The 54827-nt window shown below is 71.8% G+C and carries 54 protein-coding genes (2 of these 54 running past the window's edge); 26 read left to right on the top strand and 28 right to left on the bottom strand.

Annotation, left to right across the window (positions count from 1 at the left end; genetic code table 11):
- Positions 1-458: the 5' portion of a glucosamine-6-phosphate deaminase gene (gene nagB, locus ACFRAC_RS10245; RefSeq protein ID WP_382923101.1), read on the bottom strand. 328 nt of this gene lie to the left of the window's left edge; the window shows 458 of its 786 coding nt (coding positions 1-458); the start codon lies at positions 456-458; the stop codon falls past the left edge of the window.
- A 672-nt stretch (positions 459-1130) separates the two neighbouring features.
- On the opposite strand from nagB, the gene ACFRAC_RS10250 reads away from it, so the two are divergent.
- A complete protein-coding gene (locus ACFRAC_RS10250) occupies positions 1131-2597 on the top strand; it encodes a sensor histidine kinase (protein WP_382923242.1) in 1467 nt (488 codons plus the stop codon).
- Positions 2598-2835: 238 nt separating this feature from the next.
- Here ACFRAC_RS10250 and ACFRAC_RS10255 read toward each other — a convergent pair whose 3' ends face one another.
- Complete coding sequence (locus tag ACFRAC_RS10255) at positions 2836-3093, bottom strand: WhiB family transcriptional regulator (RefSeq protein WP_003992873.1); 258 nt, start codon at positions 3091-3093, stop codon at positions 2836-2838.
- 317 nt (positions 3094-3410) lie between these two features.
- Positions 3411-4379, bottom strand: coding sequence for a diacylglycerol/lipid kinase family protein (locus ACFRAC_RS10260; protein ID WP_382923103.1), 969 nt, complete (start codon positions 4377-4379; stop codon positions 3411-3413).
- Positions 4380-4520: 141 nt separating this feature from the next.
- Between ACFRAC_RS10260 and ACFRAC_RS10265 the strand changes: the two genes are divergently transcribed.
- Positions 4521-4967: a hypothetical protein gene (locus tag ACFRAC_RS10265; protein ID WP_382923105.1), complete on the top strand. Its 447-nt coding sequence runs from the start codon at positions 4521-4523 to the stop codon at positions 4965-4967.
- A gap of 42 nt (positions 4968-5009) precedes the next feature.
- Here the strand turns inward: ACFRAC_RS10265 and ACFRAC_RS10270 are convergent, their stop codons facing one another.
- The 3 genes from ACFRAC_RS10270 to ACFRAC_RS10280 form a co-directional block, all read right to left on the bottom strand.
- Complete coding sequence (locus ACFRAC_RS10270; protein WP_382923107.1) at positions 5010-6140, bottom strand: SigB/SigF/SigG family RNA polymerase sigma factor; 1131 nt, start codon at positions 6138-6140, stop codon at positions 5010-5012.
- A 17-nt stretch (positions 6141-6157) separates the two neighbouring features.
- Positions 6158-6571 carry a hypothetical protein gene (locus ACFRAC_RS10275; RefSeq protein ID WP_055624136.1) on the bottom strand — a complete coding sequence of 138 codons (414 nt, stop codon included), beginning with the start codon at positions 6569-6571 and terminating at the stop codon, positions 6158-6160.
- A gap of 270 nt (positions 6572-6841) precedes the next feature.
- Positions 6842-7102: a UBP-type zinc finger domain-containing protein gene (locus ACFRAC_RS10280; protein WP_361344778.1), complete on the bottom strand. Its 261-nt coding sequence runs from the start codon at positions 7100-7102 to the stop codon at positions 6842-6844.
- Positions 7103-7236: 134 nt separating this feature from the next.
- Here ACFRAC_RS10280 and ACFRAC_RS10285 point away from each other — a divergent pair, with 134 nt between their 5' ends.
- Positions 7237-8832 carry a Na+/H+ antiporter gene (locus ACFRAC_RS10285; protein ID WP_382923110.1) on the top strand — a complete coding sequence of 532 codons (1596 nt, stop codon included), beginning with the start codon at positions 7237-7239 and terminating at the stop codon, positions 8830-8832.
- A gap of 15 nt (positions 8833-8847) precedes the next feature.
- On the opposite strand, the gene ACFRAC_RS10290 is transcribed toward ACFRAC_RS10285, so the two are convergent.
- Together ACFRAC_RS10290 and ACFRAC_RS10295 are read right to left on the bottom strand one after the other, a co-directional pair.
- Positions 8848-9762, bottom strand: a complete 915-nt coding sequence (locus tag ACFRAC_RS10290) for a 1-aminocyclopropane-1-carboxylate deaminase/D-cysteine desulfhydrase (RefSeq protein WP_382923112.1) — start codon at positions 9760-9762, stop codon at positions 8848-8850.
- A 27-nt stretch (positions 9763-9789) separates the two neighbouring features.
- Positions 9790-10380 carry an N-acetylmuramoyl-L-alanine amidase gene (locus tag ACFRAC_RS10295; protein WP_382923113.1) on the bottom strand — a complete coding sequence of 197 codons (591 nt, stop codon included), beginning with the start codon at positions 10378-10380 and terminating at the stop codon, positions 9790-9792.
- A 302-nt stretch (positions 10381-10682) separates the two neighbouring features.
- Between ACFRAC_RS10295 and ACFRAC_RS10300 the strand changes: the two genes are divergently transcribed.
- From ACFRAC_RS10300 to ACFRAC_RS10330, 7 genes are all read left to right on the top strand, one after another.
- Complete coding sequence (locus ACFRAC_RS10300) at positions 10683-12089, top strand: family 2B encapsulin nanocompartment shell protein (RefSeq protein ID WP_382923115.1); 1407 nt, start codon at positions 10683-10685, stop codon at positions 12087-12089.
- A gap of 123 nt (positions 12090-12212) precedes the next feature.
- Positions 12213-13340 carry a family 2 encapsulin nanocompartment cargo protein polyprenyl transferase gene (locus ACFRAC_RS10305; protein WP_382923117.1) on the top strand — a complete coding sequence of 376 codons (1128 nt, stop codon included), beginning with the start codon at positions 12213-12215 and terminating at the stop codon, positions 13338-13340.
- A gap of 276 nt (positions 13341-13616) precedes the next feature.
- The gene (locus ACFRAC_RS10310) at positions 13617-14210 is read left to right on the top strand and encodes a GNAT family N-acetyltransferase (RefSeq protein WP_382923119.1); all 594 of its coding nucleotides are present in this window, start codon (positions 13617-13619) and stop codon (positions 14208-14210) included.
- A gap of 331 nt (positions 14211-14541) precedes the next feature.
- Complete coding sequence (locus ACFRAC_RS10315; RefSeq protein ID WP_382923121.1) at positions 14542-15126, top strand: dihydrofolate reductase family protein; 585 nt, start codon at positions 14542-14544, stop codon at positions 15124-15126.
- A 26-nt stretch (positions 15127-15152) separates the two neighbouring features.
- Complete coding sequence (locus ACFRAC_RS10320; protein WP_382923123.1) at positions 15153-15404, top strand: hypothetical protein; 252 nt, start codon at positions 15153-15155, stop codon at positions 15402-15404.
- Positions 15405-15448: 44 nt separating this feature from the next.
- Positions 15449-15781, top strand: coding sequence for a DUF952 domain-containing protein (locus ACFRAC_RS10325; RefSeq protein WP_382923125.1), 333 nt, complete (start codon positions 15449-15451; stop codon positions 15779-15781).
- A complete protein-coding gene (locus tag ACFRAC_RS10330; protein WP_382923127.1) occupies positions 15778-15999 on the top strand; it encodes a hypothetical protein in 222 nt (73 codons plus the stop codon). Before ACFRAC_RS10325 ends, ACFRAC_RS10330 begins: the two co-directional genes overlap by 4 nt.
- Here ACFRAC_RS10330 and ACFRAC_RS10335 read toward each other — a convergent pair.
- The 3 genes from ACFRAC_RS10335 to sodN all read right to left on the bottom strand — a co-directional run bounded on the left by ACFRAC_RS10335 (position 15986) and on the right by sodN (position 19025).
- Positions 15986-16726 carry a VOC family protein gene (locus ACFRAC_RS10335; protein ID WP_382923129.1) on the bottom strand — a complete coding sequence of 247 codons (741 nt, stop codon included), beginning with the start codon at positions 16724-16726 and terminating at the stop codon, positions 15986-15988. The two genes, ACFRAC_RS10330 and ACFRAC_RS10335, sit on opposite strands and share 14 nt — an antisense overlap.
- Positions 16727-16755: 29 nt before the next feature.
- Positions 16756-18195 carry a glycosyltransferase family 39 protein gene (locus ACFRAC_RS10340; protein WP_382923244.1) on the bottom strand — a complete coding sequence of 480 codons (1440 nt, stop codon included), beginning with the start codon at positions 18193-18195 and terminating at the stop codon, positions 16756-16758.
- A 434-nt stretch (positions 18196-18629) separates the two neighbouring features.
- On the bottom strand, positions 18630-19025 hold the full coding sequence (gene sodN, locus ACFRAC_RS10345; protein WP_020123534.1) for a superoxide dismutase, Ni: 396 nt from the start codon (positions 19023-19025) through the stop codon (positions 18630-18632).
- Positions 19026-19170: 145 nt separating this feature from the next.
- Between sodN and sodX the strand changes: the two genes are divergently transcribed.
- Entirely contained in the window at positions 19171-19605 is a 435-nt protein-coding gene (sodX, locus tag ACFRAC_RS10350; protein WP_382923246.1) for a nickel-type superoxide dismutase maturation protease, read from the top strand.
- Here the strand turns inward: sodX and ACFRAC_RS10355 are convergent.
- Positions 19509-20138, bottom strand: coding sequence for a CGNR zinc finger domain-containing protein (locus tag ACFRAC_RS10355; protein WP_382923131.1), 630 nt, complete (start codon positions 20136-20138; stop codon positions 19509-19511). The genes sodX and ACFRAC_RS10355 overlap by 97 nt on opposite strands.
- Before the next feature lie 98 nt (positions 20139-20236).
- Here ACFRAC_RS10355 and ACFRAC_RS10360 point away from each other — a divergent pair, with 98 nt between their 5' ends.
- Positions 20237-21013: a class I SAM-dependent methyltransferase gene (locus ACFRAC_RS10360; protein WP_382923133.1), complete on the top strand. Its 777-nt coding sequence runs from the start codon at positions 20237-20239 to the stop codon at positions 21011-21013.
- Between the two features lie 57 nt (positions 21014-21070).
- Here the strand turns inward: ACFRAC_RS10360 and ACFRAC_RS10365 are convergent, their stop codons facing one another.
- The 3 genes from ACFRAC_RS10365 to ACFRAC_RS10375 are packed head-to-tail and all read right to left on the bottom strand — an operon-like array spanning position 21071 to position 23762.
- Entirely contained in the window at positions 21071-21832 is a 762-nt protein-coding gene (locus tag ACFRAC_RS10365; protein ID WP_382923135.1) for an amino acid ABC transporter ATP-binding protein, read from the bottom strand.
- On the bottom strand, positions 21829-22773 hold the full coding sequence (locus ACFRAC_RS10370; protein WP_382923137.1) for an amino acid ABC transporter permease: 945 nt from the start codon (positions 22771-22773) through the stop codon (positions 21829-21831). Before ACFRAC_RS10370 ends, ACFRAC_RS10365 begins: the two co-directional genes overlap by 4 nt.
- Before the next feature lie 35 nt (positions 22774-22808).
- Positions 22809-23762, bottom strand: a complete 954-nt coding sequence (locus tag ACFRAC_RS10375; protein ID WP_382923139.1) for an ABC transporter substrate-binding protein — start codon at positions 23760-23762, stop codon at positions 22809-22811.
- A gap of 660 nt (positions 23763-24422) precedes the next feature.
- Here ACFRAC_RS10375 and ACFRAC_RS10380 point away from each other — a divergent pair.
- From ACFRAC_RS10380 to ACFRAC_RS10395, 4 genes are all read left to right on the top strand, one after another.
- Positions 24423-25646: an NADP-dependent malic enzyme gene (locus tag ACFRAC_RS10380; RefSeq protein ID WP_382923141.1), complete on the top strand. Its 1224-nt coding sequence runs from the start codon at positions 24423-24425 to the stop codon at positions 25644-25646.
- A 253-nt stretch (positions 25647-25899) separates the two neighbouring features.
- Positions 25900-26862, top strand: coding sequence for a zinc-binding dehydrogenase (locus ACFRAC_RS10385; protein WP_382923143.1), 963 nt, complete (start codon positions 25900-25902; stop codon positions 26860-26862).
- A 116-nt stretch (positions 26863-26978) separates the two neighbouring features.
- Complete coding sequence (locus ACFRAC_RS10390) at positions 26979-27188, top strand: helix-turn-helix domain-containing protein (protein ID WP_003997975.1); 210 nt, start codon at positions 26979-26981, stop codon at positions 27186-27188.
- Positions 27188-27751: a Clp protease N-terminal domain-containing protein gene (locus ACFRAC_RS10395; RefSeq protein ID WP_382923146.1), complete on the top strand. Its 564-nt coding sequence runs from the start codon at positions 27188-27190 to the stop codon at positions 27749-27751. Before ACFRAC_RS10390 ends, ACFRAC_RS10395 begins: the two co-directional genes overlap by 1 nt.
- Before the next feature lie 63 nt (positions 27752-27814).
- Here ACFRAC_RS10395 and ACFRAC_RS10400 read toward each other — a convergent pair whose 3' ends face one another.
- Together ACFRAC_RS10400 and ACFRAC_RS10405 are read right to left on the bottom strand one after the other, a co-directional pair.
- Positions 27815-28915, bottom strand: a complete 1101-nt coding sequence (locus ACFRAC_RS10400) for a helix-turn-helix transcriptional regulator (protein WP_382923148.1) — start codon at positions 28913-28915, stop codon at positions 27815-27817.
- A 1-nt stretch (position 28916) separates the two neighbouring features.
- Positions 28917-29906 (bottom strand): DUF4097 domain-containing protein, encoded by a 990-nt coding sequence (locus ACFRAC_RS10405; RefSeq protein ID WP_382923150.1) that lies wholly within the window; start codon positions 29904-29906, stop codon positions 28917-28919.
- Between the two features lie 169 nt (positions 29907-30075).
- Here ACFRAC_RS10405 and ACFRAC_RS10410 point away from each other — a divergent pair, with 169 nt between their 5' ends.
- Positions 30076-30921: a hypothetical protein gene (locus ACFRAC_RS10410; RefSeq protein ID WP_382923152.1), complete on the top strand. Its 846-nt coding sequence runs from the start codon at positions 30076-30078 to the stop codon at positions 30919-30921.
- A gap of 47 nt (positions 30922-30968) precedes the next feature.
- Here ACFRAC_RS10410 and ACFRAC_RS10415 read toward each other — a convergent pair whose 3' ends face one another.
- Positions 30969-31151: a DUF6104 family protein gene (locus tag ACFRAC_RS10415; protein ID WP_382923154.1), complete on the bottom strand. Its 183-nt coding sequence runs from the start codon at positions 31149-31151 to the stop codon at positions 30969-30971.
- 135 nt (positions 31152-31286) lie between these two features.
- Between ACFRAC_RS10415 and ACFRAC_RS10420 the strand changes: the two genes are divergently transcribed.
- A complete protein-coding gene (locus tag ACFRAC_RS10420; RefSeq protein ID WP_382923156.1) occupies positions 31287-32276 on the top strand; it encodes a hypothetical protein in 990 nt (329 codons plus the stop codon).
- A gap of 269 nt (positions 32277-32545) precedes the next feature.
- Here the strand turns inward: ACFRAC_RS10420 and ACFRAC_RS10425 are convergent, their stop codons facing one another.
- The 4 genes from ACFRAC_RS10425 to ACFRAC_RS10440 all read right to left on the bottom strand — a co-directional run bounded on the left by ACFRAC_RS10425 (position 32546) and on the right by ACFRAC_RS10440 (position 39245).
- Positions 32546-36304: a multifunctional oxoglutarate decarboxylase/oxoglutarate dehydrogenase thiamine pyrophosphate-binding subunit/dihydrolipoyllysine-residue succinyltransferase subunit gene (locus ACFRAC_RS10425; protein ID WP_382923158.1), complete on the bottom strand. Its 3759-nt coding sequence runs from the start codon at positions 36302-36304 to the stop codon at positions 32546-32548.
- 290 nt (positions 36305-36594) lie between these two features.
- Positions 36595-37701: a sensor histidine kinase gene (locus ACFRAC_RS10430; protein WP_382923160.1), complete on the bottom strand. Its 1107-nt coding sequence runs from the start codon at positions 37699-37701 to the stop codon at positions 36595-36597.
- Positions 37698-38435, bottom strand: coding sequence for a response regulator transcription factor (locus ACFRAC_RS10435; RefSeq protein ID WP_361344726.1), 738 nt, complete (start codon positions 38433-38435; stop codon positions 37698-37700). Before ACFRAC_RS10435 ends, ACFRAC_RS10430 begins: the two co-directional genes overlap by 4 nt.
- A gap of 132 nt (positions 38436-38567) precedes the next feature.
- Positions 38568-39245, bottom strand: a complete 678-nt coding sequence (locus ACFRAC_RS10440) for a spermidine synthase (RefSeq protein ID WP_382923162.1) — start codon at positions 39243-39245, stop codon at positions 38568-38570.
- A 138-nt stretch (positions 39246-39383) separates the two neighbouring features.
- Between ACFRAC_RS10440 and lon the strand changes: the two genes are divergently transcribed.
- Complete coding sequence (gene lon, locus ACFRAC_RS10445; RefSeq protein WP_382923164.1) at positions 39384-41807, top strand: endopeptidase La; 2424 nt, start codon at positions 39384-39386, stop codon at positions 41805-41807.
- A gap of 70 nt (positions 41808-41877) precedes the next feature.
- On the opposite strand, the gene ACFRAC_RS10450 is transcribed toward lon, so the two are convergent.
- Complete coding sequence (locus ACFRAC_RS10450; protein ID WP_382923166.1) at positions 41878-42723, bottom strand: lysozyme; 846 nt, start codon at positions 42721-42723, stop codon at positions 41878-41880.
- Positions 42724-42947: 224 nt separating this feature from the next.
- Here ACFRAC_RS10450 and ACFRAC_RS10455 point away from each other — a divergent pair, with 224 nt between their 5' ends.
- On the top strand, positions 42948-43442 hold the full coding sequence (locus ACFRAC_RS10455) for a MarR family winged helix-turn-helix transcriptional regulator (RefSeq protein WP_382923168.1): 495 nt from the start codon (positions 42948-42950) through the stop codon (positions 43440-43442).
- 27 nt (positions 43443-43469) lie between these two features.
- Here ACFRAC_RS10455 and ACFRAC_RS10460 read toward each other — a convergent pair whose 3' ends face one another.
- The gene (locus tag ACFRAC_RS10460) at positions 43470-44240 is read right to left on the bottom strand and encodes a protein phosphatase 2C domain-containing protein (RefSeq protein ID WP_382923170.1); all 771 of its coding nucleotides are present in this window, start codon (positions 44238-44240) and stop codon (positions 43470-43472) included.
- A gap of 404 nt (positions 44241-44644) precedes the next feature.
- On the opposite strand from ACFRAC_RS10460, the gene ACFRAC_RS10465 reads away from it, so the two are divergent.
- The 6 genes from ACFRAC_RS10465 to ACFRAC_RS10490 all read left to right on the top strand — a co-directional run bounded on the left by ACFRAC_RS10465 (position 44645) and on the right by ACFRAC_RS10490 (position 51453).
- Positions 44645-47419, top strand: a complete 2775-nt coding sequence (locus tag ACFRAC_RS10465; RefSeq protein ID WP_382923172.1) for a nitrate- and nitrite sensing domain-containing protein — start codon at positions 44645-44647, stop codon at positions 47417-47419.
- Complete coding sequence (locus ACFRAC_RS10470) at positions 47416-47919, top strand: roadblock/LC7 domain-containing protein (RefSeq protein ID WP_382923174.1); 504 nt, start codon at positions 47416-47418, stop codon at positions 47917-47919. The genes ACFRAC_RS10465 and ACFRAC_RS10470 overlap by 4 nt, the downstream gene beginning before the upstream one ends.
- Positions 47916-48335: a DUF742 domain-containing protein gene (locus tag ACFRAC_RS10475; RefSeq protein WP_382923176.1), complete on the top strand. Its 420-nt coding sequence runs from the start codon at positions 47916-47918 to the stop codon at positions 48333-48335. Before ACFRAC_RS10470 ends, ACFRAC_RS10475 begins: the two co-directional genes overlap by 4 nt.
- Positions 48316-48927, top strand: a complete 612-nt coding sequence (locus ACFRAC_RS10480) for an ATP/GTP-binding protein (protein ID WP_062668249.1) — start codon at positions 48316-48318, stop codon at positions 48925-48927. Before ACFRAC_RS10475 ends, ACFRAC_RS10480 begins: the two co-directional genes overlap by 20 nt.
- A gap of 25 nt (positions 48928-48952) precedes the next feature.
- Positions 48953-50206 carry a styrene monooxygenase/indole monooxygenase family protein gene (locus ACFRAC_RS10485; RefSeq protein WP_382923178.1) on the top strand — a complete coding sequence of 418 codons (1254 nt, stop codon included), beginning with the start codon at positions 48953-48955 and terminating at the stop codon, positions 50204-50206.
- A gap of 704 nt (positions 50207-50910) precedes the next feature.
- Positions 50911-51453, top strand: coding sequence for a hypothetical protein (locus tag ACFRAC_RS10490; protein WP_382923180.1), 543 nt, complete (start codon positions 50911-50913; stop codon positions 51451-51453).
- Between the two features lie 248 nt (positions 51454-51701).
- Here ACFRAC_RS10490 and ACFRAC_RS10495 read toward each other — a convergent pair whose 3' ends face one another.
- The 4 genes from ACFRAC_RS10495 to ACFRAC_RS10510 form a co-directional block, all read right to left on the bottom strand.
- Complete coding sequence (locus ACFRAC_RS10495; RefSeq protein ID WP_382923182.1) at positions 51702-53030, bottom strand: calcium-binding protein; 1329 nt, start codon at positions 53028-53030, stop codon at positions 51702-51704.
- 130 nt (positions 53031-53160) lie between these two features.
- Entirely contained in the window at positions 53161-54267 is a 1107-nt protein-coding gene (locus ACFRAC_RS10500; RefSeq protein WP_382923184.1) for an NlpC/P60 family protein, read from the bottom strand.
- A gap of 102 nt (positions 54268-54369) precedes the next feature.
- Complete coding sequence (locus tag ACFRAC_RS10505; protein WP_382923187.1) at positions 54370-54672, bottom strand: hypothetical protein; 303 nt, start codon at positions 54670-54672, stop codon at positions 54370-54372.
- 10 nt (positions 54673-54682) lie between these two features.
- Positions 54683-54827: the 3' end of a TetR/AcrR family transcriptional regulator gene (locus ACFRAC_RS10510; protein ID WP_382923189.1), read on the bottom strand. It continues 500 nt past the right edge of the window; only the last 145 of its 645 coding nucleotides appear in the window; its start codon lies off the right edge, out of view — the gene reads right to left on this strand; the stop codon is at positions 54683-54685.

Raw genomic sequence — 54827 nt, forward strand, 5'->3', positions numbered from 1 at the left:
CGGGTCCGCGAGGCCAGCGACGAACAGGGCTCGTTGAAGCCGATGTGCCCGTCCGTGCCGATCCCGAGCAGCTGGAGGTCGACGCCGCCGGCCGCCGCCAGGGCCGCGTCGTACGCCTCGCACGCGGCCTGCACGTCCTCGGCCGTGCCGTCCGGACCCATGAACGCGTCCATGCCGATGCCCAGCGGTTCCAGCACCTCGCGCCGCAGCACCGAGCGGTAGGACTCCGGGTGCTCGGCGGGAAGCCCCACGTACTCGTCGAGCTGCGCGATGCGCGCCCGCGAGGCGTCGACGGCACCGGAGCGCACCTTGGCCGCGAGCGCGGTGTAGACGGGCAGCGGTGTCGACCCGGTGGCTACACCGAGCAGGGCGTCGGGCTTGCGTCGGAGCAGCTGGGCCATGGCCTCGGCTATCAGCTCGCCGCCCGCCTGGGCGTCCGGAACGATGACAACTTCCACGCTGGGCCTGCCGATCTGAAGAGGGACTCGAAGGGCACCCTGAAGGGAGCATGTGGTTTAGACCAATCTAACAGAGCGGGGCCCTCGGGCCCAGGTGAGCGCGCCCCGTGAGCCGCCGCCCGCGGCCCGGCGCGAGGGGCCTTCCACGGCTCCGGCGCGATTCCCACGCCCCGGCACGAGAGGTGCCGAATGGGGGGATCCAGGACGAACCGGGTCCGCCCGCTGGAATTGCCCCGGCCGACCCGCCCCGACATGAACCCGTACGGGTTAGGCTGCGTGATGCATGACAGGGCGACCGACGGGCTCGGGCCGGTCCGAGAGCCCGCTCGGAAGCGCCAACAGCGAACAAGCTCCCACGCATGGACACACCCGAGTGGTCTAGTCCACAATGCCAGGGAGTGCGTAGCGAAGTACGCACCGACTTCCGCCTTCCCCGCACAGGAAGGCGGACCGAGGAACCGGAGCTCTCTGCCCTGACTGCCCCGGGTCCTCACCTCGGCCGACCGGGACCGCACACCCCACGGCCGATATTGCTCCGGGCTGCGGTGCCGGGAGGGTTGAGGGTCCCTCTCAGGCGCCGCGGCCCGCGGGTGTCTTCGGGGCCGTACGGCCTCCGAGGGCGGCGTTCGGGCCCCGTCCGTAACCCCAGGTACGCTCGGCCTCGTGCCCTCCATGAACGAACTCGTACGCCAGCACACGGCCCTCGACGACACCGACCTCGAGTGGCTTCATCTGCTGGTCTCGGAGTGGCAGCTGCTCTCCGACCTCTCCTTCGCCGACCTCGTGCTGTGGGTGCCCACCAGCGACGGCACCCGCTATGTCTCCGTGGCGCAGATGCGGCCCAACACCGGCCCGACCTCCTACCAGGACGACATGGTCGGCCACCTCGTCCCGCGCGGCCGCCGCCCCATGCTGGACGCCGCGCTCGACGAGGGCCGCATCGTGCGCGAGGGCGACCCGGAGTGGCGCGAGGAGGTCCCGGTCCGCGTCGAGTCGATCCCGGTCCGGCGGGAGGGCCGCGTCCTCGGCGTCATCGCCCGCAACACCAACCTGCTCACCGTCCGCACCCCGAGCCGTCTCGAGCTCACCTATCTGCAGAGCGCCTCGGACCTCGCGCAGATGATCGCGGCCGGCTCGTTCCCGTTCGCCAACCAGCAGGTCGACATGGACGCCTCGCCGCGTGTCGGCGACGGCCTGATCCGCGTGGACGCCGACGGCGTCGTCCAGTACGCCTCCCCGAACGCCCTCTCCGCCTACCACCGCCTCGGTCTCGCGGCCGACCTGGTCGGCCACCACCTGGGCCGGACGACCGCCGAACTCGCCCCGACCCACGGCCCGGTGGACGAGGCGCTCGCCAAGGTCGCCAGCGGCTGGGCGCCCCGTGAGTTCGAGATCGAGTCCGGCGACGGCGTCATCCAGTTCCGGGCGATCCCGCTCAAGCCCAAGGGCATCCGCATCGGTTCGCTGGTGCTGCTGCGGGACGTCACCGAACTGCGCCGCCGCGAGCGCGAGTTGATCACCAAGGACGCGACGATCCGGGAGATCCACCACCGGGTCAAGAACAACCTCCAGACGGTGGCCGCCCTGCTGCGCCTGCAGGCCCGGCGCATCGAGTCCGACCGCGGCCGCGAGGCCCTGGAGGAGGCGGTCCGACGCGTCGGCTCGATCGCCATCGTGCACGAGACGCTCAGCCAGAACCTGGACGAGCGCGTCGAGTTCGACGAGATCGCCGACCGGGTGCTCGCGATGGTCGCCGAGATCTCGCCCGGCAAGGTCACCGGCCGGCGCACGGGCCGCTTCGGCATCCTGGACGCCGAGGTCGCCACCCCGCTGTCCATGGTGCTGACCGAAGTCCTGCAGAACGCGCTGGAGCACGGGTTCCGCGACGGCGACACCGGCACCGTCGAGGTGTCGGCGGTCCGCGGCGGGACGGCCAAGCAGGCACGGCTCCTGGTCACCGTCCAGGACGACGGCGTCGGCCTGCCCGAGGGCTTCGACCCGCACACCGCGGGCAACCTCGGCCTGCAGATCGTGCGGACGCTCGTCGAGGGCGAGTTGGGCGGCTCCTTCGACATGGTGCCCGCGCCGGAGCGGGGCACCCGGGTGATCCTCGACATCCCGGTGCGGGCGGCCAAGTAGCACCGGCCGGGGGAGTGGCCCGCGGCGGGGGGAGTGCGGACAGCAAAGAGCCCCGGACCAGAAGGTCCGGGGCCAGTGCTCGTTGCTGCTCGCCAGCAAGGCGATGGTCATCCCTTGCTCGACCGGGGCCGAGTGTCGGGGGAGCATCGGGGGTACTGCGCGCTGCGGCTCGGGGGCGGGAGATGCGTACGCGCTGTACGCGCCGCCAAGCTCAGGCTGTTCTTACGGGGTGAGAGTGTCAGGCGGAGGCCTGACGGGCCCGGTTGCGGGCGGCGCGGCGCTTCATGGCACGGCGCTCGTCCTCGCTGAGACCACCCCAGACGCCGGAGTCCTGACCGGACTCGAGCGCCCACTGCAGGCACTGCTCGATAACCGGGCAGCGACGGCAGACGGCCTTGGCTTCCTCGATCTGCAGCAGCGCAGGACCGGTGTTGCCGATGGGGAAGAACAGCTCGGGGTCTTCCTCGCGGCAAACGGCGTTGTGACGCCAGTCCATGGCTGCTACCTCTCCTTGATTACATGCGGGTTGCTTGTGAATGTGAACGCTTTCACGAATCCCTCAACAAGTGAAGGGCCTATCGCCAGGTTTCCCGGCGTGGGTCCTGTGAGTTGAAGGGGATTCTGGTGATCAGTGGAGGCCGGTCTTGCGGGCCGTCCCGATCGCCATGAAGAGACTCGCAAACCTCGGCGGCGGATACAACCCCTTCCGAAAAGTTTTTTTTGATTCCTCGGTGTCGACTAGGTCACAGCCGTACTTCCATGGGGTGGATCCTGGCCTAAACGTTCGAGTGAAAGGACTTTCGCCCGTTCCGCTCACACAATCACACGCAGTGCACGGCGTACGCCTGTGAACGTCACGCTCGTACGCAGCCCCAGGTGGTCGCCGTCCATCTGAAGGGGCAGGGGCACCTTCGAATGCAAGGTGAACCGGTCCAGGTCATGCAGCGAGACCGCGTGCTTGCCCTGGGGTCCCCGCTCCGGGGACGAAGTGAGCAACTGGGTCGCATACCGGGCAACCGCGACCGTGGACATTCGGCTGAGACCGAGTACGTCGAGACCGGTATCGAACGAGGCCTTAGGTGCCGCGTACACGGGGCGATTGAGCAGATACGTCCACGGAGCGGTGTTGCAGACGATGGACAGCACCAAATCGGTCACCGGGTCCTCACCCGGCCGCTCCAGGGTGATCGTGCCGTGCCGGCGGTTGGGTTCCTGGAGGAACTGGCGTACCACCTGGCGCAGATACAGCGCGTGCGTGGACTTCCGGCCCTGCTCGCGCTGCTGCTCGACCCGGCCCACGACCCCCGCGTCGAAGCCGAGCCCCGCGCAGAAGGTGAACCACCGGCCCGGCACCGTCTCGTCGGCACTCCCCGGGGTGCCGGCGGCTATCCCCATGCCGACCGTGCGCTCGCTGCCCTCGCGCAGGGCGTCGAGCAGGGCGCCGGTCGCCTCGACGGCGTCGTTGGGCAGCCCGAGGGCGCGGGCGAAGACGTTCGTGGAACCGCCGGGGACCACCGCGAGACGCGGCAGGCCCTCCGGATCGGGGCCGTTGTGCAGCAGGCCGTTGACGACCTCGTTCACCGTGCCGTCGCCGCCGAGGGCGACCACCAGATCGATGTCGTTGCTGTCCGCCGCCTGCCGGCCCAGGTCGCGCGCGTGGCCGCGGTACTCGGTGGTGACCGCCTCCAGCTTCATCTCGCTGGCGAGCGCATGGATCAGGACATCGCGCGTACGTGCGCTTGTGGTGGTTGCCGCCGGATTGACCACGAGAAGTGCACGCATGACTGGCAGCGTACCTACTGGGGGGTACCGGGCACAGGCCGAGGCGGGGATCGACCGGGACATTCCGCGTGAGCCTCGCCACGGGGGAGCCGGGGGACCTCGGCCGGAAAGGGGCCCCGCACGGAGGGCTACCCTTCAGGAGTGACCAAGCAGCAGACCCCCACTCCCGAGGAAACCGCCGGTCCGCGCCCGCGGCGGCTGACCTACGCCGCCGTGCTCACCGCCCTGGAAGGGTTGGCACTGGCCGCCGGCGGCATCTGGGTCCTGGTGCTCGGACTCACCGGGGACCCCGACGACCGGCAGCAGGCCGTCACTCTCGGTGTCACGCTCGTCGTCCTCGCCCTGCTGCCGCTGCTCGCCGCGCGCGGACTGTTCGCCCTGCGCAGCTGGAGCCGGGGACCGTCCGTGATCACCCAGATCCTGGCGCTGCCGGTGGCCTACAGCCTGCTGCAGGCCGACAGCATCGCCATCCCGGTGGGGATCGCCGTCGCCGCCGCGGCGATCGCCACGCTGGTCTTCCTGGTCAGCCCGTCGACCACGCAGGCCCTCGGCATCCGGCGGCCCGGCGCCGAACCCGACGAGCGGTAACCACCGGCCTGTCCGGACCCGGCCGCCACGCCCGCGCGGCGCTCACTCCTCCACGAGCAGCTTCTCCCGCAGCTGCGCCAGCGTGCGCGCCAGCAGACGCGAGACGTGCATCTGGGAGATGCCGACCTCCTGCGCGATCTGCGACTGGGTCATGTTGCCGAAGAAGCGCAGCAGCAGGATGCGCTTCTCGCGCGGCGGGAGGTCCTCCAGCAGCGGCTTCAGAGACTCGCGGTACTCGACGCCCTCCAGCGCCTCGTCCTCCGCGCCCAGGGTGTCCGCGACCGCCGGCGACTCGTCGTCGGTGTCGGGGACGTCCAGGGACAGAGTGGAGTAGGCGTTGGCCGACTCCAGGCCCTCCAGGACCTCCTCCTCCGAGATCGCCAGCTTCTCGGCGAGCTCGTGGACGGTGGGGGAGCGGCCGTGCAGCTGGGACAGCTCCGCGGTGGCCGTCGTGAGGGCGAGGCGCAACTCCTGGAGCCGGCGCGGGACGCGGACCGCCCAGCCCTTGTCACGGAAGTGCCGCTTGATCTCCCCGACGACCGTCGGTGTCGCGTATGTCGAGAACTCCACGCCGCGGTCCGGGTCGAACCGGTCGACCGACTTGATCAGTCCGATGGTGGCGACCTGGGTGAGGTCGTCGAGCGGCTCGCCTCGGTTGCGGAAGCGGCGCGCGAGGTGCTCCACGAGCGGCAGATGCATCCGGACCAGCCGGTTGCGCAGCTCCGCGTACTCCGGGGTGCCGTCCTGCAGCCCGCGCAGCTCGATGAACAGGGCGCGTGCCCCGCTGCGGTCCCGCGGGTCGTGGCGTGTGGCCTGCGCGCCGCGCGCGCTCGTCGCCCGGTCCTCGGCGTATCGCTCGTGCTCGCTCATCGTCCCGCCCGTCGCCCTCTCCCGAGCCCCCGCCGCCGGCCGGGCCGGGGAGACCCCGATGCGCCCGGCCGTGGGCGCGCCCTGCACGGCACCCTCGTCATCCCGTCCGTCGTCCAGGAGGCCGGTCGCCACGGAGTCGTCCTCCGGGTGCGGCCGGGCCTGCTCGGGGATGCCGTCGATGCCGTCCGCCATGCGGCGGGAACCGCTCGGGCCGCTCGGGCCCGCCCCCGGGCTCCCGGCTCCGTCGGAGCAGGGGGAGGTGCCGTCCGGCAGCTCCCGTGCGCCGCGCTCTTCGTCCCGCACCGGCCCGTCCCCGTCCCTCACGCCGGCCCGGGTCCCGCGCCGCGCTGTTTGTAGAGGCTGATCGACACGGTCTTGTCCTCGTCCACCGCCGAGGAGACCTTGCCGGCCAGGGCCGACAGGACGGTCCAGGCGAAGGTGTCCCGGGACGGGGCGTGGCCGTCCGTAGTCGGGGCCGAGACGGTGACCTCCAGCGAGTCGTCGACGAGCCGGAACACGCAGCTGAGCACCGAGCCGGGCACGGCCTGCTGGAGCAGGATCGCGCAGGCCTCGTCCACCGCGATGCGAAGGTCCTCGATCTCGTCGAGGGTGAAGTCCAAACGGGCGGCGAGGCCGGCAGTCGCCGTACGCAGCACCGACAGGTAGGCACCCGCAGCCGGCAGCCGGACTTCCACGAAGTCCTGGGTCACGGGCTCGCCTGCGATCTGGGACACCCTCACCTCCAAGGTGGTACAAGCTTCTCGGGGCCGAGGGTCGCCCCCCGGGGTAACGCGATCTGTGGTTCAGCGGTGACGCTACCGCGCTTCGAAGTTTCCTGTCCCCAGGACCCCAACCCCTTGCTGTCACTCATAGTAAACACACGGATACGCTCCGTGGCTAGGGGGTCTGCGGGCCCAATTGGGAAGAGCGCGCGCCGGTTTGACGTACCCAGACGTCAGACGGTCGAACCGTCCGGTTCCGGCGCCGTCCAGCCTACGTCCCCGTCACACGAGGACGTGGTCCACGAAGCACCATCGCCAGCGCTCGCCGGGCTCGAAGGTCCGCATGACCGGGTGCCCGGACTCCTTGTGGTGCCTGGTGGCGTGCCGTCCGGGCGAGGAGTCGCAGCAGCCGACGTGACCGCAGGTGAGGCAGATCCGCAGCTGCACCGGATGCGTGCCCTCCGCCAGACACTCCGGACACGTCTCGCTCAGCGGTTCGGGTTCCGGGTGCGGCAGCCCATCGGCGTGCGTGCACTGTTTCATGATTGCCAGGTTACGACGGCCGCGCGCGGCCCCGCGCGCGAAAATCATGGCCGGGGAGTGCGGGTGGCCGCGTCCCCGGACGCGACGAGCGGCCACGCGCGAGCGCGGGCGACGGACGAGGGTGGGCGAGAAGCATGGACGTGATGCCGCTGCTGTTCCTGGTGGCGGGAAGCGCGGCGGTGGCCGCGCTCGCCCGGCGGGTCCCCGTGCCGGCACCCCTGCTGCTGGTCGCGGCCGGACTCATGGTGTCGTACGTGCCGGGCGTGCCCGACTACACGCTCGACCCGCACGTCGTGCTGCCCCTGATCCTGCCGCCGCTGCTCTACACGGCGGCCACCGACAGCTCCTACCTCGACCTGCGCGCGCAACTGCGCCCCGTGGCGCTGCTGTCCGTGGGGTACGTCCTGTTCGCGACCGTCGTCGTGGGCTACGCCGCCTACCGCCTCATCCCCGGTCTCCCGCTGACCGCGGCCCTGGTGCTGGGCGCGGTCGTGGCGCCGCCGGACGCGGTCGCGGCGACGGCCGTCGCCCGCCGGGTGGGGCTGCCGTCACGGATCACCACGATCCTCCAGGGCGAGTCCCTGGTGAACGACGCCACCGCGATCACCGTCTACCGGGTCGCCGTCGCCGCGGCCGTCGGAGAGGGCGCCACCTGGGCCGGCGGCATCCGGGAGTTCCTGCTGGCCGCGGTCGGCGGCGTCGCCGTCGGACTGGTGCTGATGGTGCCGATCCACTGGCTGCGCACCCACCTGAAGGAGGCGCTGCTGCAGAACACGCTGTCGCTGCTGACTCCCTTCGTGGCGTACGCGGCCGCCGAGCAGGTGCACGCCTCCGGTGTGCTCGCCGTCGTGGTCGTCGCCCTCTACCTCGGACACCGCGCGTGGGAGGTCGACTTCGCGACCCGGCTCCAGGAGGAGGCGGTGTGGAAGATGGTCGCGTTCGTGCTGGAGTCGGCCGTGTTCGCCCTGATCGGCCTGCAACTTCCGGTCGTGCTCAAGGGCCTCGGGGAGTTCGAGGGCTCCACCGCCGCCTGGTACGCGACCGTCCTGTTCGCCGTCGTCGTCGTCACGCGGTTCCTGTGGGTCTATCCGGCGACCTTCCTGCCGCGGATGCTCTCGGCCCGGATCAGGGAGCGCGAGGAGGACCCGACCTGGAAGGGGCCGTTCGTCATCTCCTGGGCCGGGATGCGGGGCGTGGTCTCCCTCGCCATCGCGTTCTCCATCCCGCTCACGACGCACGAGGGCCAGCCTTTCCCCCAGCGCAACCTCATCCTGTTCCTGACCTTCACCACGGTGATCGGCACCCTCGTCGTGCAGGGCGTGACGCTGCCGCCGCTGATCCGCCTGCTGAAGCTGCCCGGCCGCGATCCCCAGGCCGAGACCCTCGCCGAGGCCAACGCCCAGGCGCAGGCGTCCCGGGTCGCCGAGGAGCGCCTGCGGGAACTCCTCGCCGACGAGCGCAACACTCTCCCCGAGCCCCTGGCCGAGCGCCTGATGTCGGTCCTGGAACGCCGGCGCAACTCCGTCTGGGAACGCCTCGGCCAGGCCAACCCGATCACCGGCGAGTCCGTCGACGACACCTACCGGCGTCTGTCCCGGGAGGCGATCGGCGCCGAGCGCTCCGTCTTCGTCAAGCTGCGCGACGGCCGCTACATCGACGACGAGATGCTGCGCACCCTGCTGCGCAGGCTGGATCTGGAGGAGGCGGCGGCCTACCGCGAGGGGGGCTGACCCGGCCCGCCCGGGTCAGCCGGTGAACGGCGCCCCGGTGACGACGGCCGCGACCGTCGTCCCGCGCGCGAAGGCGCCCTCCTCGGCGAGGACCACGAGCGCGTACAGCATTTTGGCCACATAAAGACGCTCGACGGGTATCCCGTGGCGCTCCTCGAAGTCGGCCGCGAAGGACTCCAGAGCGGGCGTCGTACGCGCGTACCCGCCGAAGTGGAAGCGCTCGTCGAGGGACCAGTCGCCGCGCGGTCCCCCGAACGCCTCGGTCTGCAGGGCGCGGACCTCGGCGCCGAGGAAGCCGCCCTTGAGCACCGGCACGCCCAGCGCCCGCCCGCCCGGACCCAGCCCGGCGGCCAGGCCCGCCAGGGTCCCGCCCGTGCCGCACGCGACCGCGACCACGTCGGCCCGCCCGCGCAGCTCCTCGCCGAGCGCCCGGCACCCCTGGACGGCCAGGGCGTTGCTACCGCCTTCCGGGACGACGTGGGCGTCCCGGGCGCCCACCGCGCGCAGCACGGCGGCGAGCGTCGAGGGCTCGCTCTTGCGGCGGTACGTCGACCGGTCGACGAAGTGCAGCCGCATCCCGTCGGCCACGCACCGGGCCAGCGAGGGGTTGAGGGGACGTTCCGCCAGCTCCTGGCCGCGCACCACGCCGACCGTGGGCAGACCGAGGAGACGGCCCGCCGCCGCCGTGGCCCGCAGATGGTTCGAATAGGCGCCGCCGAAGGTGACGACCGTCCGTCCGGCCGCGGCCGTCAGATTCGGCGCGAGCTTGCGCCACTTGTTGCCGACCAGCTCCGGGTGGATCAGGTCGTCCCGTTTGAGCAGCAGCCGCACCCCGCGCCGCTCCAGCCGCCCGTCCGCCGACTCGCGCAGCGGCGAGGGCAGCCGGGGCCGCAGGGCGGCGAGGTCGGGTACGGCGTCACGGCTGGTCACCCGGCCATTGTGACCGGCACGGGGCCGCTACTTCAGCCGCTCCTTCACGCGCCCGCGCAGGGACGCCATCGTGAACCCGCGCGGGTCCACCTTTCCGGGCTGCCACTCCAGGTGCCCGATCACCGAGCGCTCGTTCCAGCCGTGATGCCGGCAGATGGCGGCCGACACGCGCTCGATCGCGTCCAGCTGCGCCTCGGGCCAGGGGTCCTTGCCGTCGCCCAGGTTCTCGCACTCGAAGCCGTAGAAGTGGCGGTTGCCGTCGGTGTTGGCCTCGTTGTCCGGCGGCAGCGCCGTCTCCGCGATGACCGCGCGCAGCACGTCGTCGTCGCCGAGGCCGGCGTGGTTGGCACGGCCGTAGCCGACCAGGTGGACCTTGCCGTCCTTGGTGATCACCCCGTGGCAGAGCGGGCCGGGCAGCCCTTCGTAGCCCTTGCGGCACAGCTCCACGGTGTGTGCGCTGCCCTTGGTCACCGAGTGGTGGATCATCACGCCGTGCACGGGGCCCCAGGGCCCCACGTGGTTGCGGTTGTGGTGCTCCCAGTCGCCGACCTCGACGACCGTCACGCCCTCCGCGCGCAGCCTCTGCAGGAATCTGCTCGCGGACATGGGTGTGGCCATGTACGCCTCCTCGTGCCGTGGGGCGGCCGCCGGATGCGGCCGCCTCGTACCGGTGCTTTACCGGAAACGGAAGAAAGGACTCCTTGCCGCTCCGCCGCTCGCACGGTGAGCGAGCTGTTTCGGCCAGTCCTCGGCGCCGGTACGGATGGACAGAAGACCTCCGTCTGCCCAGCGGGCGTGTGATCCATTCCCCCTCGTTCGTGTAATAGCATCAACACGCTCCGTGATGAAAGCCTGGTCAGGAAGATCGCTACGCGTGGCGCCGCGACGGCGCCGGTGCACGACCAGGAGGGCAATTCCATATGTCGGTAGGCGAAGAGATCCGTACGGAGCAGGCCAAGGCGCAGCAGAGTCTCGGCACTGCGGCCGCACGGAACCTGGCCACCACGACCAAGTCGGCACCCCAGATGCAGGAGATCAGCTCCCGCTGGCTGCTGCGCATGCTGCCCTGGGTCAATGTGCAGGGCGGCACGTACCGGGTGAACCGGCGTCTGACGTACGCCGTGGGGGACGGCCGCGTCACGTTCGTGAAGACCGGTGACCGGGTCGAGGTCATCCCCGCCGAGCTGGGTGAACTGCCGGCGCTGCGGTCCTTCGAGGACGAGGACGTGCTCTTCGAGCTCGCCCAGCGGTGCGTGCAGCGGGAGTTCGCGGCCGGACAGGTCATCGCCTCGTTCGGCAGCCCGACCGACGCCGTGTACCTGCTCGCGCACGGCAGGGTGGAGAAGATCGGCGCCGGCCCCTACGGGGAGGACGAGCTGCTGGGTGTCCTCGCCGACGGCGCCTACCTCGGCGAGCAGGCGCTGCTCGACTCCGACGCCATCTGGGAGTACACGGCCCGCACGGTGACCGCCTGCACCGTCCTGGTCCTGGACCGGCGGGACTTCGAGCAGGTCGCGGAGCGCGCCGAGTCGCTGCGCGGGCATCTGGAGCGGCTGCGGTCGATCCCCGCGCAGCGCACCAACAAGTACGGCGAGAAGGCGCTCGACCTGGCGGCCGGCCACAGCGGCGAGCCGGACATCCCGCACACCTTCGTCGACTACGAGGCCCGGCCTCGTGAGTACGAACTGAGCATCGCCCAGACCGTGCTGCGCATCCACACACGCGTGGCCGACCTGTACAACCAGCCGATGAACCAGACCGAGCAGCAGCTGCGGCTCACCGTGGAGGCCCTGAAGGAGCGCCAGGAGCACGAACTCGTCAACAACCGCGAGTTCGGCCTGCTTCACAACTGCGAGTACGACCAGCGGCTCCAGCCGCACGACGGCGTGCCCGGCCCCGACGACATGGACGAGCTGCTCAGCCGGCGGCGCGGCACCAAGATGTTCCTCGCCCACCCGCGTGCGATCTCCGCGTTCGGACGCGAGCTGAACAAGCGCGGACTGGTCCCGGAGACCATCGAGATGGGCGGCAACCGCATCCCCACCTGGCGGGGCGTGCCGATCTTCCCGTGCAACAAGATCCCGGTCACCGACGCCCGGACGACCTCGATCATCGCGCTGCGCACCGGTGAGGCGGAGCAGGGGGTCGTCGGGCTCCAGCAGGCGGGCATCCCGGACGAGATCGAGCCGAGCCTGTCGTGCCGCTTCATGGGCATCAACGAGCAGGCCGTCATCAACTACCTCGTGACGGCGTACTACTCGGCCGCGGTCCTGGTCCCGGACGCCCTCGGCGTCCTGGAGAACGTCGAGATCGGCCGTTGGCGATGACCGTCGCCGGCGGTACGCCGTGTTCCGCACTCTCCGCGTGGGTAGACCCACGCCGTAGGCGTCCAGCCGGAGCGGAAGGGCCGCCGTGGGCCGACTCATCGAGGCGAGGCCGTGGGTGAGTTCATGACGGAGACACAGCACCGCCCCGCCGGGGTACCGCGTGCGTCCGAGCCGCCGGAGGGGCGGGGGCCCGTCCTGACCGGCCCACCGGACCGCCCGGGGCCGGCCGTGCCGCCCGAGGCGGCGGTGATCCTGGAGGGCACCCGGGCGTCCGTCGACCCCGAGATGCGCGCCGCGGTCGAGTCGCTGCCGCCCGCCATGCGCCGGATCGCGCTCTACCACTTCGGCTGGACCGACCCGGACGGAGCCCCGGCGACGGGCGGCGCGGGCAAGGCCATCCGGCCCGCCCTGGTCCTCACCGCCGCGGCGACGCTCGGCGGGCCACGGGGGCGGGCGGCGGCCCTGCGGGCGGCGGTCGCGGTGGAACTGATCCACAACTTCACGTTGTTGCACGACGACGTGATGGACCGGGACACCACCCGCCGGCACCGGCCCACCGCGTGGACCGTGTTCGGCGACGCCGACGCGATCCTCGCCGGGGACGCCCTGCAGGCACTGGCCCTGCGTCTGCTCGCCGACGACCCGCACCCGGCGTCCTCCGCGGCCGCGTCCCGGCTCGCCGACTGCGTGGTCGAACTGTGCGCGGGCCAGCACGCCGACACCGCGCTGGAGAAGCGGCGCCCCACCGAGGTCTCCCTCGACGAGGTGCTCGCCATGGCCGAGGCCAAGACCGGCGCGCTCCTCGGCTGCGCCTGCGCGCTCGGGGCGCTGTACGCGGGCGCCGGCGACGACGAGGTCCGGGCGCTGGACGCGTTCGGACGCGAGGCCGGGCTCGCCTTCCAGCTCATCGACGACGTGATCGGCATATGGGGAGACCCGAGCCGTACCGGCAAGCCGGTCGGAGCGGACCTCGCCGCCCGCAAGAAGTCGCTTCCCGTCGTCGCGGCGCTCACCTCGGGCGGCCCGGCGGCCCGGGAGCTGGCCGCGCTGTACGAGGCGCCCTTCGACCAGGGGGACCTTCGGCGCACCGCGCTGGCCGTGGAACGGGCGGGCGGTCGCGACTGGGCGCAGGCCCAGGCCGCGGACCGGATGGCCCGTGCCGTGCAGGCGCTCGCCCGCGCGGTGCCCGAGCCGGAGGAGGCGGGTGGACTGCTGGCGCTGGCCGAGTTCGTGACCCGGCGCAGCGCCTGAGGGCCGCGGCGTCCGCCGCGGCCGTGAGGACCCCGGAGCCATCGGGGCCGTACGGCTCCTGACCCCGTACGGCGCCCTGGTGGCTCCGGCCCGGCGGGTCCCGCACATCCCCACGGTGTGCGGGGCCCGTCTCACGCCCGCCTCCGTGCGCGGGTCTCCGCGCCCGCCTCCCGCGTCCGCGAGGCGAACGGATCGCGTCAAAGTCGTCGCCGGTGCGGCACCGCACGGTCAACGGCCCTACGATCAAGCCCGGTTGAGACGAAGGGGCGCGGACTCATGGGCGTGGCGATCCGGACGGCGGGCGAGGCGGACCGGGAGCTGGTGGTGGGGCTGCTGGACGCGGCCTTCCAGAACGACCCGGTCAGCAACTGGGTCTTCCCCGGCGAGGAGCACCGCCGCACCATCCACCCGCGACTGATGGCCGCGTTCACCGATGTCGTCCTGGCCCACGGCCGGATCGACCTCACCGAGGACGGCACGGCCTGCGCGCTGTGGATGTCCGTTCCCGCCGACGCACCCGAGCAGGACGACGAGGGCCCCGCCCAGTTGCGTGCGGCCGTCGACCCGGACAACGAGCGCGTCGAACTGATCGGCCGGCTGACCGCCGGGATCCATCCGGCCGGGCGGGCCCACGAGTACCTGTGGATGATCGCCGCGGCCCCGGAGCGGCAGGGGCAGGGCCTGGGCACGGCCCTCATCACCTCCGTCCTCGACCGCTGCGACCAGGAGGGCCTCGGCGCCTATCTGGAGGCGAGCAGCGCCCGCAGCCGTGTGCTGTACGAACGCCTCGGCTTCACCCTTGAAGGACGCCCCCTCGACCTCCCGGACGGCCCGCGGATGTGGCCGATGTGGCGCGAGCCGCGCGCCTGAACCCCGCCGCCCACCACCCCACCCGCCTCTCGCGGTCGGCGCCCGCTCCTCCGGCGCCACCGTCGCCGTGATCCGTTCCGCCGGCCCGTCCAGGACGGTCACGCCGCGCAGGACGCTGCTGTGGACGTCCGGCAGGGTCAGGCGCTCCAGGAGCAGGCCGAGTATCGCCGGACAGAGCACGGTGACGACCTCGCCGCCGCCGGGCAGCCCGGGGGAGCGGTGGACGCTTGAAGCCCTCACGGAAAATCCCTTGTAACCACTGCACCCGGAGTACTACAACTGAAGCACTGCAATCGAAGTGGTTGTGGTCGGCCTACGAAAAGAGACCGGCTTGCGAAAGCTCACGTACTTCATCGCCTGCTCCCTCGACGGCTTCATCGGGGACCCGGCCGGCGACGCCACGGACATGTTCCGCTTCGTGGACGAGGAGTTCCTGGCGTACCTCACGGAGCAGTACCCGGAGACGGTGGCGACCCAGGGCCGCCGCGCCCTCGGCGTCGACCACCTGGAGAACAAGCGGTTCGACACCGTCATCCAGGGCCGCGGCAGCTACGACGAGGCCCTGAAAGTGGGCATCACCAGCCCGTACGCACACCTGCGCCAGTACGTCGCGACGCGTTCCCTGCCGGAGTCCCCGGACCCGGAGGTCGAGTTGATCACGGACGACGTCGTCGGCGAGGTTCGCGCGCTGAAGGCCGAGGAGGGCGGACTCGACATCTACCTGTGCGGCGGCTCGCGGCTCGCCGGCGCCCTGCTCGACGAGATCGACGAACTGGTCGTCAAGAGCTATCCGGTCGTCTACGGGACGGGCATGCCGATGTTCGGCGCGGGCTTCGCCGTCACCGAGTTCGCCCTCGACGAGGTCCGCGCCTTTCGCAACGGAACCGTGGTCCGTACGTACAGCAGGAAGCGCTGAGCCCCGAGCCGCCCTACCCTGAAGGCATGGGCAGCGAAGAGTACGTCTGTCCCGACTGCGGACAGCCCGTCGAAACGGTCGTCCGGCGTCACAAGACGCTGGGCGCATGGGTCCCCACCTGGGTCGCCGGCCCCTGCCGGAACCCTGACTGCGGGGCGCACCCCCCGGAGGCCGCCGAGCACCACCACGACCAGCCCGCCCCGCCCGGACAGCCCGCCCCGTCCGGACAGCCCGCCCCGCCCGGTCGGCCCGAGAAGACCACCGCGACCGAATCCTGACCCGCGGCGGGAAGCCGGTCCGCCCCGGACCGTAGGCTCGCCGCATGCCCGAACACGCGTACATCCTCCACCTCACGGAGCGCTCGCTCTGGGAGGCCGCCCGCGAGCGCGGCGCCTATGAGTTGTCCACCCGTGGCCGCACGCTCCAGCAGGAGGGCTTCATCCACTGCTCGACCCGCGCCCAGCTCCCGACGGTCGCCGGCTTCCTCTACGGCTCCTACGACGGCCCCGACGACCTGGTGGTGCTGGTCGTCGACCCCGAGCGGCTGGACGTGCCGCTGCGCTACGAGGCGGTGGAGCCGGGCGGCGAGGAGTTCCCGCACGTGTACGGACCCCTGCCGGCGGGCGCTGTGGTCGACGTGGAGCGGTGGGGGTGACGGAGCGGAGCCACCGGACATGGCGGTGGATCGTGGCGGCCTGGCTGGTCCTGGTGGCCGTCGCGGGCGGCGTGACGCTGTGGCTGCGGGACGCCGCCGAGCCGCCGGGGCCGTACGTCTGGGAGAACGCGACGAGTCCGTCACCCCCGCCGGAGTGCACGCGGCCCGCACCGGGGCAGGACGGGGCGGACGTCCTCTGCTTCGTCAGGACGCGCTGAGCGCGCCCGTGCCCGGATCCCGTGCCGTCAGGCAGTAGACGCCGCCCGCCGGGTCCCGCATCACCGTCCAGTGCGCACCCCGCGCGACGAAGGCGGCGCCCAGTCCCTCGTGCCGGGCCCGGGTCGCCGCCACATCCGCGCAGGCGAGGTCCACATGCGCCGAGGCCGCGCGCTCCTCGCCGAGCCGCTGGATCAGGATCCGGACCGGCAGTCCGGCCGGGGGACGCAGCACGTGGAACTCGGGGCGCGAGCCGGGCCGAGACTCCCAGCCGTCCAACAGGGCTTCGAAGAAGGCGACTTCGGCGTCGAACGCGGAGGGCGGCACGTCCGGGCAGACCTGGTCGGGTCGGCTCCCGCGCACGACGGGCGGCCGGACCGCCTCCCCGGCCCACGGCACCGCGCAGAACGCCACCCCCGCGGGTGTGCGCAGCACGGCCCACCCGTCGTGCTCGGCGACCACGCCGGCCCCGCGCTCCGACGCGCCGTCCACGAACCCCCGTACGTCCTCGACGGCGAAGTCGAGATGCGCGCCCCCGGCCCCCGCCCCGACCCCCTGCACCTTGACGCAGGCGTCCGCCCCGTCGCCCGGCAGCAGGGTGACGAACTCGTCCCGGTCGCCCCGGAAGGCCGACAGGCCGCTCTCCGTCACCGCCGCCCAGAAGGAGTGGGCCCGCTCGAAGACGGCGGCGGGCCGGTCCACGAAGGCGTACGTCCAGCGGATGCCCATGAGGTGATCGTAGGACCGGCCGCCGCCGCTCACCGGGACGGCCGCCGCTCGTACACCGTCACCCGCCGCCCGCGCACCTGTACGTCCGTCACCACGGTGAAGTACCGCTCGAGCACGGCCGACTTGACCTGGTCCCGGCGCGCCGACACCGGCCGGGCCACCGCCGCCGCGTCCGTGACGAGCAGGATGCGCCGCCGGGCCAGCATCGCTGACCGTATCCGGGCGGGCGACGCCTCCTCGCCCTTCAACGTGCCGGACTCCACCGGGCCACGGGCCAGCGCTATGTCCCGCACCCCCGTGAAGGCGGACGGCGACACCAGCGCGGTGTCCCGCCGGGCCGCCGGTACGAACACCACGGCGTCGCCGTCCCGCTTCAGTCGCCGTACGTCCGCCGCCACGGCCAGCACGTCGTCCACCCGGCTCGCCGGGGACCGCTTGGCCAGCGCCTGGGGCAGCAGCGCGGCCAGCGCCACCGCGACCGCCACCGGGACCAGCACTGCCGACACCCTCGGCAGCCGCGGCCGGACCGCCCGGACGGCCGCGCCCAGCGCGGCGCCGATCAGCAGCGCCAGGCCCAGCATCGAGAACAGCACGTAGCGGTCCAGGAAGAGCGGCTTCACCAAGGAGACGCAGAGGAGCAGGAGTTGGGGCACCGCGAGCAGCGGCAGCCCTACGGCCGCCGCCGACGGGCGCCGGGGGTGCGGACGGTCCGCCAGGGCGCCCAGCACCCCGATCGCGACGAGGACCCCGGGGCCGATGAGCATGTGCCAGGTCACCGGCGGTATCCAGGAGACCTGTTCGGCCTGCCCGAGGCTGAACAGGATCAGCGGCAGCACCGCCGCCACGGCGAGCGCCGACGCCACCGCCCAGCGTGCCAGGACCCGACGCGTGGCACGGGTCCACGCCAGGGTCACGAGATGCGCGGGCAGCACCAGCAGCGACAGCCAGTTCAGCAGCCCGCAGACGGCGACCGTGGCCGCGTAGGCGGCCCAGTGCCGACGCCGGGCGCGTCCTTCCAGGGCGCTCACCAGCAGCAAGGTCGCGACCCCGGCCCCGGCGGTCACGAGGGCGTACGGGCGTCCCTCCTGGAGGTGGAACTGCACGGCCGGGAGCAGCCCGAGGGCCAGTCCGCCCGCCAGCCCCGCCCAGGCCCCGGCCGTTCGCTGCCCGAGGCGGGTCACGCAGGCCGCCGCGACGGCCATGGCCAGCACGGAGGGGAGCCGCAGGGTGGTCGTGCCGCTGCCGAAGCAGCTGAACAGGGCGTGCATCAACAGGTAGTAGAGGCCGTGCACGGCGTCGACGTGCTCCAGCAGGTGCGCCATCGCCCCGGTGGAGCGCCGGGCCACCTGCCAGGTCGCGGCCTCGTCGCGCCAGACGCTGTGCTGCCGGGAGAGCCCCCACAGCCCGAGGGCGATGGTCCACGCCACCGGGACCGTCCACAGGAGCGACCGGCGACGCCGGTGGGACATCGGTTCCGCGGCGGGCGCGCGGGGGACGACCGCGGCCTCCATGACGGCCGTCGAACGTGACTCGGGCAACGGTGTTCCCCCCGGGGATCGGCATTCGTCCACCGAGGGCGGCCCGCAGGCGCAGCGATCCGCTCACACCGGGCACGGCGAGGCGGTCCGCCTCGGCCATGCCGGCCACATCACCCCCGTGAGACCACCGCCGGACGGCTGCACCGGCTGCGTGGACATGCCAGAACCTACGGGACCACGACGATCAAGGGCCACTTCTCACCGGGTGAGCACCGTCACGGCACACCGAGGGAACCGCTGGCTCACACGGTGAACGGCCGGCGAGGACACCCACTCCCCGCCGCGCCGACCGACACCGAAGGGGCCCGCCCGGCGAACCGGGCAAGCCCCTTCGGGAGTCGGGAGAACGACGAAATGGCCTGGGTTCAGGCCTTCTTGGTCTCCCAGAAGATCTTGTCGATCTGGGCGATGTAGTCCAGAGCCTTCTGGCCCGTCGCCGGGTCCGTCGACGCCTTGGCGGCCGAGAGGGCCTTCAGGGCGTCGTTGACCAGCTGGTGCAGCTCCGGGTACTTCTCGAAGTGCGGGGGCTTGAAGTAGTCGCTCCAGAGAACCGAGACGTGGTGCTTGGCCAGCTCGGCGCGCTGCTCCTTGATGACGGTGGCACGCGCCTGGAAGTGCGGGTCGTCGTTGGCGGCCATCTTTTCCTGGACGGCCTTCACCGACTCCGCCTCGATGCGGGCCTGGGCCGGGTCGTACACACCGCAGGGCAGGTCGCAGTGTGCGCTGACCTTGACCTTGGGGGCAAACAGGCGGGAAAGCATGGAGCATTCCTTCCTCGTGATCGTCTTCTCAGGTGGGACATTACTCCCTGCAAGACCGGATTTCGCGAGTGCCCCCGTGGGCTTAGGACAAAAGTCCGGGGTGAGACTGAGACTGGTGGAGGACCGTACCGGGGAGGTGCCGGGGATGCCGGAGTTGTCGCAGGAGACCGAGCGCGGGCGTGCCGGGCGGCCCTTCGGGTGGGCCGAGGTGACCGGACCCTCCATGGTGCCCACGCTCTACCACGGCGATCTGCTCGTCGTGTCGCACCGGGGCCGCACCAGGCCCGGTGACGTCGTCGTCCTGCGCCATCCCTTCCAGCAGGACCTGCTGGTCGTCAAGCGCGCGGTCGAGCGCCGGGAGGGCGGCTGGTGGGTGCTGGCCGACAACGCGTTCGCGGGCGGCGACAGCACCGACTACGGCGTCGTCCCGGACGAGCTGATCCTGGGCCGCGTACGGCTGCGGGTGCGGCCGCGCAAGCCCGGTCAGCGCTCGCTGTTCGCGGTGCTGCGCTGGGCGCTGTCGGCCGTGCGGCCGGTGCTGGCCGACCGGTCGGCCTCCAGGCGTTTGCGGGCCCGGTAGGCGGCGACGTTGGCGCGGGTCGCGCAGCGGTCCGAGCAGTAGCGCCGGGAGCGGTTGGTCGAGGTGTCCAGGTAGGCGTTGCGGCAGGGTGACGCCTCGCACAGCCCCAGCCGGTCGACGCCGTACTCCGTCAGATGGAAGGCCAGGCCCATCGCGGCGATGGCCGCGTAGCCGGCCGTAGCGTTCGACGGGTGGTCGGCCAGGTGCATGTGCCACAGCGGGCGCCCGTCGTCGTCCCGGACGTCGTGCCCGGAGATCTGCGGGCTCACCGGGAACTCCAGGAGGAGGGCGTTCAGCAGGTTCACCGCGGTGGACTCGTCGCCCTGGTCCGCCGCCTCGAACACCGACCGCAGCCGTGCGCGGACCGAGCGGAAGCGGGTGACGTCGGCATCGGTGGCGCGGCGGGCCGCCTCCTGGCTGCCGCCGAAGAGGTCGCGGACGGCCTCGACCGAGGTCAGCGAGTCCTTGCCCCGGGCCGGGTCCTCGCTGTTGACGAGTCGTACGGCGTAGTCCGAGTAATAGGCCAGTTCCACTTGTAGTCCTTACGGTGACGTTCTATCGTCGTCGTGCGGTCGGGTAATGGGTGATCGCGCATCCAGGGTATTACGCAATCCTGTGACGGAGGGGCCAGATGACGGACTTGGACAACTCGGCCACCATGGCCACGGCGGACTGGGCCGGCTGGCAGCGCAGCTGGGACCGGCAGCAGGAGTGGTACATGCCCGACCGCGAGGACCGCTTCCGGATCATGCTGGACATGGTCGAAGCCCTCGTCGGCCCGGCCCCGCGCGTGCTCGACCTCGCGTGCGGCACCGGAAGCATCTCGGCGCGGCTGCTCGCGCGGTTCCCGGAGGCCACCAGCACCGGCGTCGACCTCGACCCGGCGCTCCTCGCCATCGCCGAGGGCACCTTCGCGGGCGACGAGCGGATCTCGTTCGTCACGGCCGACCTCAAGGACCCAGCCTGGCCGGCCAGGCTGCCGTACGACTCCTACGACGCCGTCCTGACCGCCACGGCCCTGCACTGGCTGCACACGGAACCCCTGGTGGCCCTCTACGGTCAGGTCGCGGAGCTCGTCCGTGACGGCGGTGTCTTCATGAACGCGGACCACATGATCGACGATTCGACGCCCCGGATCAACGCCGCGGAGCGCGCCCAGCGCCACGCGCGCATGGAGCGGGCCAGGGCGGACGGCGTCCCCGACTGGTCCGAGTGGTGGCGGCTCGCGGCCCGGGACCCGGCCCTAGCCGAGCCGACGGCCCGCCGCTTCGAGATCTACGGCGACCACGCCGACGGCGACACGCCCTCGGCCGCGTGGCACGCGCGCGTCCTGCGCGAGAAGGGCTTCGGGGAGGCCCGGCCGGTCTGGTGCTCCCCGTCGGACGCGCTGGTGCTGGCGCTGAAGTAGCACAGGACGAGAGGGGCGGTACGGATCACCCGTACCGCCCCTCTCCGGTGTCCTCGGTCAGAGCACCTTGGACAGGAACGCCTGCGTCCGCTCGTGCTGCGGGTTGGTCAGGACCTCCCGCGGATCGCCGGACTCGACGACCACACCGCCGTCCATGAAGACCAGGCTGTCGCCGACCTCGCGGGCGAAGCCCATCTCGTGGGTCACGACGACCATCGTCATGCCGGACTCGGCGAGGTCGCGCATGACGTCCAGGACGTCGCCGACCAGCTCCGGGTCGAGCGCCGAGGTGGGCTCGTCGAACAGCATCAGCTTCGGGTCCATCGCGAGCGCGCGGGCGATCGCCACCCGCTGCTGCTGGCCGCCGGAGAGCTGCGAGGGGTAGTTCCCGGCCTTGTCGGACAGGCCGACCCGGTCGAGGAGCTCGCGCGCCCGCTCCCGGGCCTGGGCCTTGGCGACGCCCTTGACCTGGATCGGCGCCTCCATGACGTTCTCCAGGGCCGTCATGTGCGGGAACAGGTTGAACCGCTGGAACACCATGCCGATGTCCCGGCGCTTCAGCGCGACCTCGCTGTCCTTGAGCTCGTAGAGCTTGTCGCCCTTCTGGCGGTAGCCGACCAGCTCGCCGTCGACGTACAGCCGTCCGGAGTTGATCTTCTCCAGGTGGTTGATGCACCGGAGGAAGGTCGACTTGCCGGAGCCCGAGGGACCGATGAGGCAGAACACCTCACCCTGCTTGACCTCGAGGTCGATGCCCTTGAGGACCTCTACCGGGCCGAAGGACTTGTGGACGCCCTCGGCCTTGACCATGGCGTTCATGCGGTGCCTCCCGTCGACGCCGAGCGGTTGGACAGGGACAGCAGGTTCGCCTTGATCTTCTGGAACGGCGTGGCCGGCAGGGACCGGCTGGAACCGCGCGCGTAGTAGCGCTCCAGGTAGTACTGGCCGATGCTGAAGAGCGAGGTCAGCAGCAGGTACCAGGCGGCCGCGAGGAAGAGCATCTCGGCCGGGGCGCCGGAGGTCTGGCCGATGTCCTGGGCCGCGCGCAGCAGCTCGGGGTACTGGACGACCGAGACCAGCGAGGTCGTCTTCAGCATGTTGATGACCTCGTTGCCCGTGGGCGGCACGATCACGCGCATGGCCTGCGGGATGACGATGCGGCGCAGCGTCTTGACGTGGCTCATGCCGAGCGCGTGCGAGGCCTCCGTCTGGCCCTCGTCGACCGCGAGCAGACCGGCGCGGCAGATCTCCGCCATGTACGCCGCCTCGTTGAGGCCGAGACCCAGCAGCGCCGTCAGGAACGGCGTCATGAAGTCCGACCACTCGTTCTTGTAGAACGGGCCGAGGTTGATGTACTCGAAGACCAGGCCGAGGTTGAACCAGACGATGAGCTGGACCAGGACCGGGGTGCCGCGGAAGAACCAGATGTAGAACCACGCGATGGACGAGGTCACGGGGTTCTTGGACAGGCGCATCACGGCGAGCAGGATGCCGCCGATGATGCCGATCGCCATGGACAGGATCGTCAGCAGCAGGGTCTTGCCGACGCCGTCGAGGATGCGGTCGTCGAAGAAGTAGTCCGGTATCGCACCCCAGTTGATCTTGCCCTGGGAGAAGGCGTAGACGATCGCGCCGAAGAGGGCGAGCGCCACGACGGCGGAGACGTACCGTCCGTAGTGGCGGACCGGGATGGCCTTGATGGCCTCCGGACCGGCCGGCGGGGTGTGCGCCGGCCCGTCCTTCTTGTCGATGTCAGTCACAGGTGTTGCCTTTCAGTGCCCGCTGTCCGGCGCGGTCACTTGCCGCCGTTGACGGTGGCTTCCTTCACCGCACCGTCCTCGACGCCCCACTTCTTGATGATCTTCCCGTACTCGCCGTTCTTGATGACAGCGTCGAGGGCGGCCTTGAGGGCGTCCCGCAGCTGGGTGTTGTTCTTGGCGACCGCGATGCCGTACGGGGCGGCCTCGACCTGCTCGCCGACCAGCTGGAAGTCGTTGCCGCCGCCGGAGGTCTTCACGGCGTACGCGGCGACGGGGAAGTCGGACGAGCCGGCGGCGGCGCCACCGGCGCGCAGGCGGGTCTGGGCCTGCTGGTCGTTGTCGAAGGCCTCGATGCTGATGGTCTTGCCACCGGAACACTTCTTGGCCTCGGCCTTGGCCAGGTCCTCGGAGACCGTGCCGCGCTGTACGACGATCTTCTTGCCGCACAGGTCCGACCAGGTCTTGATGTCGGTGTTCTTGCCCTTCTGGGTGTAGATCGAGACACCGGCCGTGAAGTAGTCGACGAAGTCGACGCCCTCACCGACCTTCTTGCCGGTGTCCGAGTCGATGCCCTCCTGGCGGTCCTTCGTGTCCGTCATCGCCGACATGGCGATGTCGTAGCGCTTGGAGCGCAGACCGGTGATGAGGCTGTCGAAGGTGCCGTTCTCGAACTGGAACGTCACACCGAGCTGCTTGCCCATGGCGGCGGCCAGATCGGGGTCGATGCCGACCGTCTTGCCGGAGTCGTCCTTGAACTCGACCGGGGCGTAGGCGATGTCCGAGCCGACCTTGATGACGCCCTTGTCGCGGATCGCCTGCGGCAGCTTGTCGGCGAGCGGCGCCGCGCTCTTCGAGCCGGAGCCGTCCGCGTTGCTGTCGGTCTGGTCACCGCAACCGGTGAGAATCAGTGCGCCTGCGACCGCGATCGAGCCGACCACTGCCAACCGGGAGCGAGCGGCGGTCGTACGACGGGTGGTGCGTGCGGTCATGGTGGGTTCCTCCGGCGGATGGGTGGAGTTGCCGATGGGGCGGACGCCTGCCGGTGACCGGCAGGCGCCTGGAGTACTCAGGGCGACGGGAGCACGCGTCTTCGAGTGTCGCGACCCTGTGTGATTACGGCATCTTGCCATTCGGACTGGGCCATTCAGGGCGCCCGTCATGTCAAAATCGGATAACGGGTTACCCCCGAACAGCCGCAGGTCGGTCCATCCTGACCGCACCTCTTACGGGAATCCGTCCTTCCGGCCGGAAGATCTTCGGCGTTTCACAGGACACGAGCCGGTCGTGTGCGGAATGCGTGAGGGTCATCGACCCTTCATGATGTTTGGTGTTGATTGTCCGGCCATTTCGGCACGATTCACACCGGTGGCACCTTCGCGTCGTGTCCGATTCGTATCCATGGGTGAGGAAGTCTCCCCATGCGTCATGTGATCTTGCACGTATTGGACTCGTCGCGGCGCGGTCCGTCCGGTAAGAAGGTTCTTTACACCCCTCATCCGGGGCTCAGGGCGCGTGTGCGGCGCGCCCGTCGCGTATGGGCCGTACGTCGTACGTCGTACGTATCAACGAGCAGGGCCATACGCGTCCCCGCCCACTTCTCACCAGGAGTGGTCCCACCCTCAACCAGAAAACCTAAGGGGTCAGACAAAGTGGCAGCGGAGATCGTCAATCCTCGCAGCGGGGGCAATACCGATCAGGACGGCGGGGTCGAGCCCCTCGATTCCTTCGATCCGGCATTCGCCCTGCACCGCGGCGGCAAGATGGCCGTGCAGGCCACCGTGCCGGTCCGTGACAAGGACGACCTGTCCCTGGCGTACACGCCCGGCGTCGCGAAAGTGTGCAGCGCGATCGCCGAGCAGCCGGACCTCGTCAACGACTACACGTGGAAGTCGTCCGTCGTCGCCGTCGTGACCGACGGCACGGCCGTGCTGGGGCTCGGTGACATCGGCCCCGAAGCCTCCCTCCCGGTGATGGAGGGGAAGGCGATCCTTTTCAAGCAGTTCGGAGGCGTCGACGCGGTCCCGATCGCCCTCGACTGCACCGGCGTCGACGAGATCGTCGAGACCGTGGTGCGCCTCGCGCCGTCCTTCGGCGGGGTGAACCTGGAGGACATCTCGGCCCCCCGGTGCTTCGAGATCGAGCGCAAGCTGCAGGAGCGGCTCGACATCCCGATCTTCCATGACGACCAGCACGGCACGGCCGTCGTCACGCTGGCGGCGCTGCGCAACGCGGCGCGGCTGACCGGCAAGGGGCTCGCGGACCTGCGGGCCGTCATCTCCGGCGCCGGGGCCGCGGGCGTGGCCATCGCCCGGATGCTGGTCGAGTCCGGCATCGGTGATGTCGCGGTGGCCGACCGCAAGGGCGTCGTGTCGGCCGACCGGACCGACCTGACGGACGTCAAGCGGGAGCTGGCCGGGTTCACCAACAAGGCCGGCCTCACCGGGTCGCTGGAGTCGGCGCTGGCCGGCGCGGACGTCTTCATCGGCGTCTCCGGCGGCACGGTGCCCGAGGAGGCCGTCGCCTCCATGGCGGAGGGTTCGTTCGTGTTCGCCATGGCCAACCCGAACCCCGAGGTGCACCCGGACGTCGCGCACAAGTACGCGGCGGTCGTGGCCACCGGCCGGTCGGACTTCCCGAACCAGATCAACAACGTCCTCGCCTTCCCCGGCATCTTCGCCGGGGCGCTCCAGGTGCGGGCCTCCCGGATCACCGAGGGCATGAAGATCGCCGCCGCCGAGGCACTCGCCGGTGTCGTCGGTGACGACCTCGCCGCCGACTACGTGATCCCGTCCCCGTTCGACGAGCGGGTGGCCCCCGCGGTCACCGCGGCCGTCGCCGCCGCCGCGCGGGCCGAGGGCGTCGCCCGCCGCTGACCCGCCCCAGGACGACCCCGCCCGGCTCCCCGGGCGGGGTCGTCCCCTGTGCGCCCACTCGCCGGTGGGTGCCGTCTTTTTACCCGCCCGCTCGCCCGTCCGGGTGGGCGGGGAGCGCGGGACCGGAGTGCCGCGCGGAGCGGCCCCCGGGGACGCGGAAGGTCCACCGGGACGTCCTGCGGCTTGGCAAGAGGGCGTGTCTCACAACGCCCCGCCGTTCCGCCGGCCGGGCGCGGAGCCTATCGTCAAGGTCATGTTCGCTGTCTACGCCGCCCGAATCGACCGCGACCAGCCGCTTTCCGGCCTGGAGTTGGGGGACCGCCCGGCCCCCGAGGCCCGCCCCGGCTGGAGCACCATCGACGTCAGGGCCGCCTCCCTGAACCATCACGACCTCTGGTCCCTGCGGGGTGTGGGCCTCCCCGAGGAACGGCTGCCGATGATCCTCGGCTGCGACGCCGCGGGCGTCGACGAGGACGGCAACGAGGTCGTCCTTCACTCCGTCATCGGCCAGAGCGGGCACGGGGTCGGCCCCCGGGAGCCCCGCTCCATCCTCACCGAGCGGTACCAGGGCACCTTCGCCGAGCGGGTCGCCGTCCCGACGTGGAACGTCCTGCCCAAGCCCAAGGAGCTCTCCTTCGAGGAGGCCGCCTGCCTGCCCACCGCCTGGCTGACGGCGTACCGGATGCTGTTCACCAACGCCGGTGTACGGCCCGGGGACTCGGTGCTGGTGCAGGGGGCCGGCGGTGGTGTCGCCACGGCCGCCATCGTCCTCGGCAAGGCGGCGGGACTGCGGGTCTTCGCCACCAGCCGGGACGAGGCCAAGCGCAAGCGCGCCCTGGAGCTCGGCGCCGTGGAGGCCGTGGAGTCGGGGGCGCGGCTGCCGCAGCGGGTCGACGCCGTGATCGAGACCGTCGGCGCCGCCACCTGGTCGCATTCCGTGAAGTCGCTGAAGCCGGGCGGCACGCTGGTCATCTCCGGTGCCACCAGCGGCGACCGTCCCTCCCACGCCGAGCTCACCCGGATCTTCTTCCTGGAGCTGAAGGTCGTCGGATCAACCATGGGCACGAAGGACGAGCTGGAGGACCTGCTGTCCTTCTGCGCCGCGACCGGGGTGCGCCCGGTGATCGACGAGGTGCTTCCGATGGACCGGGCCCGTGAGGGCTTCGAGCGGCTGGCGTCCGGCGAGCAGTTCGGGAAGATCGTGCTCACCAACTGACCGCACGGCGTCGCGTTGTGCACGGCGGGTCCGGACCTGACTCCGGGCCCGCCGTTCGCGTTCCGGCATGTCAACCAGGGTTGACATGCCGGCATCTGTCAACCAATATTGACAGCATGACCGAGGCAACGGATCTCGCCGAGCGGGCGGGAGATCGCGATCCACGTGTGGGCCTGCGGGCCGTCGCGGCACTGCGACGGCTGCTGGAGCAACTGGAGGCGGTGCAGGTGCGCAGCGCGCGCAACCAAGGGTGGTCGTGGCAGGAGATCGCCGCGGAACTCGGGGTCAGCAGGCAGGCCGTGCACAAGAAGTACGGGAGGCGTTGATGTTCGAGCGGTTCACGAAGGACGCCCGCGCGGTGGTGACGGGCGCGGCGGAGCACGCCGAGCGGGACGAGGCGCCGGCCGTCGGGGCCGAGCATCTGCTGCTCGCGCTGCTCGACCGGGAGGGCAGCCGCGCGTCGTTCGCCCTGGCGGCGCTCGGCGGCGGGGAGTGGGTCGACTCCGTACGCCGGGCGCTCGGCGACGCCCGGCGGCGGGGCGGGCTGTCGCAGGCCGAGACCGAGGCGCTCGCCGGGCTCGGGATCGACGTCACGGAGATCGTCGCCCGGGTCGAGGAGACGCACGGTGTCGGAGCGCTCGCCGGGGACCGCAGGAGCAGGACCGGGTGGTCGGGGCACCGCCCGTTCAGCAAGGAGGCCAAGGACGTGCTGACGCGGTCGCTGCGCGTGGCCGTCGGCCGGCGGGACCGGCACATCGGCGACGAGCATCTGCTGCTGGCCCTGATCGGCCGCCCCGGGGTGCCCGCCGAGGCCCTCGCCGACCACGGGGTGACCCATGAGTCCGTCACCCGGGTGCTGTACGGCGGCCCGGAGACCAAGGCGGGCTGAGGAGCCGCCGCCCGCTCCCGCCCGTGAGGCCGGGCGGTACGGCCGCCGTACCGCCCGGCTCCTTCAGGGCTTGGGTGCGCGCAGCAGGGCCCCGATGTGGGCGGCCGCGGTCGACAAGTGGCGGCGGACGTCCCGGAACTGATCCGGCGTCACGCCATGGTCGCGGGCCGCGTCGCGGATGTCGTCGCGGAACCGGTCGAGCAGACGGTCCAGGTCGCGGACCGGATCTCCGGTGCCGGCCTCATGGGACCAGGAGGGCTCGTAGCCGGCCGGGAAGTCCTCCGGGGTCTCGGAGTACTCGGGGGGCCCGGAGTACTCGGGGGGCCGTGTGGAATCGGCGGCGGGGGAGGACCCGGCACGGTCGGCCCCCGATGAGGAGGCGCCCTGGCGGCCGAAGCCGAAGTCCCGGCCGAGCCCCTTGCCGTAGCCCTTGCCGAAGTCCCCGAACTCCTTGGCGAGTTCCGTCAGGCCCTCGCGCAGCCCCGTGGGCCAGTCGCCGCGCGCGAAGTGGTCCTGCACCTGCTCCTGGACCCGGCGGGCGATGCGCTGGACCTCCTCCTGGGCCTGGGCCCGGGCGCGGTCCTGCGCCTCCTTGGCCTGGCGCCGGGCGCGCTGGGCCTCCTCGCGGGCGCGACGGCTCTCGTCCTTGGCGCGGCGGGCCTGCTCCTTCCACTCCTGCTTGGCCCGGCGCATCTCCTCCTTGGCGGCCCGCCACGCCTCCTTGTCGGCGACGTCCGAGAAGTCGCCGAAGGAGGTCTCCGACCGGGAGCCGCCCTTGCGGGCCTCGGACGCGGCGGCCCGCATCTCACGCCGCAGATCCCCGGCCGCCCCGCGCACATCGGCCTGCATTTCGGCGGCCAGCTCGGCGACCGACTCCCGGATCTCCAGCTCCAGATCGGCCAGTTCACCGCTGCGGTCGGCCAGTTCGGCGCGGCCCGCGTCCGTGATGGCGTAGACCTTGCGGCCGCCCTCGGTGGTGTGGGTGACCAGGCCCTCGGCCTCCAGCTTGGCCAGGCGCGGGTAGACGGTGCCGGCGGACGGCGCGTACAGCCCCTGGAAGCGCTCCTCCAGGAGGCGGATCACCTCGTAGCCGTGGCGGGGCGCCTCGTCCAGCAGCTTCAGCAGATACAGGCGGAGGCGGCCGTGGGCGAAGACGGGGGGCATGTCAGAGCACCTTCTTGTCGGTCGTGCCGTCGGCCGGGCGGGGTGGGGGGGTGTCGGACGGGACGTCGCCCGGGCCGGAGAGGGAATTGTCCCCCGCCCCGCCCGCGGGGCCGTCCACCGGGCCCGGCGCCGCACCCGGGGTGGAGCCCGGCTCCCCGCCGGTCCGTCCCTCCCAGGACTCCTCCTCCCGTGGCGGGCGGCGCAGCAGGGCGATCGAGCCGGAGACCGTCGTCGCCCGGAGCTTGCCGGTGCCGGCGCCCAGCCGTCCGGTGATCTTGTGGGCACCCCACTGGCCGTGCACCCGCAGGTCGTCGAAGGCGTTGGAGATGGTGCCGCTCGCCGTGTTGGCCTCGACGTCCGCGTCCGCCGGGGCGGGCAGCCGTATCGCGATCTCGCCGGAGACACTGGTCAGCCGGACGTCCGTCGGGCCCTCCGGATCGAGGTCGACGATCATGGACCCGCTGACCGAGTCGGCCTTCACGGACGAGCCGGCCCCCTCGACGACCGTCAGATCGCCGGAGACCGAGTTGAAGCGCAGGTCACCGGTGACGGCCTGCGCCTCCAGGTTCCCGGAGACGGTGTCCGCGCGGACCGGGCCGGACAGGCCGACGAGCGTGGTGTCGCCGGTGACGCCCTTGATCACGGACGGCCCCCGCAGCCCCGAGACGAACGCGCTCGCGCCGACCACGCCCACCTCGACGCGGGTGCCGGCCGGCACCGCCAGGGAGACCACCGCGCTGCGGCGCCAGCCCTTGCGGTCCAGCCACTTGAGGAATCCCTTCCAGGGCAGGTCCTCGTAGGCGACGGTCAGGGTGCCGCGCTGCTGGGTCACCACCAGGGGTGGGCCCTCCAGCTCGGAGACCTCCAGGCGGGCGGAACCCTCCTCGGTGCCCACCACGTTCACCGTGCCGTTGACGATGCGGACGTGCAGGTCCCGCACCGGCTCCTCGAAGGTGAGTTTCCTGGGCTCCGTGACGGACCACTCGGGCATGGTGCGGACCTCCTGGCTGACCGGGCGCGGCTCACGGGCCGGACCCGAACACGACACGCCATATCGCGTCTTCTCCAAAACACGATATATCGCGGCCGGGGAAAGTCAAGGCACTCGTTCTGGTGATCACAAATCCCGCTGACCGGGCAAACCGGCCTAGCGTGGGGGCATGTCGACGGAACAGTCCCGGTCCGCCCGCGAGGCCCAGCCGGCCCCGGGCGCCCTGCTCCTGTGCCGGGCGGAACCCGATTCCGTCGCGCCCGTGGCCCGCCTGCTGCGCGAGGACATGCTGCTCGCGCCGGCCGGCGACGGGTGGAGCGTCCTCCTGCCCGAGGGCAGGCCCTGGCAGGAGGGCGGCGAGCCGATCGACCGCGTCCTCTCCGGCTGGGCCCTCGCCCTCGCCGTCGGCGCCCCGTGGCCCGTGCTCGCCCTATGGTGGGACACCGAACGCGCCGGGTACTCCCTCGCCTCGGGCTTCCGCCGCCCGGTCGGCTACGAGTGGCTCGCCAACGGCACCCCGGCGGGCGTGGAGGAGGCCATGCACACCTTCGCCGGGCGCCTCGGCCTCGACCCGGTTCTCGACGTGCGGTCCCTCGACGAACTGACCCGCCCCGACCCGGCGTCCGACGCGCGCGCCCGCCTGCGGGGCCTGCTCGCCGTCCTCCGGCGCGCGGGCGTGGACCTGCCCGGCGGCCTCGCTCCCGGCGACAGCGCGGAGCGGCTGCGTGCCGCCGTGCGCGAGGGGCCCCACACCCGCCTGGCGCAGGGCGTGAGCCGGTCCGAGGGCGACGGGGCGGACCGGCGCGGGACGCGGGAGGACCGTCCCGGCCCCTGGCCGGCCTGGGCCGCCGCACCGTGGGGCAGTGTGCTCTCCGTGGCCCAGATCGCGGCCGGTCTGCCCCTCACGGCCTGGGGTTTGCACCGCCGCAGCGGCGGCTGGACGACGGCGGGCGCGCTCCTGCTGGCCCACGGCACGCTCGGCCTGGCCGGCGCGCCGGTCCGGCCGCCGGACTGAACGCCCGCGCCCTCAGCGGGGCACCGACCCGGGGGCGCCGTCCCTGGTCAGATGTCGTCGTCCTGCTCGTCCAGCCGGGCCAGCCACGTCGCCAGCCGCTCCACCGGCACCTCGAAGTCGGGGTTCAGATCGACGAAGGTGCGCAGCTGCTCGGCCAGCCACTCGAAGGTGATCTCCTCCTCACCACGCCGCTTATCCAGCTCTTCGATGCCTCGGTCGGTGAAGTACATGCAGTGAGGATATGTCCTGTCCGCCACGGCTGCGTGCCGGGCCGGGGCCCCCGGGCCGGCTCCGTGACCCCGCCCCCCTCCCGGCAGTTCTCGGGACGGCGCGCGGTAGACCCACCCCCACGGAGACGGAACGACATGAGTACCCACTTCGAACCGGTCCCCCTCGTCGGCACGGGAGTCGACCCGGCCGCGGACATCGAGTTCTGGCTGGCCTCCCCGCCGGTGCGCGCGCTGGTCGAGGCGTTCGCCCGCACCGACCAGGACCACGAGCTGGCCCGCGACCTCGCGGCCGGGAAAGGCGACGCCGCGGAGCGGCTGGCCCGGCTCGACGTGTTCACCCGGCGCTGGGACACCCGGCGGGGCAGGGAGCGCAACCTGGCCGACGACCTGCCCGTGCGGCCCGAGCAGCGGCAGCTCGTACGGGCCGCGGCCGAGGCGCTCGGCCTGTGCGGCGGCACCCGCCTGCGCTACGGCCACTACGAGCACGTCCTGGTGCTGGGCGGCCTCATCCGGGCCTGCCTGGCACGCACGGCGTACGCCGCCCAGCTGATCCGCACCGGGCGGGTGACGGCCGGCTCCGTCACCGCTCTCGGCGGCCACCGCCCTTTCCTGGGCGACGAGTTCGAGCTCGCGGCGCTCGCCGGGGCACCCGAACTCGCTGAGGAGTACGAGGCGCTGGACTTCGGCACACGCCGCGCCTTCGGCCTGCAGACGCCGGAGTCCGTGGCGGGTGAGCACTCCGAACTGCCCGGCGGCACCTGGGCCGTACGCACGTACCGCACGCCCGGCCGGCTCCCCGTCCGGGTGGTCGCCGCCCCGTCGAGCGAGCCGGAGCGGCGCCGCGCGGACACCGCGGACAGCTACGCCTTCTTCGCCGAGCGGATCGCCGAACCGGAGCCCGGGGAGCGGCTGCTGCTGGTGACGACCGCGCTCCACGTCCCCGCCCAGCACGCCACCGCCGTACGGATGCTCCAGCTGCCCTTCGCCGTGGAGGTGGACACGGTCGGCATCGAACCGTCGCGGGCGCCGGAGCCGGCCCGGCGCCCGTCCGGCGCGACCTCGTACCTGCTGGAGATCCGGTCGACCGTACGGGCCCTGGCCCATCTCCTCGCCGCCCTGAGCTAGGGCCTTTCGTTTGGATCATCCCGGCGTCGCGGGGCCTGGCACGCGCATCTGCGGCGTTGTCGTCACTCGCCGACGCTCCGCGTCGACTCCCTCCTCCGCCTTGCAGCTGCACGCACCAGACCCCGCTCGGGCACGTCACCATGTCCCGTCGGCCCCAGCCGGGCTGATCCAAACGAAAGGCCCTAGGAACGCCGGAAGGCCCGGCTCCGAGTCGGTGGGACTCGGAGCCGGGCCTTCCGTACGGGGCTCTCCTGCGGAAATCCGCGGGATCAGGCCTCGAACACCTCACGCACCAGCTGCTCCTGCTCGGCCTGGTGCCGCTTGGCGGAACCGACGGCCGGGGACGAGGAGTGCGGACGCGAGATGCGGCGCAGGCGCTCGCCGTGCGGGACGTCGGCGCCGACCGCGAGGTCCAGGTGGTCGATCAGGTTGAGCGCGATGAACGGCCACGCACCCTGGTTCGCCGGCTCCTCCTGGGCCCACAGGTACTTCTCGGCGTTCGGGTACTTCTTGATCTCCGCCTGGAGCTCGGCACCCGGCAGCGGGTACAGGCGCTCGATGCGGATGATCGCCGTGTCCGTGACGCCGCGCTTCTTCCGCTCGGCCTCCAGGTCGTAGTAGACCTTGCCGGCGCAGAAGACGACCTTCTTGACGGCGGCCGGGTCGACCGACGCGTCGCCGATGACCGGCTGGAACTGGCCGGTGGTGAACTCCTCCGCCTTCGACGCGGCGGCCTTCAGGCGCAGCATCGACTTCGGGGTGAAGACGACCAGCGGCTTGTGGTGCGGGTTGTGCACCTGCCACCGCAGGAGGTGGAAGTAGTTCGACGGCGACGTCGGCATGGCGACCGTCATGTTGTTCTGCGCGCACATCTGGAGGAAGCGCTCCGGGCGGGCCGAGGAGTGGTCCGGGCCCTGGCCCTCGTAGCCGTGCGGCAGGAGCAGGACGACGCCGGACGTCTGGGCCCACTTCTGCTCGGCCGAGGAGATGAACTCGTCCACGACCGTCTGGGCGCCGTTGACGAAGTCGCCGAACTGCGCCTCCCACATCACGAGCGCCTCGGGGCGGGCCAGCGAGTAGCCGTACTCGAAGCCCATCGCCGCGTACTCGGAGAGCAGGGAGTTGTAGACGTTCAGCCGCGCCTGGTCCTCGGAGAGGTACTGCAGCGGCGTGTACTCCTCGCCCGTCTCACGGTCGATGATCACCGCGTGGCGCTGGCCGAAGGTGCCGCGCTGCGAGTCCTGGCCGGCCAGCCGGACCGGGACGCCCTCCAGCAGGAGGGAGCCGACCGCGAGGGTCTCGCCCATGCCCCAGTCGATGGTGCCGTCCTCGACCATCGACGCCCGGCGCTGGAGCTGCGGCAGCAGACGCGGGTGGACGGTGATGTGGTCGGGGATGTTGACCTGGGACTCGGCGATCCGCTTGACGACCTCCGTGGTCACCGCGGTGTTCACGGCGACCGGGAACTCGGCCTGCGGCTCCGAGGGCGAGACCGTCGACGGCTGCGAGGTGGCCTCGCGGACCTCCGTGAAGACCTTCTCCAGCTGGCCCTGGTAGTCCTGCAGGGCCTGCTCGGCCTCTTCCAGGGTGATGTCGCCGCGACCGATCAGGGACTCGGTGTAGAGCTTGCGCACCGAGCGCTTCTTGTCGATCAGGTCGTACATCAGCGGCTGGGTGAAGGCCGGGTTGTCCGACTCGTTGTGACCGCGGCGGCGGTAGCAGATGAGGTCGATCACGACGTCCTTGTTGAACGCCTGACGGAACTCGAAGGCGAGCCGCGCGACGCGCACGACCGCCTCGGGGTCGTCGCCGTTCACGTGGAAGATCGGGGCCTCGATCATGCGGGCCACGTCCGTCGCGTACATGGAGGAACGCGAGGACTCGGGGGCCGCGGTGAAGCCGACCTGGTTGTTGATGACCACGTGGACGGTGCCGCCGGTGCGGTAGCCGCGCAGCTGCGACATGTTCAGGGTCTCGGCCACGACACCCTGGCCCGCGAAGGCCGCGTCGCCGTGCAGGGCGATCGGCAGGACGGTGAAGTCCGTGCCGCCCTTGTTGATGATGTCCTGCTTGGCGCGGGCGACGCCCTCCAGGACCGGGTCGACCGCCTCCAGGTGCGAGGGGTTGGCGGTGAGCGAGACCTTGATCTGCTCGCCGTCCAGGCCGGTGAAGGTGCCCTCGGCGCCCAGGTGGTACTTCACGTCGCCGGAGCCGTGCATCGACTTCGGGTCGAGGTTGCCCTCGAACTCGCGGAAGATCTGCGCGTACGACTTGCCGACGATGTTGGCCAGGACGTTCAGCCGGCCGCGGTGGGCCATGCCGATGACGACCTCGTCCAGGCGGGACTCGGCCGCCGAGTCGATGACCGCGTCCAGCAGCGGGATGACGGACTCGCCGCCCTCCAGCGAGAAGCGCTTCTGGCCGACGTACTTGGTCTGCAGGAAGGTCTCGAAGGCCTCCGCGGCGTTCAGCCGGCGCAGGATGCGCAGCTGCTCCTCGCGCTCCGGCTTGGTGTGCGGGCGCTCGATGCGGTCCTGGATCCACTTGCGCTGCTTGGGGTCCTGGATGTGCATGAACTCGATGCCGGTGGTGCGGCAGTACGAGTCGCGCAGCACGCCGAGGATGTCGCGCAGCTTCATCAGGGACTTGCCGGAGAAGCCGCCGACGGCGAACTCGCGCTCCAGGTCCCACAGGGTGAGTCCGTGCTCGGTGATGTCGAGGTCGGGGTGCTTGCGCTGGCGGTACTCCAGCGGGTCGGTGTCGGCCATGACGTGGCCCCGGACCCGGTAGGAGTGGATCAGCTCGAAGACCCGGGCGGCCTTGGTGACGTCGTCGTCGTGGCTGGCGTCGATGTCCTTGAGCCAGCGGACCGGCTCGTAGGGGATGCGCAGGGCCTCGAAGATGTCGTCGTAGAAGCCGTTCTCGCCGAGCAGGAGGTTGGCGACCTGGCGCAGGAACTCGCCGGAGGCGGCGCCCTGGATGACCCGGTGGTCGTAGGTCGACGTGAGCGTCATGACCTTGGAGATGCCGAGCTTGTTCAGGGTGTCCTGCGAGGTGCCCTGGAACTCCGCCGGGTAGTCCATGGAGCCGACGCCCATGATCACCGCCTGGCCGGGCATCAGACGCGGCACGGAGTGCACGGTGCCGAGGCCGCCGGGGTTGGTCAGGGAGACCGTGACCCCGGTGAAGTCGTCCATCGTCAGCTTGCCCTCGCGGGCGCGGCGGACGATGTCCTCGTAGGCCTGCCAGAACTCGAAGAAGTTCAGCGTCTCGGCCTTCTTGATCGCCGCGACGACGAGCTGGCGGTCGCCGTTGGGCTTGACCAGGTCGATGGCGAGGCCGAGGTTGACGTGGTCCGGCTTGACCAGGGTCGGCTTGCCGTCCTTCTCCGCGAAGGAGTAGTTCATCGACGGCATGGCCTTGATGGCCTGCACCATCGCGTAGCCGATCAGGTGCGTGAAGGAGATCTTCCCGCCCCGGGCCCGCTTGAGGTGGTTGTTGATGACGATGCGGTTGTCGAACAGCAGCTTCACCGGGACCGCGCGGACCGAGGTGGCGGTCGGCAGTTCCAGCGAGGCGTTCATGTTCTTCGCGACGGCGGCGGAGGGGCCGCGCAGCGTCACGAACTCGGGGCCGGCCGCGGAGGCGGCGGCGGGCTCGGCCTTCTTCGCCTGGGCGGGCTTCGCGGCCGGGGCGGGCTTCGCCGCCGGAGCCGCCGGAGCGGCGGGCGCGGCGGCCTTGGCCGGAGCCGGCTTCTCGGCCGGGGCGGGCGCCGGGACCGGCGCGGGGGTCTCCGCGGCCCCCGCGGCCGCGGTACCCGCCGCAGCCGGGGCGGCGGCAGCCCCCGGCTTGTAGTCGGCGAAGAAGTCCCACCAGGCACGGTCTACCGAATTCGGGTCCTGGAGGTACTGCTGATAGATCTCGTCGACGAGCCACTCATTGGCGCCGAACGCGGCAGCGGGGTTCTTGCCCGCTTGGTCAGCGTCGGTCGAGATGCTCGATGCGTTACTGGGGGACTGTGGCGCCACGGCGAGAACCGCCCTCTTCCGCTTCACAAGGTGATGGACAGCGGGAATTAAGGCTACGCCTCCCCGGCCGGGAAGGTCAGGCCGGGCATGGGCAACGTCGTGTAAGTCACATCGGACAGCGTGTTTCGGGCTCAGAAATGGCGGGAAACAAGCGTGGTTCCGCTTCAGTGGCCCGCAAAGGGGATGGCGCAGCCGCGACCTGACGCGGCTGCGGCGCAGGTCTGTACCTGATCACAGCGTCTGTCAGGCACGACGCGTGTGGATCTTGACGCTCCGCTTCGAACTTTACGTCAACTTTGCACAGACGGCTGCCCCGGAAGTGTGACAAGAATCCGGCAACCGCGATCCGATTCGGCCACACCGATCCGGCCGCCGTGCAGATCCACCGCCCAGCGCGCGATCGCCAGCCCCAGTCCCGTGCCGCCGTCGCTGCCCGGCCCGTGCGGCCGGCTCACCGCGCCCCGGTTGAACCGCTCGAAGACCCGGTGCCAGTCCGAGCGCGGGATGCCCGGACCCTCGTCCAGGACCTCCAGCTCCAGCGACTCCGGGTACGGCCCGCGCCGCGCCTTGACCGTGACCCGGCCGTGCGGCGGGCTGTGCTTGATCGCGTTGTCGATGAGGTTGGCGACGACCTGGTGGATGCGCTCGGGGTCGGCGTGCGCGGTCAGCTCCGGCGGCGACACGTCGAGGTGCAGATGCACGTCGGTGCGGGTGTGGCTCCCGGAGCCCGAGGTCATGCCCGCGCGCGCGGAGGCGACCATGTTGGCCTCCTTCAGCACCCCGGACAGATAGGGCCACACCTCGAAGCGCCGCATCCGCAGCGGGACGACGCCGTTGTCCAGGCGGGACAGGTCGAGCAGCGTCTCCACGAGCCGTCCGAGGCGCTCGGTCTGCTTCAGCGCCGTGCGCATCGTCTCCGGGTCGGCCTCGGCGATGCCGTCGACCACGTTCTCCAGGACGGCCCGCAGACCCGCGATCGGGGTGCGCAGCTCGTGCGAGACGTTCGCCACGAGCTCCTTGCGCTGCTGGTCCTGGGCCTCCAGCTCGTCGGCCATGAGGTTGATCGTCCCGGCCAGGTCGCCCAGCTCGTCGCGCCGGCTCTCGCTGACCCGGCGCGTGTAGTCCCCCTGGGAGATGGACCGGGCCACCGTGTTCATCTCGTCCAGCGGCGCGGTGAGCGAATGCGCCACGAACTGCGTGATGAGCAGGGTGGCGATCATCGAGAAGACCGTGATGAAGCGCAGCTCCGTCTGGGTGCGCACCGCGATCATCGACAGTCCGGTGGTGATCAGGACCGCGATGACGACGAGTGCGCCCAGCTTGGTCTTGATCGAGAACGGGCGAACGCCGCCCCAGGGCTCCCCGGGGCCTCTCCGCGCGGCCGGACCGTCGCTCATGGCGCCGGCGTCTCCAGGGCGTAGCCCACGCCGTGCACGGTGCGGATGCGCTCGGCCCCGATCTTGCGCCGCAGGGCCTTGATGTGGCTGTCGACGGTCCGGGTGCCGGAGGCGTCCGCCCAGTCCCACACCTCGGCGAGCAGCTGCTCGCGCGAGAGGACCGCGCGCGGGGTGTTCGCCAGGCACACCAGCAGGTCGAACTCGGTCGGGGTGAGGTGCACGTCCTCGCTGCGCACCCGCACCCGCCGCTGCGCGTGGTCGATCTCCAGCTCGCCGAGGCGCAGGATGCCCGAGCGCGGCGTGGTGGCCGCGAGGGCGGCGCGCTCGACGCGGCGCAGCAGCACGTGCACGCGTGCCGCCAGCTCCCGCATGGAGAACGGCTTGGTCATGTAGTCGTCGGCGCCGACGCCGAGCCCGACCAGCATGTCGGTCTCGTCGTCGCGCGCGGTCAGCATCATCACCGGCACCGGACGCTGGGCCTGGACCCGACGGCAGACCTCCAGGCCGTCGAAGCCGGGCAGCATGATGTCGAGGATCAGCAGGTCGGGCTGCCAGGCCTCGGCCGTGTCGACGGCCGCCGGGCCGTCTCCCGCGGTCTGCACGAGGAATCCCTCGGCACGCAGACGGGCCGCGATGGCGTCCACGATGGTCGGATCGTCCTCGACCACCAGGACCCGGCGCTGTGCGCCAGGGGTCGCCGCCGTGCCGTTGTGGGAGGTGTGTGTCTGCTCCATCGCCCGCCCCAAAGTTGCTTTCCGGAATCCGTGGGGTGATTCCGCTTACTGGCTGTGCCTGCGCATGCTTGCGATTGACGCTTGAATGATCCGCGTCAGGGAAGCAGAGTACGGGGAGTCACCGTGCCAGGGCTATCCAGGTCGGACGGCGAGGTGTACGACGTCCGGAACGCCCCGGGCAACGGGGATCTCTTCGGTACGCACCTGCTGGAATCCGGCATTGCGCAAGGTTTCTTCGAATTCCGGGGAGGGCTGCGCGGACCATACGGCCAGCACCCCACCCGGTGTCAACGCCCTTGCGCAGGCGGCCAGTCCGTCCGGCGAGTACAGGCTCTCGTTGTCCTCGGTGACGGTCCATCCGGGCCCGTTGTCGATATCGAGGCAGAGCGCGTCGTACGTGGCGGATGTCTCATACACATGGGTGACGAGATCGGTCTCCAGGATCGACGTCCGCGGGTCGGTGAGCGCCGCCGCGGAAAGACCGGAGAGCGGTCCGCCGAGATGCCAGTCGATGATCGCGCGCTCCCGCTCCGCGACGGTGATCCGCCCTGGCCGCGGGTCGGCCGCGGCGTGTGCGAGCGAGAACCCCACGCCGAGCCCGCCGATCAGGATGTGCGGCCGTGAACGGTCGCCCAGCGCGTCGAGCGCCGCGTCGACCAGCAGCCGCTCGGAGCGGCCGTCGGAGGTGTCCATCAGGAAGCAGCCGTTGGCGATGATCTGGAGCAGGTCGCCGTGCCGCCGCAGCACCACCTCCCCGTGGAGGCCTTCGCGACGGTCCAGGACCACAGGGGTGTCGTACGAAGTGGGCACCGGGCCATCCTGCCAGGCGGGAGGGGCACCGCGGAGCCGGTCGATCGCTGTCAGCGAACGCGTCACAGGCCCGGGAACAATCGGGCCCGGTCAAGCATTGAGTCGGCGTAACTCAACTTGACTGCCTAAGGGGAGATCATGGCTTCGACGTCCACTTCGCTCACCCTGCCCGTGCTGCCGCTCGACGACGAGGTCGTGCTGCCCGGGATGGTGGTCCCCCTGGACTTGAACGACGCAGATGTGCGCGCCGCCGTGGAGGCCGCCCAGGCCGCCGCGCGGTCCACACCCGGCAAGCCCCGGGTGCTGCTGGTGCCGCGCATCGACGGCACCTACGCGAGCACCGGGGTGCTCGGCACCGTGGAGCAGGTCGGCCGGCTGGCCGACGGTGATCCCGGTGCCCTGATCCGCGGCCGCGGCCGCGTGCGCATCGGCGCGGGCACCACCGGGCCGGGTGCGGCGCTGTGGGTCGAGGGCACGTCCATCGACCAGAGCGTGCCCGAGCCGCTGCCCGGACAGGTGGCGGAGCTGGTGAAGGAGTACAAGGCCCTCGCCACCGCCTGGCTGCGCAAGCGCGGCGCCTGGCAGGTCGTGGACCGTGTGCAGGCCATCGACGACGTCTCGCAGCTCGCCGACAACTCCGGGTACTCGCCCTTCCTGACCACCGAGCAGAAGGTCGAGCTGCTGGAGACCGCCGACCCGGTGGCCCGGCTGAAGATCGCCACGCAGCAGCTGCGCGACCACCTCGCCGAGCAGGACGTGGCCGAGACCATCGCCAAGGACGTCCAGGAGGGCGTCGACAAGCAGCAGCGCGAGTTCCTGCTGCGCCGCCAGCTGGAGGCCGTCCGCAAGGAGCTGCGCGAGCTGAACGGCGAGGCAGGCAAGGACCCCGCCGAGGAGTCCGACGACTACCGCGCCCGCGTCGAAGCGGCCGACCTGCCGGAGAAGGTCCGCGAGGCCGCGCTCAAGGAGGTCGACAAGCTGGAGCGCGCGAGCGACCAGTCGCCCGAGGGCTCCTGGATCCGCACCTGGCTGGACACCGTCCTGGAGCTGCCGTGGAACGAGCGCACCGAGGACGCCTACGACATCCAGGGCGCCCAGGACGTGCTCGACGCCGAGCACGCCGGCCTGGAGGACGTGAAGGAGCGGATCACCGAGTACCTGGCGGTGCGCAAGCGCCGCGCCGACCGGGGGCTGGGCGTCGTGGGCGGCCGGCGCGGCGGTGCCGTGCTGGCGCTCGTCGGCCCGCCCGGCGTCGGCAAGACCTCGCTGGGTGAGTCCGTCGCCCACGCGATGGGCCGCAAGTTCGTGCGCGTCGCCCTCGGCGGTGTGCGCGACGAGGCCGAGATCCGCGGTCACCGCCGTACCTACGTCGGGGCGCTGCCCGGACGGATCGTGCGGGCGATCAAGGAGGCCGGGTCGATGAACCCGGTGGTCCTGCTCGACGAGATCGACAAGGTCGGCTCCGACTTCCGCGGCGACCCGGCCGCGGCCCTCCTGGAGGTCCTGGACCCGGCGCAGAACCACACCTTCCGCGACCACTACCTGGAGGTCGAGCTCGACCTGTCCGACGTGGTGTTCCTGGCCACCGCCAACGTCCTGGAGGCCATCCCGGAGGCCCTGCTCGACCGTATGGAGCTGGTCCGCCTCGACGGCTACACCGAGGACGAGAAGGTCGTCATCGCGCGCGACCACCTGCTCCCGCGCCAGCTGGAGCGGGCGGGACTGAACGCGGACGAGGTCACCATCGACGAGGGCGCACTGCGCAAGCTCGCCGGCGAGTACACCCGCGAGGCGGGCGTGCGCACCCTGGAGCGGTCCATCGCGCGGCTGCTGCGCAAGGTGGCGGCCCAGCACGAACTGGGCGAGCGGAAGCTGCCGTTCACCGTCGCCGAGGACGAGCTGCGCGGGCTGATCGGCCGGCCGCACCACGTGCCCGAGTCGGCCCAGGACCCGGCCGAGCGCCGTACGGCGGTGCCGGGCGTGGCGACCGGCCTCGCGGTGACCGGAGCGGGCGGTGACGTCCTGTTCGTCGAGGCGTCGCTGGCCGACCCGGAGACGGGCGCGGCGGGCCTGACGCTGACCGGCCAGCTGGGTGACGTGATGAAGGAGAGCGCGCAGATCGCCCTGTCGTTCCTGCGCTCGCACGGCGCCGAGCTGGAGCTGCCCGTCGCCGACCTCAAGGACCGGGGCGTGCACATCCACTTCCCGGCGGGCGCGGTGCCCAAGGACGGCCCGAGCGCGGGCGTCACGATGACGACGGCGCTGGCCTCGCTGCTGTCCGGCCGGCTGGTCCGCACGGACGTGGCGATGACCGGTGAGGTCTCGCTGACCGGCCGGGTGCTGCCGATCGGCGGCGTGAAGCAGAAGCTGCTCGCCGCGCACCGCGCGGGGGTCACGACCGTGATCATCCCCAAGCGCAACGAGCCCGACCTGGACGACGTCCCGGCCGAGGTGCTGGACAAGCTCGACGTCCACGCCGTGACCGACGTCCGCCAGGTCCTGGAACTGGCCCTGTCGCCGGCCACCAGCGACGCGGCCCGGGAGGTTCCGGCGGCGGCGTGACGGACGCCGCCGGACAGGGCAGGGCCCGGGTCCCCTTCGGGGGACCCGGGCCCTCGCCGTGCCGGGGAGGTCAGCCGTTGGCCAGGGCCACGACGCGGTCGAGGGCGCCGTTGAAACGGTTGTGGTCGCCGACGGTCGGGCCGGTCGACGTGTACTGCCACATCGTGTGGTAGCTCCAGCCGGCCGGCAGCTCGCCCACGGCTGTCGCGTACCGGGCGATCCACAGCGGGTTGGCCGTGGCGAAGGCGCCGGAGTTGCCGGTGCACTGCTTCCACCAGCTGGTCGCCGTGTAGATGACGGCGTCGCGGCCGGTGCGGGCCTTGTAGCGGTTCACGAAGTCGCGGATCCAGGTGACCATCGCGCTCGCGGACTTGCCGAAGCAGGCGTCGCCGTACGGGTTCCACTCGATGTCGAGGACGCCGGGCAAGGTGCGGCCGTCACGGGACCAGCCGCCGCCGTGGTCGACGAAGTAGTCGGCCTGGGTTGCTCCATTGGTGGTGTCCGGCGTCGCGAAGTGGTACGCGCCGCGGATCATGCCCACGTCGTAGGAGCCGTTGTACTGCTGGGCGAAGTAGGGGTTGGTGTAGTACGTCCCCTCGGTGGCCTTGACGTAGGCCCACTTGACCCCGCTGGACCACAGGGTCGACCAGGCGACGTTGCCCTGGTGGCTGGAGACGTCCACGCCCTCCGTCTGGGTGGCCAGGGTGCCGGCGGGGGCGCCGTCGGTGCCGTCGTGGGACACGACGCCGATGCCCATGTACGCGGAGCCGCGCGGCGGGGCGCCGGTGCCGCCGTCCCTCGCGGACGACGGCTGGGCGGCCAGGACGAGCAGGGCCAGGGTGAGCACGAGGGTGAGCAGGAGTCCGGTCGGATAGGGGCTGTGGGGGTGGCGCTGTTCGGGTCTGTGCACGGGCATAGCGTGCCTCCGAAGGCTCGGTGACGCATGGTGGGGAACGCGCACGGGTGTGGCGTGAGCATGTCAGCGCTGCTCCGCCGTACGACGCTAGGCAGCCGAATGACCAGGTGGAAGGGGCCCTGACGGCTGCCGTTGGTCTAAGCCTGCGAAATACTGACGGAGCTGCGGCGATGACGCCGATTGGCGGAAACTTTCACGGCCGGGAAAACGAGTCAGGGGCTGACGTGCACGAAGACGGCAACGGCGACGCGACGGCGCCCGGACCCGGGGCCTCCCGCGGTGGCATGGACCAGCCCGAGTTCCTGGACCTGGAACGCGAGTTGACGGTTCTCTTCCGGCGGGCCCGCGCCAAGCAGGGCGAGATGGCCCGCGAGGTGCACCCGGACCTGGAGTCGGCGGCGTACGGACTGCTGGTCCGTCTGGACGAGTCCGGACGGCTGCGCGCCACCGAACTCGCCGCGTACATCGGCGTCGGCAAGGCCACCATGTCGCGCCAGCTGCGCGCCCTGGAGGACCTGGGGCTGGTCGCCCGCGAGCCGGACCCGGCGGACGGCCGGGCCTGGCTGGTGCACCTCACCGAGGAGGGGCGCCGCCGGGTCGCCAAGGTGCGCGAGGCCCGCCGGGCGCGCTACGTCGCGCAGCTCTCGCACTGGGAGCGCGAGGAAGTGGCCGAGCTGGCCCGGTTGCTGAACCAGCTGAACCGCGGCACGGAGAAGTAGGCACCCTCCCCGGCGGCCCGCCCGCCCTCACAGCTCCACGTACACGACCGTCGCGTCGTCGTGCCGCTTGCCGCGGCCCGGGTGAGCGTGCTCCAGCGCCCGGACCCGCTCCACCAGCGCGCCCGCGCCCTCCTTGCGGACCAGGCCGAGGCAGCCGCCCCAGCCGCCCTGCCGGAAGCGCTCCACCCAGCGCGCCGCCCCGTCCGACAGCGCGGCCAGGGTGCGCACCTCGCCGCGCGGCAGCGTCCCCGTCACCGCACGCGCCGCCACCGCGGGGTCGGCGGCCGCCGTGAAGAAGCCGCCCTCCTTGTTGCGCAGATGCGCGTCGATGTGGGCGTCCGTCGCCAGCGCCGAACGGGGCAGCCGGGCCAGCCGGTCGTCCAGAAGGGCCGTCACCGTGCCGTCGCGTCCCTCCACGAGGAGCACCGAGTCGGACAGCACGAGGTACTCCACCGCCCTGGCGGACCACCGCGCGAGGGCGACGGTCGCCTGGGGCGTGCGCGGGTGAGAAAGCTCACAGGTCCCCGCATGGGCCTCGGCGGTACGGGCGATGGCGTGGCCCAGCACGTCCGCGAGTGGAACATCAGGGAGGGAAACGGTCAGTTCGGTCAGGGCCCCGCCCAGGCGCGCGGTGAACCAGTGGACGGAGTGCCGGCACCCCGTCGCATCCCTCGGCGGTGTCACCCCGTCCAGGACGACGAGGGCCCCTCCCCGCCCCGAGGCGGGCAGAGCGACACTCGCGAAGTCCTCGTTGGCGCGGTCCGGATCGCCCGATTCCGAAACTAGCTCAGTGCGCATCCGGCCAGTCTGCACGAGCCCTTCACAAGATCCCCCAAGGGGGCGCATCCTGCCGGTTCGTCACGGCGGCGCAGGTCATCCGCCTGATTTGAGAGAAATGCTTCACTCCGGCAAGGCGTGGCGGCGAATACTGCCACCGCCCGCCGCAGACGTCCAACCGGCCCACCCCGCGGGGCACCCGCACACGCCACGGGAACTTGCCCGCCAACTCCCCTCCGGGGTTCACTCCTTCGGGTGGCGGCTCAGGTGATGTGCGGCCGTCGCCCACCCGCGCTGGGAGGGTCGGGGACCGGTGAGGGCCACCCCGGGCGCGACCCCGGTCGCGAGCTTGGGGGAGGGGTGTGCGTACGGTCGACGAAAGTTGACGACACGTCATCCGGACCCATGGGTACCACGAGTCAGGAATGCGAGCACCGGTGCAGAAGACGCGGCCTCGTCGCTCAGACAAGCAGACGGCCTCCGCAGGAGGCGCCCAGCCCATCCCCGGCACCGCCGACGCCCCCGCCCCGGCAGGCAAGGGGCGCCCGACCCACGTACGGAACCGGCTGATCGTCGCCGTGGCCGTCGTGGCCGCCGCCATCGCCGGCGCCGGGGTCCCCTCGGTCGTCGCCGCCTCCGGGCAACTGCACGACACACAGAGCGTGGTGACGCTCGCCGAGCAGACCCAGGACGCACTGACCCTCGCGCACTCCCTCGCCGACGAGCGCGACGAGGTCACCTCCTACATCGCCGCGGGCCGCCCCAAGTCCAAGGCGCCCAGCGAACAGCGCAGCACCCGGGTCGACCGGCAGGTCGAGGAGCTGCGCGCCGACCCCGACACGCCCGCCGGGCTCCGCGACGACCTGGAGAGCGTCGCCGCCCTGCGCCGCTCCGCGCTCACCGGCAAGAGCAGCGCCCTGGAGGCGCACGCCGCCTACACGGGCGCCGTCACCGAACTGCACCGGTTCGCCGAGCGGCTGGCCGAGGAGATGCCGTCGCGCGCCGGCACCGGCGCCCACGCGCTGGCCGAACTGGACACCGCGGTGCAGCAGGCCGCCGCCGCGCGCGGGCTGCTGCTCGCCGCGCTGAGCGTGCCAACCACCACCCAGACCGTGATCGACCCGCTCACCGGGGCCGCCACCACCCGGAAGACCGCCTCGGACGCGGACGCCAAGCAGCGCGACGCGCTCACCACCGCCGCCCAGCAGGCCCGGCTGCGCTCCGACGCGGCCCTCGCCGGCTTCCGCGACACCGCCGCCCCCGCCGCGCGCGCCTCCTACGACTCCACCGTCACCGGCCCCGAGGTCGACACCGCGGAGCGGTACCTGGCGGCCCTCACGGACGAGCCCACGCTCTCCGACCGCGACCTGGCCACGGACGCCCGCCGGGCCTCGGCCGCCCTGTCCGCCCGCGTCGACTCGATGCGCGGCGCGGAGTCGGCGCTCTACGACCGCCGCACCAAGGCCCTGGAGGAGCTGCGGGACGACGACGTCACCGCGCTGGAGATCCACATCGCGATCCTCGGCGCGCTGATGCTGCTCGCCGTGGGCGTCGCCACGGGCATGGCCCGCGGTCTTACCCGCCCCCTCGCCGTGCTGCGGCTCGGTTCGGCCCGGCTCGCGGGCGCCGCAGACCCGGCCGCCGAGGAACCCGTGCGGTTCACCGGCCGCAAGGACGAGTTCGCCCAGGTCGTCGACTCCGTCAACGCGCTGCACACCCGCGCCGCCACCCTGCACGAGCGCCTCGCCACCCTGGAGTCCGACCGCAAGCACCTGGTCGGGCAGCGCCAGAAGATGGCCGACGCCCGCGAGGAGCTGCGCGGCGAACTCGCTGAGTCCACCGCCCAGCTGGAGCGGCTGCGCGACACCATCGGCGCCACCTTCGTCAACCTGGCCCTGCGCACCCTCGGCCTGGTGGAGCGCCAGCTCGGCGTGATCGAGGGCCTGGAGGAGCGCGAGCAGGACCCCGAGCGCCTCGCCACCCTGTTCAAGCTGGACCACTTCGCCACCGTCATGCGGCGGCACAGCGAGAACCTCCTCGTGCTCGCCGGCACCGAGCACGTCCAGCAGCACGCCGGGCCGGTGCCGCTGGTGGACGTCGTCCGCGCCGCCGTCAGCGAGATCGAGCGGTACGAGCGGGTCCGGATCGCCGCGCTGCCGCCGCACGCGCACGTGGCGGGATTCGCCGCCGACGACCTCTCGCACCTGCTCGCCGAACTCATGGAGAACGCCACCTCGTTCTCCCCGCCGGACCTGCCCGTCGAGGTCTCCGGCTGGCTGCTGGAGAGCGGCGAGGTCATGCTCTCCGTGCAGGACGAGGGCATCGGCATGGCCGGTGACCGGCTGGTCCGGCTCAACGCCCGCCTCTCCGAGTTCGACCCGGCGGCCACCTACGACCAGGAGGGCGACGACGGCCTGGGCCTCGGCCTGTACGTCGTCGCCCGCCTCGCCCACCGGCACGGCGTCCGCGTCCAGCTGCGCGAGCAGAAGCAGGGCGGCGTCGCGGCCGTGGCGGTCCTGCCCGCGGGCCTGCTGGCCGCCGCCCCCACCGCCGCGGTCCCCATGGACGCGCCGCGCCGCACCGGCGGCCACACCTTCTCCCTGCCGGGCGCCGACGCCGAGGCCAACTCCAACCACCTGCCGGCCCGGCAGAAGAACACCGACCCGCTGGTGGAGCTGGCCGAGAAGGCCGTACTGCGGAACGAGTCGGAGTCCGGGTCCGGGTCCGGGACCGAGGACGCCGGCGAGAAGCCCGAGGCCGCCGAGCCGGGCGTGCCCGCCGAGCCGTCGCCGTCCGAGACGACGATGGAGCTGCTGATCCCGGAGCCCGCCGCCGCCCCGGCCGAGGAGTCGCTCCCTGAGCGGCCCGACCCGTACGCCATCGGCCCGGACACCCACGAGCGCGCCCGGGACGAGGCGGACGAGGCCCCGGAGCCCGTCACCGACAAGGGCCTGCCCAAGCGCACCCCCAAGATCACCACACCGACCGCCCCGCCGCCCCAGCGTGGCGGAACGGTCGACGCCGAGGCCCTGCGCCGTCGGCTCGGCGGCTTCCGCAGGGGAGCGGAGGCCGGCTACCGCGACGTCCAGGCGGAGATCGCCGAACGCACCGGACAGAACAAGGCACCGGACACGCCCGCCGAAACGCGCACCGAATCCGAAGCAGCCACGGGGGGCACCGTCGAGGAGGCAAGCAGTTGACCGCGCCCAGTACCTTCGGACTGAGCAGTGAAGCCCGCAACCTGCACTGGTTGTTGACGAATCTGGTCGAGGAGGTGCCGGGTATCCAGTCGGTCGCCGTCGTCTCCTCCGACGGACTGCTCCTCCTCTCCTCGGACCAGGCACGCAACGACGAGGCCCGTGAGGCGAGGTCCGAGCGCCGCTCCGGCCCGCGCGGCTCCTCCGCCGATCTCGCCACGGTCGTCTCCGGCATCGGCAGCCTCACCGTCGGCGCGGCCAGGCTCATGGAGTTCGGCGGGGTGAAGCACACCATGGTCGCGATGGACGAGGGCAGCCTCTTCGTCATGTCCATCAGCGACGGCTCGCTGCTCGGTGTGCACGGCTCCGCCGACTGCGACATGAGCGTCGTCGCCTACCACATGGCGCTCTTCGTCGGCCGGGCCGGCCACGTCCTCACCCCCGAACTACGCAGTGAGCTGCGGAAGTCTCTGGAGCCCGCGTCGGCAGGGGGCACCCGATGAGCAACGCCCCGAGGAACCGGTCACAGCTCCCCGTGCGCGGCGGAGACCGGAAACCGGCCCGCGTGCGGCCCTACTCGCTCACCGGCGGCCGGACCCGCTTCGGTCACGTCCTCCTCGTGGAGACCTTCGTGGCCGCGCTGGAGGCCCCCGAGGAGCGCAAGGAGCTCACGAACGGCTCGCTCAGCACCAGGGTGATGCCGGAGCTGCGGGCCATCGTCGAACTGTGCCGCCGGATGCGTACGGTGGCCGAGATCGCCGCGCTGCTGAAGATGCCGCTCGGCGTGGTCCGCGTGCTCCTCAGCGACCTCGCGGACCAGGGAAAGATCCGTGTGTACGGGACCGGAACCGGTCATGGCGCCGGCCGTCCGGACCGGGCTCTGCTCGAAAGGGTGCTGAGTGGACTCCGTCGTCTTTGAGGACACCGACGAGGACCTGAGGTCCTGGCAGACGGACCGCACCCGGGCTCCGATCGCCACGAAGATCGTCGTGGCGGGCGGGTTCGGCGTCGGGAAGACCACGCTGGTCACCGCGGTCTCCGAGATCACGCCGCTGCAGACCGAGGCGCTGATGACCGAGGCGAGCGAGGAGACCGACGACCTCACCGCCACGCCCGGCAAGTCGACCACCACCGTGGCCATGGACTTCGGGCGCATCACGCTCGACGACGACCTGGTGCTGTACCTGTTCGGCACACCGGGCCAGCAGCGGTTCTGGTTCATGTGGGACGACCTGGTGCGCGGCGCGATCGGCGCGGTCGTCATGGCCGACACCCGGCGGCTGAAGGACTGCTTCCCCGCGCTGGACTACTTCGAGAGCTGCGGACTGCCGTACGTCGTCGCGGTCAACCACTTCGACGGCAGCGAGCGGTTCGAACCGGAGGACGTGCGTGAGGCGTTGACGATCCCCGCGCACATACCTGTAATGATCATGGACGCGAGGCGCCGGATCTCGGTGATCGAGACCCTTCTGTCCCTGGTGGGACACGCGCTCGACGTCACCCCCGAGTGAAACGCGGTTAGGAGCCCTCACCCGCATGCGGAAGATACTCGTCGTCGGGGCCGGCCAGTCCGGTCTCCAGCTCGCCCTCGGACTCCAGTCCCACGGGTACGAGGTCACCCTGATGTCCAACCGGACCGCGGACGAGATCCGCTCCGGGCGGGTCATGTCCACCCAGTGCATGTTCCACACCGCACTCCAGCACGAGCGCGACCTCCAGCTGAACTTCTGGGAGTCCCAGGCCCCGAAGATCGAAGGACTCGGTGTCTCGGTCGCCGCCCCCGGCTCCTGGGCCGAGGGCCCGGCGGCCCGCGCGATCGACTGGCTGGGCCGGCTCGACGGGTTCGCGCAGTCCGTCGACCAGCGCGTGAAGATGGCCGGCTGGATGGAGACCTTCGCCCAGCGCGGCGGCCAGCTCGTCGTCCACGGCGCGGCCGTCGGCGACCTCGACTACTTCTCCCGCACCTACGACCTCGTGCTGGTCTCGGCGGGCAAGGGCGAGCTCGTCCAGATGTTCGGCCGGGACGCGGAGCGCTCCCCGTACAGCGAGCCCCAGCGCGCGCTGGCCGTCGCCTACGTCCACGGGATGGGTTCGCGCCCCGAGCACCCGGACACCGAGGCCGTCCGCTGCAACCTGGTCCCCGGCGTCGGCGAGCTGTTCATCATGCCGACCCTGACGACGTCCGGGCGCGCGGACATCCTGTTCTGGGAGGGCATACCCGGCGGGCCGCTCGACGTCTTCGGCGGCGTGAAGGACCCGGCCGAGCACCTCTCCCTGACCCTGGAACTCATGGAGTGGTACGTGCCGTGGGAGTACGCCCGCGCCACCAAGGTGGAGCTGACGGACGCCGGCGGCACGCTGAGCGGGCGGTACGCCCCGACGGTCCGCAACCCCGTCGGCCGGCTCCCCGGCGGCGGCCTGGTCCTCGGCGTCGCGGACGTCGTCGTGGCCAACGACCCCATCACCGGGCAGGGCTCCAACTCCGCGTCCAAGTGCGCGGCCTCCTACCTCGCGTCGATCCTGGAGCACGGCGACAAGGAGTTCGACGAGACCTGGATGCGGGCCACCTTCGACCGCTACTGGGACACCGCGCAGCACGTCACCAAGTGGACGAACGCCATGCTGGCCCCGCCGCCGGAGCACGTCCTCAACCTGATCGGCGCGGCGGGCCAGCTCCAGCCGGCCGCCGACCGCTTCGCCAACGCCTTCAACAACCCGGCCGACCTCGAGAACTTCTTCTACGACCCGGAGAAGACGGGCGCCTACCTGGCCTCGGTCGCCGGCGCGTGAGGGGTCTCCGACCTGGGGCTCGGCCGCCGTCGTCTGTCGTCGGTGGCCGACTTCGCCCCCCTCGGACGGCCCACGGACGGCCCCGGCCGCACCGGGGCCGTCTCTCGTTCGGAAGACCGCGTACGCGGATCCCGGCTCACCTTGGAACGTTGACCCGCGCGTTCACGGTGCGCTTGCCGTCGTTCCCCCTTGCTCCCCGCTGGATGCTGTCCGATCGGGCACGCGGAGGACACAGGTTCTGATGCGCACGGGCGCAAGGAGGCGCGTGGGGGCGCTTTCGTGCATATATCTGCCCCCTCTGAACGCCGGCGCTCGCCCCATGCGGTGAACCGGCCGTTCATCCTCTGGCCGCACTCTCACGCGCCGCGTTTCATTGAGCACTCACTCGCTTTCAACGCACGTCACCAACAGACACGCAACAGGCACAAGTGATCACCCGGTGCTCCCGGGACAGGAGCAGGGATCCGGCCCACTCGGACCGTGCCGCACTCGTCAACGAGCGGCCATGAACCGCCGGTTGGGGTTCGCAAGCGGCAACGCCGGGCGGGACCGCGGAGCACGGCGTCTGCTTCGGTCGGCTCCGCCCAGCTCAGGGCGGTCCTCCTTCTCACGTCCTGACCGCTCCCCGGACGACCGAGGTGATCAGTCGGATCAGCCGTTGACCTGCCGGGCTCCGAAGCCCGACACGATGCAGGAGGTTTGTGATGGCACTGGCGCAGTGGACGAACGCGATGGAGTGGTTGGCTGCCGCCGCACGGGAGCCCCGGCTGTGCAAGGACGACTGGCAGCGCGGCATCAGCGGCGTCCACCTCTTGGCCGCTGGACGATTCTGGGACGTTCTGATCGTCCCGGCCTGCCTGGGCCTGCGCACCGCCGACATCATGGCCGGCATGCCTCGCCTCGAACCCGGCCCGGCGCTGCTGGACAGCAGGCGGCAGCATGTCGGCTTCTTCCTGCCGCCCGCCCCCATGACCCTCTGGGTCGGGCACGGCATCCGCTACCTCACCACGGGCGGGTGGATCGCCACGCCTGCCCCGCACTGCCGCTGGGGCGATCTGCGCTGGATCTGCCCGCCCGACGGAAGCGGCGCCCTGAACGCACCCGCGGCTCTGGAGTTCGCGCTGCAGGAAGCAATGGTCGAACTGGCCCGCGACCACGGCACCGCACACCACCTCGACGCCCCCCACCGACACACGGACAAACCAGCGCCCCCTACGACCCGCCCCCCACAGACCCCGCAGATGTGATGCGACGAGAGCACTCGGCCGGCCGAGTCTCACTGGCGACGGGGTCGCTCGTAGCCGAAGAAGTGCCGGACCGGGTCTCTGGCCTGTGACCGCGTAATCGACCAACGCCGCGACCTGCGCCGGTGGGGGCTGCTCAGCCGCGTCGCGGAGCGCTGAAACGGGCCCCACACCTCGGGTCGCCGCTGGGACGACAGACGTGTCGGGGGCCCGTTTCTGGGGATCGTGGACCAGAGGGTCGGCCGGTGGGGCTAGTTGCAACCGGGTCCGGTCGAGGGGTTGGCGCAGGTGTTGCGGCCGGATCCGCCGTCGTTGGTATTGGCATCGGCGCCGCCGTTGAGAGCGTCGTTGCCGTTGCCGCCGGACAAGGAGTCGTTGCCGCTGCCGCCGGACAGGGAGTCGTTGCCGGAGTCGCCGATGAGGCTGTCGTCGCCGTTGCCACCGATGAGGGAGTCGTTGCCGTTGCCGCCCTCGACGCGGTCGTTGCCGTTGCCGCCGGACAGGGAGTCGTTGCCGTCGCCGCCGCAGATCAGGTCGTTGCCCCCGCGGCCGTCGACCCGGTCGTTCCCGGCGAGAGCGAAGATCACGTCGTGGCCCGGGGTACCGGTCAGGACGTCGTTGCGGTTGGTACCGGTGATGGTGGGCGTGGCGGTCGCACAGGTCGGGGGAGCCTCGTAGGTGATGGTCACCTGGGCCGCTCCCGCCGCCGGCCCGGACGTACCACCTGGCGGGACCAGGCTCGACCCACCGCCGCCGCCACCCGGCCCCTGGCTGGGAGTGGGGCCGCCGGTGACGGCGTTGCAGCCTCCACCTCCGCCACCACCGAACCAGCCGCCTCCGCCGCCACCGGCCCCGAAGGCGCCTCCGCCGCTGCCGCCGGCACCGGCGGTGCCGTCGCCGCCGGCTGTCCCGCCGATGGGGCAGGCGGCTCCCCCCGCCCCTCCGGTGATCTGGGTTCCGCCTCCACCGCCCATGCCGCCGTCCTGTCTGTCACCGCCGGGTGCTCCGACGACGCCGGCGGCTCCGCCGACGGCCTCAGGGTTGGCGGACAGCGTGCCGCCGCTTCCGCCGCCACCTCCGCCGCCCGCGACGATGAGGCGGGGATCGGTACCGGGAACACCGGTCAAGGTACAGCCGGAGGCGGCCGAGCTGCAGGTGCGCACGTCGCTGGAGCCGCCGCCGGCTCCCCCCGAGCCCTGGGAGCCGCCGGCTCCTCCCCCTGTGTCGACGTTGACGTAGAGGGTGGTGGTACCGGACGGCACAGTGACGGTGCCGGTGACCGTGGCGCCGTTCCCACCCTGGCCGCCCTGGTCGGCCCCGTTCTGACCCGTGGCGCCGGTGGCGGTGATGGTCAGTTGGGTGACACCGGCGGGGACGGTGAAGGGCTGGTTGGCGCCGGCGCCGAAGGTGACGGTCTGCGTCGCCGCGGCGGCGGGCGTGGCCGTGGGCACCACCAGCAGCGCCGCCGGCAGGACCGCCGCGGCGAGCAGGAGAGCGGCACGCCGGACCGGGCGCCGCGTCCGCTCACCCGCGGCTTCGGCACCGTGGGGGCGGAACGCATGGTGCGTGGTCGGTCTCACGATCAGGACTCCTCGGCAGGGGGCGCGGCACGCCGGGCGCGCCACGGACGTCGGTTGTCACCGTGGCCCCAGCCCGGGACCACTCGGTGATCAAGTCACACCGGTCCTGCGCGGCCCTACAGACACACCGTCACACCGGGCCGCGATCCACCGACCGGCCCCCTGCCCGTCCTCCAACTGGGCCTTGGGATAGGCCGTTTCGGGCACGACCCGGGCGTACCGCGCCCAGGACCGGGTTGGAGGCGATCGGGGAGATCGTGACCTCCTCGCCGGGGCGCGGGGCCTGGACCACCTTGCCCTTGCCGATGTACAGCGCCACATGCGTGGCGTCCGGGAAGTAGACCACCAGGTCGCCGGGGCGCAGTTCGGTCAGCGGGACGCGTTCGAGCCGTGCCCACTGCTCCTGGCTGGTGCGGGGGATCCGGGTACCGGCGTGCGCCCAGGCCCGCTGGGTCAGCCCCGAGCAGTCGTACGACCCGGGCCCTTCGGCGCCCCACCGGTACGGCTTGCCCAGCTGCCGCTCGGCGAAGCGGATCGCCCGCCGGGCCCGGGTGGACGGCTTGTGGTCGTCCTGCGCGAGGGTGCCGGACGCCAGCAGGTCCTTCTGGGCCTTCGTGGCGCCCTTCTCCTCCAGTTCGGCCAGCGCGGCGAGCTGTCCGGCGGTGAGGGAGGCCAGCAGTTCCTCCACCTTCCGCAGCCGCTTCCGTACGGCGTCCCGGTCCTTCTTCTGCCGTTCGGCGAGGCCGAGTTGCCGGTCGAGGGCGGCGCGGGCGCGGTGGGCCAGCCGGTCGGCCGCCCGTTCCGTGCCGGTCAGCCGGCCGACGGCCTCGGCGCGCTCGCGGGCCAGCAGCCCGATGACATGGCTTTGGTCCAGGGCGTGCTGCGGGTCCCGGGCGAGTAGCAGTAGGACGTATGGGGAGATCGCCGTGGTGTTCTGGTACTGCTGGCGGGCCAGACGGCCGGCCGCGCCCCGGCTGTCGTGCAGCCGCAGCCGTGCGGAGGCGAGCGCCTTGTCCAGGCGGGCCACCTCGGCGCGCTGCCGATCCAGCTTCTCCTCGGTGGCGTTGTACGTCTCGGTCGCCCGCTCCGCCTCCCGGTACAGACGCTGAAGGTCCGTCAGGAGGACGGCCGTGGTGCGCTCGGGGGGGGCGGGGGCCGCCGTGGCGGACACGGGTGCGAGGAGCGCGGCGGCCGTCACGGCCGCGGTACACGCCAGACGCAGCGGCCTTCCTGACATGTCATCACCTCCGGTGCGGACAGGATCTCTGCTCCGCACCGTGAGCATCGGGCCGACGCACCGGGTTCGCGCGCGAGACGTGCGCGGTTCGGCGTAGGCCGGTCACCCGTGGGGGTCGTCCGGCTTGCCGCGCGGCGTGTCGCCGGGACGCGACCAGGGCCAGTTCAGCCGACGGCCCTGGTCGCCCTCGGGGTCGTAGGCGTACTTCCAGCGCCGGGACAGGCCCGGCCGGGCGCCCTGCCCGCGCGGAACGCGGCGGTAGACGAGGACCGTGGGCGGGCCGCCGTCCGGGCCGGGGACGGGGATGCGGTACGTCTTCGGCGGGTGGCCGGTGATGCCCAGAAGCACCGGCAGCACACGGCCGTCCATCGGGCCGCCCTCGAACGGGGTGTCTTCGCTCTTCACGGGACCAGTGTCAGCCATCCGCCAGCAGGCGCTCGGCCAGCGCGGCGGTCTGCGGGTCACGGGCGGCGGTGACCGACAGCACGGCGACGAACTGGTCCACCAGCCAGTCGCGCAGTTCCCCCGCGGGCGGCTGCTTGCCCTCGTCGAGCCAGATG

Source organism: Streptomyces sp. NPDC056628, from assembly GCF_042792555.1.
Taxonomy (GTDB): Bacteria; Actinomycetota; Actinomycetes; order Streptomycetales; family Streptomycetaceae; genus Streptomyces.

Bases quoted from the DNA above. Each gene is read 5' to 3' on its own strand.
- ACFRAC_RS10415 (WP_382923154.1), bottom strand. From the start codon at position 31,151: ATGTACTTCACCGACCGAGGCATCGAAGAGCTGGATAAGCGGCGTGGT.
- ACFRAC_RS10490 (WP_382923180.1), top strand. From the start codon at position 50,911: ATGGCACTGGCGCAGTGGACGAACGCGATGGAGTGGTTGGCTGCCGCC.
- ACFRAC_RS10375 (WP_382923139.1), bottom strand. From the start codon at position 23,762: ATGACCGCACGCACCACCCGTCGTACGACCGCCGCTCGCTCCCGGTTG.
- ACFRAC_RS10400 (WP_382923148.1), bottom strand. From the start codon at position 28,915: ATGCCCCCCGTCTTCGCCCACGGCCGCCTCCGCCTGTATCTGCTGAAG.
- sodX (WP_382923246.1), top strand. From the start codon at position 19,171: ATGCCGGAGTTGTCGCAGGAGACCGAGCGCGGGCGTGCCGGGCGGCCC.
- ACFRAC_RS10280 (WP_361344778.1), bottom strand. From the start codon at position 7,102: ATGAAACAGTGCACGCACGCCGATGGGCTGCCGCACCCGGAACCCGAA.
- ACFRAC_RS10310 (WP_382923119.1), top strand. From the start codon at position 13,617: ATGGGCGTGGCGATCCGGACGGCGGGCGAGGCGGACCGGGAGCTGGTG.
- ACFRAC_RS10285 (WP_382923110.1), top strand. From the start codon at position 7,237: ATGGACGTGATGCCGCTGCTGTTCCTGGTGGCGGGAAGCGCGGCGGTG.
- ACFRAC_RS10465 (WP_382923172.1), top strand. From the start codon at position 44,645: ATGCGAGCACCGGTGCAGAAGACGCGGCCTCGTCGCTCAGACAAGCAG.
- ACFRAC_RS10340 (WP_382923244.1), bottom strand. From the start codon at position 18,195: ATGTCCCACCGGCGTCGCCGGTCGCTCCTGTGGACGGTCCCGGTGGCG.
- ACFRAC_RS10410 (WP_382923152.1), top strand. From the start codon at position 30,076: ATGTCGACGGAACAGTCCCGGTCCGCCCGCGAGGCCCAGCCGGCCCCG.
- ACFRAC_RS10365 (WP_382923135.1), bottom strand. From the start codon at position 21,832: ATGAACGCCATGGTCAAGGCCGAGGGCGTCCACAAGTCCTTCGGCCCG.
- ACFRAC_RS10395 (WP_382923146.1), top strand. From the start codon at position 27,188: ATGTTCGAGCGGTTCACGAAGGACGCCCGCGCGGTGGTGACGGGCGCG.
- ACFRAC_RS10260 (WP_382923103.1), bottom strand. From the start codon at position 4,379: ATGCGTGCACTTCTCGTGGTCAATCCGGCGGCAACCACCACAAGCGCA.
- ACFRAC_RS10295 (WP_382923113.1), bottom strand. From the start codon at position 10,380: ATGGCCACACCCATGTCCGCGAGCAGATTCCTGCAGAGGCTGCGCGCG.
- ACFRAC_RS10485 (WP_382923178.1), top strand. From the start codon at position 48,953: ATGCGGAAGATACTCGTCGTCGGGGCCGGCCAGTCCGGTCTCCAGCTC.
- lon (WP_382923164.1), top strand. From the start codon at position 39,384: ATGGCTTCGACGTCCACTTCGCTCACCCTGCCCGTGCTGCCGCTCGAC.
- ACFRAC_RS10300 (WP_382923115.1), top strand. From the start codon at position 10,683: ATGTCGGTAGGCGAAGAGATCCGTACGGAGCAGGCCAAGGCGCAGCAG.
- ACFRAC_RS10435 (WP_361344726.1), bottom strand. From the start codon at position 38,435: ATGGAGCAGACACACACCTCCCACAACGGCACGGCGGCGACCCCTGGC.
- ACFRAC_RS10325 (WP_382923125.1), top strand. From the start codon at position 15,449: ATGCCCGAACACGCGTACATCCTCCACCTCACGGAGCGCTCGCTCTGG.
- ACFRAC_RS10360 (WP_382923133.1), top strand. From the start codon at position 20,237: ATGACGGACTTGGACAACTCGGCCACCATGGCCACGGCGGACTGGGCC.
- ACFRAC_RS10390 (WP_003997975.1), top strand. From the start codon at position 26,979: ATGACCGAGGCAACGGATCTCGCCGAGCGGGCGGGAGATCGCGATCCA.
- ACFRAC_RS10255 (WP_003992873.1), bottom strand. From the start codon at position 3,093: ATGGACTGGCGTCACAACGCCGTTTGCCGCGAGGAAGACCCCGAGCTG.
- ACFRAC_RS10405 (WP_382923150.1), bottom strand. From the start codon at position 29,906: ATGCCCGAGTGGTCCGTCACGGAGCCCAGGAAACTCACCTTCGAGGAG.
- ACFRAC_RS10500 (WP_382923184.1), bottom strand. From the start codon at position 54,267: ATGTCAGGAAGGCCGCTGCGTCTGGCGTGTACCGCGGCCGTGACGGCC.
- ACFRAC_RS10430 (WP_382923160.1), bottom strand. From the start codon at position 37,701: ATGAGCGACGGTCCGGCCGCGCGGAGAGGCCCCGGGGAGCCCTGGGGC.
- ACFRAC_RS10475 (WP_382923176.1), top strand. From the start codon at position 47,916: ATGAGCAACGCCCCGAGGAACCGGTCACAGCTCCCCGTGCGCGGCGGA.
- sodN (WP_020123534.1), bottom strand. From the start codon at position 19,025: ATGCTTTCCCGCCTGTTTGCCCCCAAGGTCAAGGTCAGCGCACACTGC.
- ACFRAC_RS10320 (WP_382923123.1), top strand. From the start codon at position 15,153: ATGGGCAGCGAAGAGTACGTCTGTCCCGACTGCGGACAGCCCGTCGAA.
- ACFRAC_RS10460 (WP_382923170.1), bottom strand. From the start codon at position 44,240: ATGCGCACTGAGCTAGTTTCGGAATCGGGCGATCCGGACCGCGCCAAC.
- ACFRAC_RS10305 (WP_382923117.1), top strand. From the start codon at position 12,213: ATGACGGAGACACAGCACCGCCCCGCCGGGGTACCGCGTGCGTCCGAG.
- ACFRAC_RS10250 (WP_382923242.1), top strand. From the start codon at position 1,131: ATGAACGAACTCGTACGCCAGCACACGGCCCTCGACGACACCGACCTC.
- ACFRAC_RS10335 (WP_382923129.1), bottom strand. From the start codon at position 16,726: ATGGGCATCCGCTGGACGTACGCCTTCGTGGACCGGCCCGCCGCCGTC.
- ACFRAC_RS10385 (WP_382923143.1), top strand. From the start codon at position 25,900: ATGTTCGCTGTCTACGCCGCCCGAATCGACCGCGACCAGCCGCTTTCC.
- ACFRAC_RS10450 (WP_382923166.1), bottom strand. From the start codon at position 42,723: ATGCCCGTGCACAGACCCGAACAGCGCCACCCCCACAGCCCCTATCCG.
- ACFRAC_RS10420 (WP_382923156.1), top strand. From the start codon at position 31,287: ATGAGTACCCACTTCGAACCGGTCCCCCTCGTCGGCACGGGAGTCGAC.